Consider the following 57,671-nt stretch of genomic DNA (forward strand, 5'->3'; position numbering starts at 1 on the left):
GATTTTCATTTGAAACCGGATTTTCATTGGCTTCAACCTTATAAAGCGGAAAACTTTCGCAGATTTCCTTCATTTTTTCAACATACTGCCAGATGGCATTTTCTTCCTCCGGAAAAAATTTTGTCAATTGTTTCACGAAATTTTCGGTGCCTTGCGCATAAGGATATTCGTTTTCATCGTCGTCAAAAGTCACAAAATCGTATCCGTCAGGGTTCATTCGCTGTAATTTCAGCTTGTCTGCAATGCCGAGGTAATGAAAATATTTGTGAAGATTTTGTCCGGGCAAAAGTCCGCCGATGTAATGAACGCCCGTATCAAAAATGACTTTGTCGCGCGAAAACGTCTGAAGATTTCCGCCAAACTGCTGGTTTTTTTCCAACACCAAGACTTTTTTGCCTTCACGCGCCAAAATATTGGCACAGACAAGTCCGCCCAAGCCGCTCCCAATGATGATGATGTCAAATTCTTCCTGCATTTTTGTTTTTCAAAACCCTCAGATTATTTTCTTCAAAATAAATTTCCCAATCTTCTAAATTAACCAAATTTTCAAACCGAACTTTCTCCTTTTCATTTTGAAGAATTAGAAAATCACTCACCGAAAACACATCCGGATATTCCTTGTGAAACCGAACCGGAAACCGATTGACCGTAAAAGTATTTTGTGCAATCTGAACTTTCTCTGCATCCTCGTCCCAAGCATCCACCGAACGAAACGCCGAGTCATATACCAATAAAAAATCCAACACGCCATATCCGCAACCCAAATGCAGAACTCGCGCTCTTTCTGGCAAAACCGAAAGAAGTTTATGGTATAGTTTTTTATTCGTTTCAAAATCGTTTTTAAATTCTTTCTGAATGTATTTGGGTTTGTATATGTAATTGAAATTTAATTTGTTACGAAAATAATTCTCATCTTCATCTTTTCGTTTTAATTCGATGAATTTTTCCTTGAAATAGCGACTGATTTTTCTAGTCCTTTCGGAATAATTCTTTCCCCAACTTTCATCATCGTGGCGGATCGCCGGAAGAAATTCCAAAGTCAGTTTTCCCGACTTGAGTAAATTGTCGTTTTTCGGCAAGCGATCGGCATTTCCACGGATCAAAACCGGCTGAATGTCCAGTTTTAATTTCTCCGAAAGATAAAAAGCACCCTTGTGAAAACGCTGAATGGCAGAAGTCATCGAACGGGTTCCTTCCGGAAAAATGATGATGGAATAACCTTGTCTGATTTTTTCTTCCAATTCTTGGGTTTCTTCTTCCAAATTTTCAGAAGCCGAATAAAACCCAGCCATTTGAATGGCTTTCCCGAAAAATTTCGATTGTAAAATCCGGTTGTTGACCATAAAAATCAGTCGTTTGTGGAGCATTCCCATCGTTGGAGTATCGAGTTGCGAAGTATGATTGGCAATAATGATTTTGGGCGAACTCAAATCCAGATTTTCCTTTCCGATTTTTTTCACCGGAATGAACGGTGTTCCATACATCAAAATTCGAAAATATTTCTGCATCACGGTATGAAATACACCGAATTTTTTCTTCGTTGGAATGATGGGTAAGAAGACTTGCGCTAATAAATTCAGAACAAATCCGACCACAAAAAAATACCCAAAGGTGAAAAACGTATAAATCACATTCAGAAAGGTTCTTGGCGTATTGCCCTTTTCCTGCGGTTTCTGAATGAAAAACCGGAAAAGCCAAGGTTGAACCGTAAAAGACATCAGAACGACGACGCTCAGCCCGATAATCGGTATCCAGGAAATCGAATAAATCGCGGGATGTTTGGCAAAAACCAAAACACCGAAACAAAGAATAGTCGCCAGTGCCGACATAATAATTCCCGAACGGAAAGCTGGCATTTCATCGGTTCCGTAGGTATATTTTTCAATTAATCCGCGGGTGATGAAAATCGAATAATCCACGCCCAGACCAAAAATTAAAGTCGTAATAATGATATTGAAAGCATTGAAATTCAGTCCGAAAAGTCCCATCATCCCGAGTGTTACCAGCCAACCGGCAAAAATCGGAATATTGGTGATGAGCGTGAGTTCCATCGAACGGAAAAACAAAAACAAAATCACAAAAATGACAATCGAGGAAATGAAAAATAATTTGTCGAAATCCGCTTCCAGATTGGAAAGAAATGTTTCGGATAAATTTTTCCGGTCGATGACCAATGTGTTTTCGTCCGCCGAAAATTTCCCGATGATTTTTTCAGTCGCCTCATTTTCCGTTTTCAATGAAGAGGTAATCGTCACCAAATCACCGTCTTTTTTGATGAATTCATTCAGAAATAAATCATTCAACAATTCATTTTCAGCAAGATTTTCGGTGGAATATTCTTCATCCAATCGCATAAAAAACGGTGCGAATGTATTTTCTTTAAATCCGTATTTTTTCCCTTCGGAAATCAATTGATTTTTTAGGTTTTCCTTTTTCTCCTCGCTCCAAAATTGGTTCCAGCGATCCATTTTTTTCTCTTGTTCATTCGCTGAAGGCAAAATTCCTCCAATGGACGAAAAAGAAAGAATTTCATTCTGATTTTCGGCCGATAAAAGTTTCTGATAAAGTTTAGAATTGGCCGCTAAAGCTTCTTCCAAATCATTTCCATAAGAAGCAATATAAATGGATTTTGAGGTATAATCATTGAGTTTATCCAATTCATTTTCAGCTTTTTGCAAATGATTTGGCATATAATTCAATTTGTTCAGATCGTTTTCAAATCCAACATTTTGATAAGTGAAAAGACTCAGAATGACGAGAGCAACCGAGAAAATCAGCAAATATTTATTTCGACTAAAATCATAAGTGGCGATTTTGTCAATCAGTGTATTTTGTTTGATTTCGAGTGATTTATCGGGCGAATAAACCTGCGGAATGAAAAGCAGCGCAAAAACCGCCGCGCCCAAAACGCTACAAGCCGCAAACACACCCAAATCCTTCAAAACATCGGATTTCAAAAACAAAAGCACCAGAAAATCTGCACCCGTGAAAATCGCACAAATCAACAAAGGTTTGACGGTACTTCGGAATAATTTCCGGACGTCGCCCGTACTGCGGTAATGACTCAAAATATGAAGCGAATAATCCAGCGTCAGACCCAATAAAACCGAACCAATTCCAATGGAAATCGCCGAAATACTTCCTTTGAGAAAATACAAAACGCTCATTCCGAGCAAACTTCCAAAAAGCGCCGGAACGATGATAATCAGTGGAATATGAGGTTTTCGGTAAAAATAAATGAAGAGCAGAAAAAGCAAAACGAGGGAAATGCTCAACGTCAGAATGATGTCGTTTTTGATGCGCTTGGCATTGGCAACCGAAACCGGCGTCGCACCGAAATATTCGGCACTGACTTTCTCATTTTTGAATTGGGAATTCAGATTTTCAAGGCTTCGGTCGAGGTCCTCAATCAGTTTTGTGTTTTGCGAAGTTTCATTGGCAGCGGCTTTTGGCGTAATCAGCACAAAAAGATTTTTTCCGTTTTGATGCATCAGATAGCCGTTTTCCACCGTGAAACCGTCGCCGGACTGTAATCGCTGGAATTTTTTAAGCGCCATGAAATCCATGCCGAAAGGATCGGAACGAATCATTTGTGTGGTAACAAATCCCGATGGCGAAACGATCGAGGAATAAGCATCATCTACTTTTGACGAAACATTTTTAGGAGCTAACAAAGAGTCTAACTGCGCATAATCCGAATCATCGAGATAGAGTGGAAGATGTGCCGAAACGAAATCGAGCAATTCCATCATTTTTTCATCTTCAAATCGGGATTGAAGATTTCCTATTAATTGATTTTTAGAAAGTTGAATTTCTAAACTATCGGCATAAGCTTGTAGGAAAGCCGAATTATTTTCCTTTTCGGAAGAAATATTGAGAATGATTTTATCGGCGAAATTGACGTTTTTTAAAACCTGACTGATGGTTTCGGAGTCGTCGGAAGAAGGAATTAATTTGGAAATATCTTCTTCGAAACTTATTCGCGAAGCCCAATATCCCATCAAAACCAACAGAAAAAACACCACCGAGAAAAACAGGGCTTTTCTGTTTTTGAGGTAATTATAAGCCGATATAAATAAATTGACCAAAGTTTCCTTATCCGTTTAATCAACAAAGATATAAATTTGAACGTAGCCCCAAAGCGGTCTGATTTAATCAAAATCAATGAATCAAATATTTTGAATACTCCTATATTTGCCACAAAATTTTGGGGATTTTGAATCAATTCCTACGAATAAAAACTCGCAAAAAATGCTAAAATTTTCTCTTTTGGGCTTTGGTCACATTGGCAAAGTTCATAAACAAGCGATTGAAGAAACAGAAGGAGTTGAACTCGTTTCCATTATTGATATCAATTATGAAGACCAAGAGTCCGCCATTCCGATTTATAAAACACTGGAAAACTTTTTGGAAGAAGACCAGGAAACCGATTTGGTCATCATTGCAACGCCGAACGGACTTCATCGTTACCACGCCATTCGTTGTCTGAAAGCGGGAAAACACGTTCTCATCGAAAAACCGATTGCGCTTAATTCAAAAGACGCAAAAGAAATTCTGGAAGTAGCCGAAAAAACCGGAAAGCGCGTTTTTTCATCGATGCAGTTAAGGTTTTCACCACCAGTGAGTTATGTGAAAACACTTTTGGAAAACAATTCCTTGGGCGAAATTTATATGGTCAATATCAATTGTTATTGGAACCGCAACCGGAATTATTATCAGACCCGCGAATGGCACGGAACCAACGAAATGGACGGTGGGGTTCTCTTCACGCAATTCTCTCATTTCATTGATATTATGAATTTTTGGTTCGATGAAACCCATTGTACGCATTCCCAATTTTACAATTTCAATCACCGAGGAATTACAGAATTTGCCGATAGCGGAAAACTTGATTTCAGGGCCGACGGAGCGGTGGGGAATATGATTTTTACGACTTCGACTTTCGAGAAAAATTACAAAAGCGGAATTGTCATCATTGCTGAGAAAGGCACCATCGAAATCGGTGACCAATATTTGAATGAATTGAAATACAGCAATTTAAAAAATGTAGTTTGCCCTCAAAATATGTCCACCGAAGTCAAAAATTTTCATCCGATAGCCATTGCTGAAATCCGTGATGCATTGTCGGAAAATCGCAATTCTGCTTTGGATGGAACGCACGCCATTCGTTTGGTGGAATTCATCGAACAGGCGTATAATCTTTCTAATCAGTAGTTTTTGGGCGCCTTATCGGGCTGGCGGCACTCGCTTTTTTCTAGCCTTCGCGAAACTCAGGCTACAAAAAGAGCTCAAACAAACTGCCTTCATCCCGGGCGCGAGAAGTATTAAGATTTAAGTATCAAGTATCAAGACTTTTGACTATTACGTATTGTAAAGTCCCATAACCAATTAAAATGCTTCAAAAAAAACCTGCCAACTTGAATTGACAGGTTTTTGAAATATTATTTATCGGAAACTTAAGCAAAAGCTTGTTCCAGATCTTCGAGCAAATCATCAATGTCTTCAATTCCCACGCTCAATCGTACCAAATCCTCCGTAATTCCGATTTCCGCACGTTTTTCAGCCGGAATGGAAGCATGTGTCATCGTGGTTGGATGATTGGCAAGCGACTCTACACCACCGAGGCTTTCGGCCAGCGTAAAGACTTTCAGCTTTTTGAAGAAAGCATCAGCATCATTTCTTTCGCCCGATTTGAAATTAAAAGAAACCATTCCGCCAAAATCTCTCATTTGTTTTTTGGCCACTTCGTGGTTCGGATGATCCTCAAGTCCCGGATAAAAAACCTTTCCGACTTTTGGATGTTTGGATAAAAATTCGGCAACTTTTCTTCCGTTTTCACAATGTCTTTGCATACGCACGTGCAAAGTTTTAATGCCACGTAAAACTAGATAGGAATCTTGCGGACCCAAAATTCCTCCGCCTGCAAATAATTGAAAATGAACTTTTTCGGCTAATTCTTCATCTTTTACAACCAAAGCCCCTGCCACCACGTCAGAGTGACCGCCGAGGTATTTCGTTGCGGAATGCATCACGATATCGGCACCCAAATCCAAAGGATTTTGCAAATAAGGCGAAGCAAACGTATTGTCCACTGCCACCAAAATGTCTTTTCCTTTGGCCAAATCGGCAACAGCCTGAATATCCACGACTTTCATCAGCGGATTGGTCGGAGTTTCGATCCAGATTAATTTGGTTTTAGAAGTGATTTTTTCCGCCACATTTTGCGGATTTGTCATATCGACAAATTGAAAATTCAGTCCGTAGCGTGCGTAAATTCGGGTAAACATCCGATAAGAACCACCGTACAAATCATCCATCGCAATGATTTCATCACCCGGATTTAAAAGCTTCATCACGCTGTCGGTCGCTGCCAGACCGGAACCGAAAGCAAATCCGTGAGTACCGTTTTCGATGCTTGCCAAAGCATTTTCAAGCGCCGTACGGGTCGGGTTTGCACCGCGCGAATATTCGTAACCCTGATGAACACCCGGACTGCTTTGCGCATAGGTCGAAGTCTGATAAATCGGGGTCATTACCGCTCCGGTTGAAGGATCGTGCTGTTGATTGCCGTGTATGGTTTTTGTATTGAATTTCATATTATGCATTTTTCTTCTGCAAACATACAAGATTTTTATATTTTTGACCCCTGATTGGCTATGTGGAACCGTATTAACTTATTGATTTTCCCGCTGTTTTTATCTTTCTGTTTTGCGCAGGAAAATGAAGCCCAATATACTGTGGACGTGAATTATTATTATGGAAGCATCCTGCCGCACAGCGAAAAAATCCGACATCTGATTACCGAGCATCCCGAAGGGATTTTCATTTCCGGGAACCGAAAAACCTTTGGCGATGAAGAATGGGAATCCCGGTTTAATTATCCGGATTACGGACTTACTTTCCATTATCAGAACAATAAAAACGAAGTTCTGGGGGATATGTACGGGCTTTTTGCGCATTATAATTTTTATTTCCTGAAGCGGAATTTACAGCTGCGAATAGGGCAGGGGATTGCTTACAATACAAATCCTTATGACAAAGAAGAAAATTACCGGAATTCGGCTTATGGCTCGCATTTTATGCCGGCGAGTTTTTTTATGGCCAATTTTCAGAAAGAAAATATCTGGGAAGGATTTGGAATTCGTACAGGATTGTTTCTGATTCATCATTCCAACGGAACGATTAAAACGCCGAATACAAGTGCCAATACAGTCGGAGCGAACATCGGAATTCATTATACATTTGACCATAAAAACGAAAGAACTTATCATCAGCGAACCGATCGGGATTCAACCTTTACCGAACCGATTCGTTACAATCTGGCATTTAGAACCGGCGTTCACGAAAGCCACATCATCGGGAGCGGACAATATCCGTTCTATGTGATTTCGGCTTATGCCGACAAAAGAATATCGCGTTCGAGTGCTTTTCAAGTGGGATTTGATGTGTTTTTATCGATGATGATGAAAAATGAAATCGAAATGATGGCGGTTTCTTTTCCCGAAAAAGGAATCGATGCCGACACGGATTATAAACGACTGGGATTGTTTGTGGGATATGAATTATTTTTAAATCGATTATCCTTCGAAGCTCAATTGGGCGCTTATGTTTACGACGATTACAAATCGCATACGGCACTTTACCAGCATTTAGGATTGAAATATTATTTTTATAAGAATTTCTTTGTGGGAACGGGTTTGAAGACGCATTTCTCCAAAGCCGAAGCAATGGATTTCTCGGTAGGTGTGAGGCTTTAGTCAATTTGAGAATTTGAAAATGAGTTAATTTGAAAATTAAATTTTATTTATATCTGATTTTTTCAATTCTGATTTCGGGTTGTAATTCAGAAGACGGATCGGATTGTTTCAAGGCCGAAGGCGAATTGGAAACCCGCGAAATTCCGGTGGGAGAATTTTCCAAAATCAATATTTCAACCGGGATTGAATTAATGGTGAAAGAGTCGGAAGAACAATTGGTAAGGGTAACGATGGGCAAAAATTTAATCAATGATATCCAATTCGAAGTGATTGATGGCGAATTGAAAATAACCAACGAAAATGGTTGCGAAATGCTGCGAAATTACCATTCGGCTAAGGTTTTTGTGTCCACTCCGGTTTTGGAAAAGATTTATTCGAGTTCACAATATTCCATCCAATCCGATGGGATTTTGACTTTTCCTGAGCTGACTTTGGAGTCAGGAATCATTGAAGATACACCGGCAAGCGTTTTTGAAATGCAGATTGAGAATGAAATTTTAAAAGTAAACGACAATATTTCTTCGGTTTTCAAAATTTCGGGTCACAGCGAAAAGTTGGAAATCAACTTCTGGGGTTCCAACGGGCGGTTTGAGGGCGAAAATTTCCTTGTGGACGATGTCTATGTGAACCATCGAAGTACGAACGATATCATCACTTATCCGATCCATTCGGTGAAAGGAATGATCAGAAGTACGGGCAATCTGGTTTTGAAAAATCTACCGCCGATTGTGGATGTGGAGCAGATTTACACCGGACATATTATTTATCCTTAATTCATTTCAAATGGAACCGATTCTGAATGTTCCTGGAATGAGTGAATTTCAACTTAATGAAACGACGAAACTCGGACTAATGCCGAATTTGGGTATTCAAAAAATTTTACATGACAAAGTTCCTAATCCTGCTTCGGGAAATGGAATTCCGCGATGTGAACTTTATCTTTTTGTCGAAAATCTGGAAGAAGCTTTTGAAAACGCAATGAATTGCGGTGCGAAATTAATCAGCCCGATGGAAGAAAGAAGCTGGGGCGATCGGGTTTGTTATTTTGCCGATTTGGACGGACATATCATTGCATTTGCAAAATCCTTAAATTCGTGAAATGAAAAAGATTTATTATTTGCAGACTTGCGATACCTGCAAAAGAATTATGAAGGAAATGGATTTTTCAGGATTTGAAAAGCAAAACATCAAGGCCGAAGCCATCACTGCTGAACAACTGGATGAAATGAAGGAATTGGCCGGCAGTTATGAAGCGCTTTTTTCCCGAAAAGCAAGAAAATACAAAGAGCTGGGATTGAAAAATCAAACTTTGACCGAAAAGGATTATCGGGAATATATTCTGAACGATTATACCTTTTTGAAACGCCCTGTGGTAATCGACCAAAATGAAATATTCATCGGTAACGAAAAGAAAAATTTAGAGCGTTTAGCGTTACATTTGAATAATTAAAAAAAGAAAAGAGAACAAAGAGAATAGAAAATAGATTCTCTAAGTGAATAAAATCAAATTTGGAAAAAATGAACAAAGTTTTAATAGTATCGGTTTCACTTCTGGGCGTGATGGCCTTTTCACAAACCAAACAACTGACCATGCAGGAAGCCGTTTTGGGCATTCGTGCGGAAAGCAAAACCTATCAGTGGCTACCGGATTCGGATAAATTTTATGAAAAAGTCAAAACATCCTATGGAAATGCGTTGCTGGCTTATGATGCGGCAACGATGAAAACCGATACACTTTTGCGTTCCACCGATTTTGCGGCCGGAAACAACGTTCCTCATTTGGTTTGGGTAAATTCGGAAAAAGCTTATTATCAGGACAATAAAGAGCTCTTCTGGTTCAGTCCAAAAGATAAAAAGTCGGTCAAATGGTTGAGGCTTCCCGAAAATCCGGAAGCGATCGAACACGACCCAAAGTCCGGACAATTGGCTTATGTAGTGGATAATAATTTGTATTTAATTGATTCTAAAGGGAAAACAAAACAACTTACCACCGACGGCAAATATGGAATTCTAAATGGGAAAGCCGTTCACCGAGAGGAATTCGGAATTTACAAGGGAATTTTCTTTTCGCCAAAAGGAAGTCTCATTGCTTTTTATCGGATGGACGAAACCATGGTCGAGGATTACCCGGTGGTGGACTGGTCAACAACGCCGGCGGTGAACAAAAACATTAAATATCCCTTTGCCGGAAGGACTTCACACGAAGTAACTCTGGGTGTTTATAATCCGAAAACCGATAAAACCATTTTCTTGGAAACCGGAAATCCGCAAAATCAATATTTGACTTCTGTAACTTGGAATCCCGATGAGAAATCGATTTATGTGGGAATTCTGAACCGGGATCAAAATCATTTGAAATTGAACCAATACGATGCCCAGAGCGGAAAGTTCATCAAAACTTTATTCGAAGAAAAACACGATAAATATGTGGAGCCCCAAAACGAATTGTATTTCCTTCCCAACGGAAAAGAATTTGTTTGGTGGAGTCAGCGCGACGGATTTATGCATTTGTATCGTTACGATTTAAACGGAAAATTAATCAATCAGATCACCAAAGGAAATTGGTTGGTCAACGAAATTCTGGGTGAGAAGAAAGGCAAAAAGCAACTTTTGATTACCTCGACCAAAGACGGTGCGATGGAAAAGCATTTGTATTTGGTGAATTGGGAAAACGGTAAAATGGAAAGAATTGACAGCGATCCGGGTTATCATTTTTTCACGCCGAATTCAGCCGGAACTTATGTTTTGGACAATTGGTCAAACGAAACGACGCCTCGCAAAATCGATGTTTTATCGACCGATAAAAAAACGAAAAAGAACCTTTTCACAGCTGCAAATCCTTTGGCTGAATACCAGATGCCAAAAGTTGAAAATGTAACGCTCAAAGCTGATGATGGAACGGATTTGTACGGAAAATTGATTTATCCGACTGATTTTGCCGCTTCCAAAAAATATCCGGTGATTGTGTATTTGTACAACGGACCACATGCGCAGATGAACCTCAATCGTTTTCCGGCGAGCGGAAACCTCTGGTACGATTATATGGCGCAGAACGGCTATGTGGTTTGGGTGATGGACGGTCGCGGTAGTTCCAATCGAGGATTGGAATTTGAGCAGGCGATTTTCCGGAATTTAGGCGAAGTAGAAATGGCCGATCAGATGAAAGGCGTGGAATTCCTGAAATCAAAATCCTTTGTAGATGGCGAGCGAATGGGTATTCACGGTTGGAGTTACGGCGGGTTTATGACGACTTCCTTTATGCTTCGTCAGCCCGATGTGTTCAAAGCAGGCGTTGCCGGCGGACCGGTTCTGGACTGGAGTATGTATGAAGTGATGTATGGCGAACGCTATATGGATACGCCCGAAACCAATCCCGAAGGCTATGCCAATAGTTTGCTGATGGATAAAACCCAAAATCTGAAAGGAAAACTCTTGTTGATTCACGGAACGGATGATCCTGTGGTGGTTTGGCAACATTCGGTTAATTTCTTGCGAAATGCGGTTTCCAACGGCGTTCAGGTGGATTATTTTGTGTATCCGGGTTATGAGCACAATGTGCGCGGAAAAGACCGTGTGCACCTGATGCAGAAAATTACCGATTATTTTGATTTGTGGTTGAAGGAGTAAGAGGTTTTTGGGATATTCCACGATTCCACATAGGTTTTTCGAAGCGTTTTCGGTTAATTGAATGACGGATTTGGAGTTTGCAAAAGAGCGGGATTCACAGCACAAAGTTAAATATAGATATATTTTTCAGTCTTAATAACTCCACATTTAAAATATAAATCTTCTTTTAAATCACCTAAAAGAGCTTGGATTTTGTTTGTGTTTTCTGAAAAAGAGAGTTCTGCAACGTGTCCACCGTGGTAGAACAGCTACTGATATTTATGTATAGCTAGTATTATTCACCTAATCTGTTTTCAATGTCCATTTGCTGATGTAAAATTCTGATGATTTCTAATACGTTTTCTTTTAAGTTTATGCGGTAAAATATAAAATGTGATTTTACTTTTGAGCGATAATAACCCTCCCTAATATGACTATAATCTTTGCCTGAATTTGGATTTTGAGTTAAATATTCGATTTCCTCAAAGATTAGGTTGAAATATCTATCAGCTTGTTCTTTTGACCAAGTCTCAAAAGTGTAAAGCCAAATATTTTCAAGATCAATCTCTGCTTCCTTACTGATTTTAAAATTCATTATTCAGAAGCATATTTTTGGTGAAAGGTTTCCAGAAGTTTTTCTCTATTAAAGTTTTTCACAAAACCAGATTTTTCGCCTTTTTTGAGTTCCTTAATAAGTTCTGATTTTTTTGTTTCTTCGTGTTCAAACATTCTTAGAGCAGCTCGCACGACTTCACTTGCAGAAGAAAATTTTCCAGAACTAACTTGTTCGCTTATAAACTTATCAAAATAATCACCGAGCAATATGGAAGTGTTTTTTGCCATAATTTCAATCTTTCATTCAAAAATACCAAAACTTGGTATTTTATTCAATACGTAAGATGTTAAATTTTCAGTGAGAGTCTGGTAATTGGTTACTACATAACTCCTAATCATAAAATATTATCCAACAAAAAACCTCTGCCAATCGACAGAGGTTTTTTGTAAGAAATTAAATTTTTTATTTATTTGAAATCGGCATCTGAAACGCCTTCATTGAATTTGATGTCTTTCACTTTGAAAACCATATCTACTCCAACGTTCATGGTGAATTCAGAGGGATATTTAATTCCGTCATAATCTTTGTATTCGCCATAAGTTACGGTTTGAACCATTTTCTGTCCCTGTGCTTCCAGTTCGGATGAAGTTCCCAGAATCAGACCCGAATTGACATCGTAGAAAGTCTTTTTCTTTCCGTCAACAATGACATAAGCCTCTTTTCCGTTAAAGGTTTCAATCCCTGCTAGGGCCACGCCCGGTTTTTCTGCCAGAACCAATTCCGGAAAAGGAAGTGCGTCATATTTGTAAGCCTCGATTTCTTCTGCATCCATTTCTTTTCGCTGTCCTTGTTGCACATGGAATCCGGTTTTTCCGTCATAAACGGTTTTGGAAAGTTCCATACCCATTCCGCTGACAAGGTTCATCGCCTTACCGTCACTCGTATTGATGGCTTTCATGTTCAGTTTCATACCCTGAACTTCTGCTTCATAATTAGCGAGAAGCGTTTTTACAGATTTCACTTTTTCACCACCTATAGCCGCAATGTATTGATCCATAACAGATTTCACGGTAACGCTTGCGTCTACTTGTTTCTGTTGTGGCTTTTCAGTTGCATTTCCAAATCGGTCAAAATAATTGATTGTGTAGGGTAATTTTTCCAATGCAGGCAAAACATCTGCCGCTCTACCCACAACCAAAATTCTTGCATTTCCGTGTGAAAAGTATTTCTGAGCCGCTTTCTGAACATCTTCAGGCGTAACAGCATTGATGCTTTGGATGTAATTCTGATAGAAATTTGAAGGAAGTCCTTGTGTTTGGGTCAACAAAGCTTGTCGGGCAATTACTTCCGGTTTTTCGGCATCCATCACAAAATTCCCGATGAAAGTAGCTTTCACGGTTGAAAGTGTCTCAGGCGTTACCTTTTCGGTTCTGATTCGGTTCAATTCTTTCATCGCTTCCACCACGGCGCTATCGGTCACTTCGTTACGAACTTGTGAACCTGCTTTGAATTTCCCGACATATTTATTTCCGCGGATGCTGGAACGGGCACCATAAGTCCATCCGTTTGCTTCGCGAAGGTTCATGTTCAGGTAACTGTTAAAATCGCCACCATAAATCTGATTGGCAATCAAAGCTGCGAAATAATCTTTGTCGGTCATTTTCAGATTAACTGAACTCAGAATGGCAATTTCTGACTGAACGGCATTGGGCATGTCCACGAAATTGATTTCGGTTTTGGCCACGTTTGTCGGATTCGGATAATCAGAAGCCGGAATATTTCCTTTTTTCCAATTTTTAAAGTTCTTGTTAACCAATTTTTTCACATCCTTGAACTTCACATCGCCCATCACGATCAAATAAGCATTATTGGGCGCGAAATAAGTTTGGTAATGATTTTTCACATCATTCAAAGTCAAATTTTTCAATTTTTCTTCTGTCGTGAATTCTCCTGCCGGATGATTCGCTCCGAAAACCAAAACATTTTCTACGCGGGCAGCGTTTGAAGCCACACTTTTTTCTTCAGATTTTAGTCCGTCGATATACCGGGCAACTTCTGTATCAAAATCGTCTTGCGTAAATTTAGGGTCGATTGCACCTTGCGCCATCAATTCCATAACTCTTGGAAAATAACGCGAAAGCGTGTTGGCACTTGCGCCAGATCCATGGAAATTGATTCTTGCCCCCATGAAGTCGATTTCTTCCTGGAAAGCGTCTTTTGAAATCTTGCTGGTTCCGTTACCAATCAAAGCACCGGTCAAATCGTCGATTCCTTTTTTGTCACCTTCCACAAAAGGCGAATTGTCTATGCTCAGCGTCATGGTTACACGCGGAAGTTTGTGGTTTTCCACCACCATTACCTTCAGTCCGTTTTTTAACTCAAATGTTTGGGGAGTTCCCAAATTTACTTTTGGTGCCGGACCCGGTTTGGGTTGCGATCTGTCCACTTGCGCTTGCGCTCCGACTGTTAACAACGCCATAACGAATATATATACTAATTTTCTCATTTTTTTAATTCTTGATTTAGCCGATTATTTTTTCTCCGGACCGTATTCCAATACCAGTCTTTGGTTGTCATTCAAATACTTTTTCGCCACATCTCTGATTTCTTCTCTTGTGATGGAACGATACAAATCCAGTTCGTTGTTGATGAGGTTTACATCTTTGTAGAGCAGATAATAAGTCGCCAAACTGTGGGCAACGCCTTCCACATTTGAATTGGCATTCACAAACTGGTTTTCAAATTTGTTCAACAACATTTCGTATTCTCTTTCAGAAATCAGCTCGTTTTGTAATTTTTTAATTTCTGACGAAAAAGCAGCAGACAAATCGGTAAGTGGTGTTTCACCAACCGGAAGTGCATAAATGAAATAAGTTCCGTAGTCTTCTTGACTGAAGTTAAACGCACCGATATCCAATGCTTTCTTTTCCGTATCGACTAATTTTTTGTACAATCTTGAACTCTTACCGTCGCTCAAAAGCGTAGAAATCATATCCAAAACTCTTGCTTCACGCGATTTCATAGAAGGCGTTCTATAAGCCGTAATCATCATCGGAAGCTGAACGTTGGGGTCTTCCCAAGTGGCTTTAATTTCCTGCGTAATCGGCGCTTCTTCGTACTGACCTTTTACCGGCGCAGCTTGTTTTGGAATCGAACCGAAATAATCTGCAATCCATTTTTTTGCCTGGTCTTTTTGGAAGTCACCTGCCACAACCAAAACGGCGTTGGTGGTTACATAAAATTTCTTGAAAAATGCCTGAAATTCGTCCAAAGTGGCAGCGTCCAAGTGTTCCATTTCACCGATGGTTGTCCAACGATAAGGATGGTTTTTGAACATGTGCATTTTTACCGCTTTCAACAGATTTCCATAAGGCTGATTGTCTACACGAAGTCTTTTTTCTTCTTTAACGACTTCATTTTGCGTATCCACACCAATTTGATTGATGACAGGATGCATCAGACGTTCCGACTCCATCCACAATCCAAGCTGAAGGTTGTTGGAAGGAAAAACTTCGTAATAATAAGTTCTGTCATCGCTGGTGTTGGCGTTATTTTTTCCGCCGTTGGACGAAACGATTTTGAACCATTCACCTCTTTCGATGTTTTCGGTTCCTTCAAATAACAGGTGTTCAAAAAAGTGCGCAAACCCTGTTCTGTCGGGCTGTTCGTCTTTTGCTCCCACATGGTACATCACCGATGTTACCACAACCGGAGCCGAATGATCCTGATGCAAAATGACATGAAGACCATTTGGCAGATCATATTCTTCAAATTCGATTTCCTGAGCCATAGAAGTAGTTCCTAATATACCCAAAAATGCGAACGCAAGTCCAAATTTTTTCATAGAAAATTTAATTTTTGTTTATTGGTTGAACAATTTATTAATTTGTTACGATTTTAGGGGGAGAAATTCGCTAAAACTGATATTTCTTATATTTTCAAAATTACTTAAACCTACCAAATCAGTTGCGCTTCCAAACTGAATTTTCCACCCCAGGCGTCTCCCTGCATCTGACTTTCTGAAACGATTACGGTCTGCATTCCTTTTTCCACAACCGGAAATTCCAGCTCACGACCGAATGGACCGTCTGAATTTCCTTTTGAATCTATGATCTGAGAAATTCTGAGATTGGCCAAACTGTCCTGAGTGCTGAGTTTCAGCCAGATTTTATTGGCCGTATCGGAATTAAGCAAAAAGACCATTTTCTGTCGGGGCAGTTTTGCCGTGTCGATTTTTGCTTTTCCATAAATGAATTTGACCAAGATTGTATCGGTGGTTTCGGTAAATTCAAGATTTGTTTTTTTAGCAGTCGCCGAGTCTGTTTCAGGTTTTGCGGCAACTTCAACTTTTTCGGAGTTAAGGCTGTCTCTTTCTTTTTTGAGATTTTCTGCATAGGCAGCTTTGTCAAATTCCACAGGTTGGGCAATCGGAGTTTTGGAATCCGATTTACACGAAAAAACAAAAAAAACACTCATTAACATACAAAAGGCAAAACGCATACCCGAAAACTTTCTGTAAATTTACAAGGAATCTCTTAATACGCTAAGAAATGTTGAATTACGAAGTAAAAGGTTATGGAAATCCGGTTGTGTTGCTGCACGGATATCTGGAAAATAGGAAGATGTGGAAATACATGATGGATGAACTATCTGCTTCGCATAAAATAATTCTTCTCGATCTTCCGGGACATGGTGAATCACCGAACTTTGATGAGGAGCATACAATGGAACAAATGGCAAGAGAAGTAAAAGAAACGCTGAACTTGCTGGGTGTTTCTACGGCAGTTTTTGTGGGACACTCGATGGGCGGATATGTTACTTTAGCTTACACCGAATTATTTCCTGATGCGATAAGTGGTTTTATTCTGATGAATTCCACGACTTTTCCCGATTCACCTGATAAAAAGGAACAACGTCTCAAAGCCGTTGAAACGGCTGAAAAAAATCTGGATACACTCATCAAAATGAGCATTCCATCACTTTTTGCCGAAAAGAATTTAGAAAAATTAAAACCTGAAATTGAATTGGCCAAAACGCTTGCCCGCGAAACTTCTCTTCAGGGCGTTACCGCGGCCCTCAAAGGAATGAGGCTGCGTATAGACCGGAGTTTTTTACTGGAAGAATTCACGGGAAAAATTGGAATTATTATAGGAAAGTACGACAAAGCCGTAAATCCTGATGATTTGAAGAAAATTATTCCGAATAAAGAAAATATTTCCATTCTGGAGCTTGAAACCGGTCACATGGCCCATTTAGAAGCGCCTCAGGAAACCCTGAATTTCATCAGAAATTTCCTCGGTTAAAATTTTATTTCTTTTCCTTATTGTTGCGGTCTTCAATTCTTTTTTTCCGGTCAGCTTCCGGAAGTTTTGATTCGAGATTGTCGCGTACATCGATTAGAATTTCATTGTAAAGTTCGGGGTGGAGGTAGTAATAACGGTAACTTTCCTGAAAATCGGTTGAATTGGTTTGGTGATTATAAAGAATCTGAGCATCAATTTTTGCGAATCCCAATCCATCCTGATTGATTTCTGACAAGTAAGAAGCCTGCTGATGCAGGTATATATCGGTAAGAATACTCACCATTTTTTCTTGTTCAATAAGATTTTCGGGCTTCTCTACAATACTCGTGCAAGCGAATAAAAAAGTCAGTATAAATCCAAAAAACCCATGTTTTTTCATAACTTACCAAATATACTTCGAATTCTCAACATTAAAATTCCGAAAACCGCTTCTCCCAAAATATTGGGGCTGATTTTTGATTCGCCGGCTATTCGGTTGACAAAGATGATGGATACCTCGCGCAAATTGAATTTTTTACGCCAGGCTTTGTATTTCATCTCAATCTGAAAACCGTAGCCTTTGAATTTAATCTGATTCAAATCCAGCGTTTCCAACACAATTCTTTTATATCCGACAAACCCAGCGGTTGCATCATGGACCGGAATTCCTGTAATGAACCGGGCATATTTCGAAGCGATAAAAGATAATAAAACCCTGCTCATGGGCCAGTTGACGACATTTACGCCATGGGAATATCGCGAGCCGATTGATACGTCGGCATCTTGTTTCAGTGCTTCCAGCAGCCTTGGCAAATCCTGGGGATTGTGTGAGAGGTCTGCATCCATTTCAAAAATGTACTGGTAATCTCTCGCCAGAGCCCATTTGAAGCCATGTGTATAAGCTTTCCCTAATCCGTCTTTTTCCTTTCTTACTTCCAGAAAAAGTCGTGGAAATTCATTTTGAAGTTGCCGGACAATTCCTGCTGTCCCGTCGGGAGAACTGTCGTCGACGACCAAAACATCAAATTCCACGTCAAGGGAAAACACGCGGCGCAAAACAGCGTCCATGTTTTCTTTTTCGTTATAGGTAGGAATGATGACAAGATTTTCCGACATAGATTCGAAATATGGCGCTAATATAATTCATATCTACGGACTGCTTTTGTATTTTTGCAAAGTTTATGAAAAGCATGTTGTCCGTTTTTTTTCTGGAACGTCCGGTTGAAGATCTCGATTGGGTGATTTATATTTTGTTGTTGACCATGACGATTATCGTAGTCGGTAGAATTTTATTTTCAAATAACTATGAGTCGCTTCGGAATATGGAAAATTTTCAGGAAGTCAATGATAATCAAGCACTTTTTGGTGTGATTTTCCAATTTTGTTTTGCGGTTTTGGCCGGTGCCATCATGATGGGGTATCTGGTGTCTGATTATGATTATATTTTTTATACCCCTGTTTTAAAGACGCTCGCCATTGCTGTATTGATTTTGGTATTTTATGGTGCGAGATCTGTTTTGGGAACCGTGGCTGCTTATGCATTTGGTATTAGCCACGACCGTAATTTTAACTTGAAAACCCTGAATTTTTTTCGTGCTTATTCTGTATTTGTGCTTTGGGGAGCGGTTTTGCTTTTTTATTTTACGGAAGTTCACAAACCATTAATACTGGGTGTGTTAGTCGCTGTACTTGTTATGATCAGAGTGCTAACCTATCGTTACATATTTAAAAATCAGCCCGAGAAACAAAGTAAAATTTGGTATTATAATATTTTGTATCTTTGCGCACTGGAAATATTGCCCCTTTTGGTCTTGTTCAAGTTTCTAAATATGTGGTAATTAAAACATGCAAATGAAAGTAAGATCTATCCTCGTTTCTCAACCTCAACCGACTACTGAATCCTCTCCTTATTTTGATTTAAGCAAGCGGAATAAAGTCAAAATAGATTTTCGCTCGTTTATCCAAGTTGAGGGAGTAGATGCTCGTGATGTAAGACAACAAAAAATTGATTTTTCAAAATATACTGCGGTTATTTTCACCAGCCGTAATGTGATTGACCATTATTTCAGGTTGGCAGAAGAGATGCGTTTTCAAGTTCCTGATGACATGAAATATTTTTGTCAGTCAGAAGCTATTGCTTTTTATTTGCAGAAATACATTGTTTATAGAAAAAGAAAAACCTATATAGGAGAGAAGGAAATAGAGGATTTGGCACCTTTCTTCAAAAAGCACAAAGACGAAAAATTCCTTTTACCATCTTCAGACGTTTTGAAACCGGATGTTCCTAAATTTTTGGACGAAATGGGTCTAAATTGGGAGAGAGGCATACTTTGTCGTACGGTTTCCAGCGACTTATCCGATTTGGGAGATGTGAAGTATGATATATTGGTTTTCTTTACCCCATCAGGAATTAAATCATTATTTGAAAATTTTCCGGGATTTGTTCAAGATCAAACCCGAATTGCCGTTTTCGGGAAAACCACGGTTCAAGCAGCCAAAGAAATGGGCCTGCGTATCGATATAGAGGTTCCTACACCCGAAACTCCATCCATGACCATGGCTTTGGAAAAGTACATGAAAGCGGTCAATAAGAAATAAAAGTATTAAATTAGGGGATTAATTACCATTTGGAAATGAAAAACCAATGGGTGATAAAGCCCGCCCCTAGCCCGGAAATAGTCCGACTTTTGATGGAGGAGGTAAAGCTCCCGCTTCCTCTTGCCATTATTTTGGCGCAAAGAGGTATAGATTCTTTTGAATCTGCACGGATTTTTTTTCGCCCTGAACTTTCTCATCTTCATGATCCATATCAAATTAAGGATATGGACAGGGCAGTGGACAGGGTCCTGCAAGCGGTTGAAAATCAAGAAAATATATTGGTATATGGTGATTATGATGTGGATGGAACCACCGCAGTTGCGCTGATGTATGGATTTCTCAAATCTTTTTATCCAAATGTTTCCTATTATATTCCTGACCGATATTCAGAAGGATATGGTATTTCCTTTCAGGGAATTGATTTTGCCGAAGACAATGGCTTTTCGCTCATCATTGCGCTGGATTGCGGTATAAAGGCCGTGGATAAAATTGAATATGCCAATGAAAAAAACATCGATTTTATCATTTGTGACCATCATTTACCCGGAGAAAAATTACCGGATGCTGTTGCAGTTCTGGATCCTAAACGTAACGACTGTAAGTATCCATTTAAAGAATTAAGCGGCTGTGGCGTCGGTTTTAAATTAATGCAGGCTTTGACAGAAAAACTTGAACACGACAATACCAATCTTGAAAAATACCTGGATTTATTAGTTGTCAGCATTGCTGCAGATATTGTTCCTATCATCGGAGAAAACAGGACGATGGCTTATTACGGAATGAAAAAAATCCAGGAATCACCGCGCCCCGGATTGAGGAGTTTGCTGGGAGAGAAGCATAAAGAAAAGCTTAATATTTCGAATATTGTATTTTCAATTGCTCCCAAAATCAATGCTACAGGACGACTGAAACACGCCTCTCAATCTGTAGAACTATTGATCGCAGAAGATGATGTGAAAATTTCTGACTTTGCTCTGGAAATCAATAATTTAAATGACGAAAGAAAAGAAACAGATAGTCAGGTGACTAGCGAAGCCATTGAAATGATTCACCGAAATGGAGAAGAAAATCGCTATACCACTGTTGTTTACGACCCGAATTGGCACAAGGGCGTCTTGGGAATTGTTGCATCTCGATTGATTGAAACTTTTTATCGGCCAACGCTTGTGCTCACTCAAGGAAACGATGGCGAAATTACTGGATCTGCCCGTTCTGTAAAGGATTTTGACATATATGAAGTTATCGATAGTTGTTCCGATTTGTTGACCAAATATGGCGGACATCGCTTTGCGGCCGGACTGACCATGCCGATTGAAAACTTCGAAACTTTCAAAGAGAGATTTGAAAACTTAGTCAAAGAGAAAATCCGCCCGATTCAGCGAAAACCTTCACTTGAAATCGATACGGAAATTAAATTCGCTCATATCACTCCCTTTTTCTTAAAAGTTTTAAATCAAATGGAACCTTTCGGACCGGAAAATATGACGCCTTTGTTTTTGACAAAAAATCTCATCGGCGGAGACATCAAAGAAATGGGTAAAAACGGAGAACACCTTCGCCTGACACTTGTCGATGGGAACATTCAGATGCAAGCCGTTGCTTTTAATATGGGCGAATTTTCAAAAGATTTTCAATACAGAAGATTTGATGTGGTATATTCGATTGAGGAAAACCATTGGAAAGGAAATTCCTATTTGCAACTGAATATACGAGATGTGAGGTTCAGGGATTAAAGGTCTGCTGCGCAATCAACAGGAGGAACAATTCTGGTTTCATGCGAAATTACCATTGAATCGATCTTATAATCATCCTTCGCAGAAATTATGATGTATTGTTTTGAAGTTGAAAAATTCCATAAATAACTTGACAATTCGTCTGATAAACAATCCCTTTTAGGGAACGAAAAAACCACTTGAAGGGAATCATTATAGGCATTCACAAAATTCATAGTGTTATTTTCGTAAATATTAAGTTTTCTTAATTTTTCTAAAGTTTTCCCATCTATTTCATTTTTTATATCCAAAATATCCGACCCACGAGTTAAAATTGTATGATTTAAAGCTAGAGAACTGTAATCAACTTCTGCCTTTGAAAAGTAAATGTTTCTGAAATCGTTTCTTTGGTCAGAAATCACAACTTTTTTAGTGGAACAACTTTCTATTAAGATGATTGATATAATAAATGCAATTCGATAAGTCATAACTTATTTTCAAATATTAAAACCCTCCACCACCAAAACCATTTCGCCTTTGAGGTTTCTTTCTTCCGAAATTTTATGCAATTCTTCCAGCGTTCCGCGAAGTGTTTCTTCAAACTTTTTGGTGATTTCCCTTGACAAACTTGCTTTTCTTTCTGCACCAAAAAATTCTGCCAAATCCTTTAAAGTTCGAGTAATTTTATGTGGAGATTCATAAAAAATCAAGGTTCTTTTTTCTTCTTTTAATTCGTTGAGTTTGGTTTGGCGGCCTTTTTTTACCGGGAGAAATCCGACAAAAACAAATTCATTTGAAATCAAACCCGAAACCGTCAAAGCCGGAACGAAAGCTGTTGCGCCGGGAAGCGCCATCACTTCAATTTCGTTTTCCACACAGGCTTTTGCCAATAAATAACCAGGATCGGAAATGCCGGGTGAACCGGCATCGGTAATCAGCGAAAAAGTTTTTCCTTCTTGTAGCTGCCGGATAATTTCTTCTGTCACTTTGTGTTCGTTGTGCGCATGATAGCTGCGCATGGGTGTGGAAATTTCGTAATGTTTCAATAAGATTCCGCTGTTCCGGGTGTCTTCCGCCAAAATCAAATCCGATTCCTTCAAGGTTTCAATCGCCCGAAAGGTCATATCCTTCAAATTTCCAATAGGTGTGGGTACCAAAAATAGTTTTCCTGCCATTGAGCGAATTTAGGGATTTTCAGTTAGCCAAATATTTTGTAGGTAAGAATTACATTTGAACTTAGTAATATTTAAATTATAATTATTTCTACCTTAGAACTTTAATTTCAACACATGAAACAATTTTATCTCGGAATTCTGTTTTCCTTTTTCGCTTTCGGCACTCAAATATCGGCACAGGAAATTCTTCCCAAAGGACTAACGCCACAAGAGCAAAGTCTGATTTCAAGTTATCAGTTTAGCGGAACAAATCTTACGCCACCTCCTTCTCAGCCTGTCCGGACTGCAGCACAATGGGAAGAAGTAGAATATCTTGTATTGGGCTGGTCGTCCGGATATCAGGATATTCAAAGACAAATCGTTGCAGCGGCGGTTGACGAATGCAAAGTGCTGATTGCCACTACAAATCAGGTAGCAGTGGAAAATTATTTAAGTTCAAATGGAATTGATCTGACCAATGTGGAATTTATAAACGCGCCAAAGAACAGTATCTGGATACGCGATTATGCCGGAAATACGGTTTATACCAATGATGTGGGCGAACTTGCTTTGGTAGATTGGATTTACAACCGTCCGCGACCTTTGGATAATGTAATTCCAACTTATCATGCGGATTATTTGGATATTCCACTTTATGTGACCGATACTGCTCCGGCCGATTTGGTCAATACAGGCGGTAATTTCATGTCGGACGGAATGGGAAATGCTTTTGCTTCAAAACTGATTCTGACGGAAAATCAGGCAGGAAATCCTTATGGCGTAAGTGCTAAAACCGAAGCACAGATAGATCAGATTATGCAGGATTATATGGGAATTCAGTCGTATCGGAAAATGGAAGTGCTGCCTTATGACGGAATTCATCACATTGATATGCACATGAAATTATTGGACGAAGAAACAATTCTGGTAAGCGAATATCCCGATGGCGTGGCAGACGGGCCTCAGATCATAGAAAACATCAATTATATCACCAGTACTTTTCAAACGCCATTTGGGAATGATTATGAAATCAAATGGATTCCGGCTCCGCCCAGTACATCGGGTCAGTATCCGCACAATGGCGGTGCTTATCGAACTTATACCAATGCGCTAATCGTCAATAAAACAATACTTGTACCTACTTATCGTCCCGAAGTGGATGGCGAGGCTTTGCAAATTTGGCAGGAAGCCATGCCCGGATACCGAATTGTGGGAATTGACGTGGACAATCCTTCGGAGCCTTTGATTAACGGTGGTGGTGCGATTCACTGCATTACGCATACGATTGGCGTGACCGATCCGCTTTGGATTTTGCATGAAAAATTGAGAAATGTTTCCACGACTACCGGAATTCCGGTGGAAGCGCAAATCAAACATATTTCGGGAGTAGCGCAGGCCAAAGTTTTCTGGAGACAATCTGACGAAACAACCTTTCAGGAAGTTTCCATGACGAATGTTTCGGAGGATAATTGGTTGGCTGAACTGACGGTTCCGGCTGATTCGGAAGAAATTGATTATTACATCTGGGCAGAAGCGAATTCCGGAAAATCCATTGCACGTCCCATGCCTGCACCCGAAGGTTTCTGGACTTTCAATGTATTACAAATGTCCACTGACGAATGGGCAACACACAGCATCAGAGGGCCTTATCCAAATCCTGCAAAAGACAAAGTATATTTTGATTTGAATGATATTTCAGGGAAATTAAACCTGAGAATTCATTCGGTTTTGGGTGAGAAATTATTTGAAAATCAACTGGAAAATCCGGATGGAAAAATTACATTGGACTTAAATCCTTCCTGGAAAGGCGTTTATCTGGTTAGTTTTGAAGGGGCATTTGGGAAAATAACGAGGAAACTGGTGGTGAAGTAGGTTTATTCTTGTAAAACATGAAATACTTATTATTAATTCTTTTCTGTTTTTCTTTTTCAATAGCATTTTCTCAGATTATTGAAGACTTAAAAACTAATAAACAAACTGCTCAATTTTTATCAAAATATATTGATAAAAAATATACATTCAAATATGTTTTCAATAAGGAGAAAGAGGTCGACAATGAAGATTTTAATGAATATGTGAAAAAAAATGATTTAGACAATAATGGATTTATTGATCTTGTTGTTGATGGTTATTCCTCTTTAATTTTAGTATTGAATAATGGAAATAATAATTTTAAAGAATTGAAATTAAACAAAATTCTGCAATATGATTTTGAACCCATATTAGACAAAATTTATAAATACCAAGATGATGTTGTATTAGTTGTGAAATCGGAAGACTATTTAAATGATACATTTAAACTTGATAGCTTGACTTTTAAATATGGACAACTTGTTTCGTATAAAAGGAATAAGCCAAAGAATTTAAATCAAATAAATCAAATTAAATTTTCAACGAATGGTTGTTTTGGAAATTGTCCAATATTTGAAATTACTATAAAATCCGATTATTCATTTGAGTATATTGGTATTAAATATACCCAAGTTAAAGGAAAGAAAATAGGAAAAATAAGTTCAACTTATTACAATGAATTGGTTGGTCTATTATATTATTCAGATATAATGAATTTAAAAGATTTCTATTCTGTGAATTGGACTGACGACCAAACAGGAACATTAGCTATTCAATTTGAAAATGAAGAAATTAAACAAATTTCAGATTATGGACTAAGAGGAAATATTGACTTAAAAGCAATTTACAATAAACTGAATGATATATTAAATCACATTCAATAAAAACTTATTTAACCTTCACCGACAATTCCAACATCTTATTAATTGATTTCAAGGCTTTTACCCTTAATTCCTCTTCGATATGGATTTCAGGTAATTCATATTTCATACAGAGATACAACTTCTCCATCGTGTTTCTTTTCATGTAAAAACATTCGCTGCAATTACAAGATTCATCCTGTGTCAATGCCGGAATCAGTTTTTTATGGGGTGCTAATTTCCGCATTTCGTGGATGATTCCTTCTTCCGTAGCTATGATGAATTCCTGTGATTCATCGTTTTGAACATAATCCAATAATCTCGAAGTTGAACCGATAAAATCTGCAACTTGCAAAACCGGTTCTTCTGATTCGGGATGGGCAATCAGTTTGGCATTTGGATTTTCTGCCATTTGCTGTGCAATTCTTTCCAAGGAAAAAGCTTCGTGCACCATACAGGCACCGTCCCAGAGAATCATTTTTCTTCCCGTAACCTGGTTCAGATATCGGCCTAAATTTTTATCGGGTGCAAAGATGATTTTCTGTTCAGGAGGCAAAGAATTGATGATGGTTTCCGCATTGGAAGAAGTCACAATGATGTCGCTTTCAGCCTTCACACCTGCATCACAATTGATATAACTTACCACGATGGATCCGGGATGTTGCTCACGCAAAGCACGTAAACCTTCGCCTGTACAAGAGTCGGCAAGCGAGCAACCCGCTAGCATATCGGGCAGAACCACTTTTTTGGTCGGATTCAGAATTTTGGCTGCTTCCGCCATGAAGTGAACGCCACAGAAAACAATCATATCGGCATCCGTATCGGCAGCAGCACGCGCCAATTGTAAACTATCGCCCAAAAAATCCGCAATGTCCTGAATGTCGCCGGTTTGATAATAATGCGCCAGAATGATGGCATTTTTCTCTTTGCGCATTTTATTGATCTCAGCTACCAAGTCAATTCCAGCTGGGATTTCCATGTTGAGGTAACCTTTGATAGGTAATGTTTGTGTTGCTTGTTCGATTGTTTGCATTTTTAATATAGTCAGTTTAGTTATAAAAATTGGGCAATCTCATTGTGATTGTTTGTGATATAAGTAATTAAGAATTCATTGTTTTGGTTCTCAAAAAAAAACATACCATGTTGTGTTATGATTTGCTTTATAAAATATATATTTTGAACCAAAATTTCTTAATGCAAAAGGAGTAAAGCGATACGGAAAAGTAGAAATATGTTTTTCAACAAAGTCAATTAAGCCGTCTTTGTACTTTATTGCATCTTCAAGAAAGCCAAAATATTCTTTTATATACAAATCAAAAACCAAATTATTAATGAAGGTTTCGACTTCTGGTTTGTAATATATTATTGTTTTTTCCAATCTAAACTTTCAAGAAACTCTGTTGTACGTTTTTTTAATTCTACTCCAGAGATTGCATTTTGAATTTCTTGATCAAATTCGATGGGCGTTTCTTCGCTGAACCTTTCCAATTGATCCAATATTTCTTCATCTTTTATGGAGTCAATCCAATGGATGATTTTTTTCTTCTTGGTTAATAAATCCATAATTTTATATTTACTCTAATCAAAGTTAAGGATTTTGATTGACTTAAAAGATCCCCAATTTCTTTTTAAGATCCTTGCTCAACGCATCTTTATGAACCCAAAACGCGATGGATTTCATCCGCATAAAAGCAGCCGACATATAAACATCTCCGCCATTTGCAAGTTCGCTTCCCCAGGAGTTTTTCACATCGTAATACTGATTTCCGAGCTGATCTTTCAGCATTCCGGTTATGTGCATCAGATGATCATCAACCGTTGTGAAATTTTCAAAATTCTTTTGTCTCTCTTCAGGCGTCGCCCATTTTTCGGGCAAGATAGATTTGAAATAATCTTCTTTTTTTCCTTCCGATGGCAAAATCGCCATTCCCTGTTTGGCACTGAAAGTTGATTCGCTCACATCTGAACTGAACGATAGCGTGAATCCCTTTGTCAATGCATCATTCATCAACTGCATATATTCGTCCAAAGGCAAATTATAAAAAGATCCGTTTGAAAAATTATCGGGAATACTCAAAACGAAACTTTTGTAATAAGGAACATTTGTAAAAGATGAAATCGCTACATAATCATCAGGATTGATTTTCAGGTAATTGGCAAATTCTATTGGGGTGAATTGTTTTCCTTCAAATTGAAAAGTTTTGGGTTCTTTACCCATGTATTCTTCCAAAATTCCATCAAATTCTGCCTGCCAGTTATCGTTTAAATAGGCTTTTTTATGTTTGACTAAATTTTCCACAAAACCGGTTAGCTTTGCCACCATTACCGAGTGGTCATGTTTTTCCGCATCGTCCACGATTCCGGTATAAAATTCATGCGGAACAATTCCGTCGGTTCTGACAGCATTGAGTACATCGTGTCCCAATCCGCCTTCACTGAACTGGGCTTTTCCCTGGCGGTAAACGTAATTATAAGCCTTGGCCGGATACGTGTTTTTGACAATGTACATTTCGGACAAATCCACGTGTTTTCCGGTAATTCTTTTCACTTCAGATTCCAAAAAGGAAACTGTCGAAAAACTCCAACAAGTACCTGTTTGGCCTTGACTTAGGACTTCAGTATGATCATTGTTTACGATATGGGTAAACTGGTATTCTCCGATTTTCTGTCCGAATGAAAGTACGGAGCCCAGAAAAACAGACATTATTAAAAATTTCTTCATCGATTAAATGTGTTTGTGAATAAGTATAACGAAAGTCATGAGTGATTTCGGATGGTAAACTTACGAAATCTTTTAACTTTGCTCAAACCTTTTAGAAATGCAGCAACGCGAAGATTTTTTACTCAAAGCTTACGAATTAGGAATCATTAAATTTGGGAATTTCACCCTGAAAAGCGGGATAGAATCGCCTTTTTATGTGGATTTACGTCCGCTTTCATCCAGTCCTCAATTGTTAAAAACTCTGTCCAACAACCTCTTGGAATTAGTCGAGAATTCTCCTTTTGAACTAATCTGTGGGGTTCCTTATGCCGCATTGCCGATGGGAACGACCATGAGCTTGGCAAGTGGAATTCCGCTTATCATCAAACGGAAAGAAAACAAAGGTTATGGAACCAAACGAATGGTAGAAGGTGTTTACCATGACGGACAAAACTGTTTGTTGGTAGAAGACGTGATCACAAGCGGACAAAGTCTTTTGGAGACCATCGACGAAATCGAGCGCGAAGGTCTGAAAGTAACTGATATCGTTGTCGTTCTCGACCGTGAACAAGGCGGAATTCAGAAATTGAAAGCCAAAGGTTATACGGTTCATACGCTTTTTACGATTAACGAAGCCATCGATATTTTGCATCGTTACCATCGTTTGGACGATGCCGATTTGGCAAGAATTAAAAACTTTCTGAACAATCCGCCTGCACCACCTGAAATCAAAAGAGTTCCACTCGAACAAAAAAACATCAACCATCCGGTGGGGAAAAGACTGATTGAAATTGCCTTGAAGAAAAAATCCAATCTGATTGCATCTGCCGATGTGATTAGTTCAGCCGAATTGATTCGTCTGGCAGAAGAAGTGGGCGACTATATCGTGGCATTGAAACTTCATACCGATATCATCAAGGATTTCAGTTTTGATTTGATTGATAAACTGAAACAAATCGCAAGGGAAAAGGAATTTTTATTGTTCGAAGACCGGAAATTTGCCGACATCGGAAATACGCAGGAATTGCAGTTCAAAGAAGGAATTTACAAAATCGGAAGTTGGGCCGATATGATAACTTCGCATGTGATTGCAGGTGAGGAAAGCCTGAAAGTATTTGAAAATCTGGGCGTTGTGGCCATTGTGGAAATGTCGTCCAAAGGCACGCTGACCGATGATTATTACATTACCAAAGCGCTCAACGTAGCCGAAAATGCTCCGAATGTAATGGGCGCAGTGGCACAAAGAAAGATTTCGGATGATTTATTGCTTTTCACGCCGGGCGTAAACATCAGTTCGTCGGCCGATGGAAAAGGGCAACAGTACAATACGCCGGAAAGGGTTTGTAAAAATTATCACACCGATTTTATGATTGTGGGTCGTGGAATTTATCAGTCCGCCAATGCCGCCGAATCAGCAAAAGAATACCAAACCAAAGGCTGGCAGGCCTATCTGGAAAGTTTGAATTAAATTTAACAATAAACGTATCGATCCTGTCGGGCTTTTCAAAGCCTGACAGGATTTTTATTTATAATTTAGCGAAATGGAGCGAATCATCTTGGGGATTGACCCCGGAACAACGGTAATGGGTTTTGGATTGATCAAAGTCGAAAAGAAAAAAATGCAGTTTCTTTTGCTGGACGAACTTTTGCTCCACAAATATGACTCACACGAATTAAAACTCAAGAAAATCTTTGAGAAAACACTTTCGATTATCGATACGTATCATCCGGACGAACTGGCCATTGAAGCGCCTTTTTTCGGGAAAAATGTGCAGTCCATGCTCAAACTGGGTCGGGCGCAAGGTGTTGCCATGGCCGCCGGACTTTATCGGGAAGTACCGATAACGGAATATTCTCCAAAAAAAATAAAACAATCCATCACCGGAAACGGAAATGCTTCCAAAGAACAAGTGGCGGGAATGTTGCAGAATCTTTTAGGACTAAAAGAATTACCCAAACGACTCGACTCCACCGACGGACTTGCCGCGGCGGTTTGTCATTTTTTCAACAGCGGAAATGAAGTTCAGACCAAATCCTTTAGCGGTTGGGACGCATTTCTCAAAGCCAATCCGGGACGGAAAGTTTAATCCGATTTATTTTCACTTTTCTTTTCCTTGGAATTATTGGTCATTTTATCACCCTGCCTGATTTGTTCTTCCCTTTTTCGACTGTCGAGGTTGTCTTTATTTTCGGGGCGTTTCAGAATTCTTTTTTCTCGTTGTGTGGGCGCATTTTGATTTTGTCTTTCCGGTTTCATAACAATTGATTTTAAATTAAACCTAATTCCTAAGGCACTAAATTGATACCAAAGGATTGTTTTTTATGTTAAATCAGAATTTTTTGGTTTTATTTTAACAGATTGATTTTGAAATGATTATCTGAATTTAAATTTAGCTCTACAATAAAATTCCGAGAGATTTTTCAAAATTTTGTATGTTTACGCCAAACGAAATTATAATGAAGAAAACCCTTTTGTTTTTAGCTTTTCAATTGTTCTTTCTGACGGCATTTGGACAAAATCTGGAGTATTGGCAACAAAGAGCCGATTATGAAATGGAGATTGATGTGGATGACTCAAAATTTCAGTACGATGGGAAAATGAAATTGACGTATGCCAATCATTCGCCCGACGAATTGAAGAAAGTTTATTTTCATTTGTATTACAATGCCTTTCAACCGGGAAGCGCCATGGATCATCGTTTGCGAAACATCAAAGATCCTGATTCCCGAATGGTCCTTAAAGATGAAAGCGGTAAAATTCAAAGCCGTATTGAAATTTTATCAGAAGAAAACATCGGATTTCAGAAAATTAATTCCATCAAACAAAACGGAAAAAGCCTGAATTATAATATCAGCGGAACGATCATGGAAGTAAGTCTGGCCGAAGGATTGAAACCCGGACAAAAGGCGGTTTTTGAGTTGGACTGGAAAGCACAAGTGCCGGAAATCATTCGCCGCGGCGGTAAAAACACTAAAGAAGGCGTGGATTTTTCTATGACGCAATGGTACCCCAAAATGGCACATTACGACCGATTTGGTTGGCATTTGGATGAATACATCGGAAGAGAATTTGTAGCGCCCTTTGGGAATTTCGATGTGAAAATTAATATTCAGAAAGATTATATCATCGGGGCTTCAGGGAAACTTCAAAATCCGAACGAAGTGAAAGGATATGTTGCGGGCGCAAAGGTGAAAGCAACCAAAGGAAAGGCTACCTGGCATTTCATTGCGGAAAATATTCATGATTTTGCTTGGGCGGCCGATAAAGAATTTGTGGTGAACAAACAGCGAATTGCAAATGGACCTGAAGTTTATTTCGTACGAAAGAATGATGAGTCCATTGCGGAGAATTGGAAAAATGCAGAAATCCCGACTTTGAAATTCATTGAATACATGAGCAAACATTTTGGAAAATATCCGTGGAGCACTTATACGATTGTTCAAGGTGGTGACGGCGGAATGGAATACGGTACGGTTACACTGATTACCGGAAAAAGAAGTTTTGAAAGTTTAGTCGGAGTGATTTACCACGAAATAGCGCATTCTTGGTTCCAACATATGTTTGCGATTAATGAAACTGTGGACGAATGGATGGATGAAGGTTTTACTTCTTATGCGGAAAACTTGGCATATTTGGAGATTTTCAACAAGAAAAGAGAGCCTAATCCCAATATGGCAGCTTATGAGTCTTATTTCAATCTCGCCAAATCGGGCGTGGAAGAACCGATGAGTTTGCTGGCGGATTATTACGATTACAATTATGCTTATGGCGTTCAGGCCTACAACAAAGGACAGGTTTATGTCATTCAATTGGGCTACATCATCGGGGAAGAAAACCTGAAAAAAACCTTTTTGAAATTTTATGAAGACTGGAAATTTAAACATCCGACTCCACAAGATTTCAGAAGAACGGCTGAAAAGGTTTCGGGCTTGAATTTGAAATGGTATGAAAACCTTTTTGTGAATACGACACGAGTGATTGATTATTCGGTTCAGGGCGTTGTTGATAATGAAATTCAGTTGAAAAATCTGAGTAATTTCCCAATGCCGATTGATCTTTTGGTGGAATATGCCGATGGATCCAAAGAATTATTTTACATCCCAAATCTGGAGCTGAGAGGAGAGAAGCCTGCCGAAGATTTTGAGTGGTATAATGATGCGAAACGAACCATTTTGGAGCCTTGGAAATGGTCGGCACCGGATTATTCGGTAAAAGTTACCAAAGAAGTTAAAAAAGTAATCATCGATCCGACTTTGCGTCTGGCTGACATTGATTATTCCAATAATATTTACAACAAATAAATGCTTTTAGCAGTCAACATCGGGAATTCCAACACACGTTTTGGGGTTTTCAAATCGGAAGAAGAAATCATTTCCTGGACGATCAACACCAAACCTTATCGGACGGAAGACGAGTGCTATGCGAAATTCAAAGGAATGTACGGTCCGTTTGGATTCAGCAAGGAAGACATCACGCAGATTGTGGTAGGTTCGGTGGTTCCGCCGATGACCCATTCGGTGGTGAATTCCCTCAAAAGAATTCACAGCATTGAACCCAAAGTAGTGGATCGGAATACGCCCTCGGGTGTAAAACACAAATCCAAACAAATGGGGACCGATCTTTATGCCAATGCGGTGGCGGCGCATGAATTGTATCCGGGAAAGAAAATCGTGATTGATTTCGGTACGGCGTTGACGTTTACGGGGATTGATGAAAATGGCCAAACATTGGGTGTAGTCATTGCGCCGGGTATTAAAACCGCTTTGAAGTCTTTGATTGATGAAACCGCACAATTGCCAGAAATTGAATTGAAAGCACCGGAAAAAGTCTTGGGCTTTGACACGGAAAGCTGTATGCAGAGTGGAATGGTGTATGGATTTACGAGTTTTGTGGAAGGAATGATTGACCGAATTAACCGGGAAGTAAACGATCAATGTTTCGTGGTGGCTACAGGCGGAATGAGCGCTGTCTATGCCCCGCTGACCGATAAAATCGACCAACAGGATGTATTGCACACTTTAAAAGGACTTGGATTTCTGGCGAAAGAAAAAAAACCGACTGAGTAGAAACTGCAGCCGGTCATTTACAAATTCAAATTTAAATTAGAGTTTCTCAAAAGTAAGCAGATCAATACTGCCATCTCCACCACTCACATGTCTGAGTTCGATTTTTGAAGGATTTTTGGCAATAATATTCCAGTCTTCGGAGATTTCCTCAAAAGGTCCGTCTTCGTCCGGAAATTGAATGTTTAATTTATTATTGCTGTCGTCACCGCCATTGTTCCAATTTCCCGTTTTGGTGGTAGAACCATTGGTTGCGACTACTACGCCGTCTGTTCCGAAATCAAAAGAATATCCGTTAAAATGGGAAGTCTGATTGGAATTGTCTTCCTGAAAAAGTGTCACTTTCCAGTTTCCGTTCACCACAACTTCTGTCGTTCCGTTTCCGTTGTCATCATCGTCATGATGGCTGTCGTCATCATCACTACCGAAGCAAGAGCTCACTGAAAAGCTCAAAATTAAGCTCATCAGTAAAATTGAAAATGTTTTCATCTGTGATTGATTTCTTATATAACGGAAAAATTATATACCTTATTTTTGTATAAAATAAAAACTATGAAAAAAATTTTAACTTTTACAATTCTAACTGCCTTTTTGGCAATGGGTTGTGAGTCCAAAAAAGAAGAAGCCGTTGTGGAGCAACCCATAGAACTGATTGATGAGCATAATGCCCGAAATTCGTTGGATTATTTAGGAACTTACAAGGGTACGCTTCCTTGTGCGGATTGTGAAGGGATTGAAACTGAAATTGTTTTGAACGAGGATGAAACCTATGAAATCAAAACAAAATATTTAGGAAAGGATAGTCAGGTTTTTTCGGACTTAGGAAGTTATACCTGGAAAGAGGATGGAAATACTTTGGAATTTGAAAATACTGATTCAGAAATCACTTATTATTTCGTTTCGGAGAATCGACTCATTGCATTGGATCAAGAAGGAAACCGAATTACAGGTGATTTAGCTCAGTTTTATGAATTAAATAAACAGTGATAAATTAGTTTGGCACAGAGTTTGTAATTATACAAATCGGAATTTAGTAAAATAAATTGTCCTCATGTGTTAATTAAGGTAAAAGGCCCGTCCCTCAAACGGGCTTTTTTCTTTGTATAAACTTTGAAAATCCAATCGGATTTTAATTTTTAAGAATTGGCCATGAATTCCTCTGCTTTTTCCACCATATTTTTTGATCCGCAAAAGAAAGGAACGCGTTGATGAAGTTCAGTCGGCTGAATGTCCATCACCCTGTTAAATCCGTCAGAGGCTTTCCCACCTGCCTGTTCTGCCAGAAACGCCATTGGATTGCATTCATAAAGCAGACGAAGCTTCCCATTCGGGCTTTTGGTTCCGGATGGATAAATATAAATCCCTCCTTTGATTAAATTCCGGTGGAAATCCGCACAAAGTGAACCGATGTATCTTGAAGTATAAGGTCTGTCTTCTTCCACTTTCTGACAATATTTAATGTATTCTTTTACGCCTTGCGGAAACATGGCATAATTTCCTTCATTGACGCTGTAAATCTTTCCGTCTTTGGGAATTCTCATTTGAGGATGCGAAAGATAAAAAGTTCCGATGGAAGGGTTAAGCGTAAAGCCATTCACTCCATTTCCGGTGGTATAAATCAACATTGTCGAGCTCCCATACACCACATATCCGGCAGCTACTTGTTTGTTTCCGGGCTGAAGGAAATCTTCAAGCTGAACAGGTGTTCCCTCGGGAGTTACCCTTCTGTAAATCGAAAAGATAGTTCCAACTGAAACGTTTACATCAATATTGGAAGAGCCGTCGAGTGGATCGATCAGCACCACGTATTTACTTTTTTCAGAATTCTGATTGTTTTCGATTCGGATGAAATCATCATTTTCTTCTGAAGCGATACCGCACACAACTTCTCTCTGAGAAAGGGTTTTGATAAAGGCATCATTAGCAAAAACGTCTAGCTTTTGCTGTTCTTCGCCCTGAACATTTTCAGTTCCGAATTTTCCAAGAATGTCGACCAATCCAGCCTGATTTACTTTATGGTTTACGATTTTGGTTGCCAGTTTGATGGAACTCAGCAGTCGGGTTAATTCTCCCGATGAATATTGGAAATCTTTCTGGTTTTCAATGATAAACTCGCCTAAAGTCTGGCCTGCTTCTAAATTCATGCTTAAATGATTTTTTGGGTTTTACAAATATACATCAATAGATGGATTATCTTTGTTTATTAAATTTTCAGCCAATGAAAAGATTTTTATTTCTGCTGATTTCTATTGCTGGTTATGGTTTAAACGCACAAGACTATAAACCCATGCTGGAATCTGTCAACGAATGGCACCTGACCAACTGTTACGGCGGTTGTATGACTGATGTTTATTATACCGACGGCGATACTATTTTCAACAACCAACCCCATAAAATTCTGGAAGGATATCATTACATTTCAAGAAGTTTTCTGCTTAGAGAAGAAGTGGAGCAAAAAAAGGTTTTTCTTACAAAGTTTGACGAATTCAACCATGTTGATGAATATTTACTTTACGACTTTTCGGTAAGTGTTGGGGACACAATTCAAATGTTTAATCCTATCACGCCTTTTCCTGCAGATGCCGGTTTCTTTAAACTGGATTCCATCCGAAGTATCAATTTGGTAAACGATATTCCGCACAGGCATTTTTATTTTACCCCAACCCAATCCAATGAAATTACAGATTATAATGTAGTCTGGATAGAAGGCGTAGGTTCGCTTTCCATGATTACGGCGCCGGGTGGAAAGGCCGATATCAATGGTGCGGGAAAACTCAGTTGTCTCTTTAAAAACAACGATTTGGTTTATGAAAATTTGGATTCCATATCAGGCTGTCAGTCAGTTATGAAAATCAAAGAAACAGACAGATTTAACAAAAAACCTGAATTATTTTTCAAACGAAAAACGAAATCCTATCAACTAAAAGGTGCTGAAAACATCAAGTTAATTCAATTTTACGACTTGAACGGAAAACTCATTCAGCAACAAAAAGTCGATACGCCACAAACAGAACTTAGATTAAACAAAATTTTAGGCCCGACCGGAATATATATCCTTCGGGTAATTTTAAGAGACGAAAAGGTTTATACGTACAAATTACAGCAATGGTAGTTTCTTGAAAGTCTTCATTGCTATATATTTGCATACAATTAGAGAAATTTAATGAAAGTATTCAAATTCGGGGGGGCATCGGTCAAAGATGCAGAAAGCGTGCGAAACATCGCATCGGTATTAAAGTCAGCAGGTTACAACGGAACCTTTATGGTAGTTTCAGCCATGGGCAAAACCACTAATGCACTTGAAGAAGTAGTCAAACTTTATTTTGAAAAGGCTGATTTTACCAAAAAGATCGAGAAAATCCGGCAAATGCATTTGGAAATTGCCGATGAATTATTCACCGATTCCGCTTCACTCAAATCCGAAATCCATCAGTTTTTTGAAGATTTATGTGGGTTTTTACGAAGAAATAAATCACCGAATTATGATTTTGTGTACGATCAAGTAGTTTGTTGTGGCGAATTGATTTCGACTAAAATCGTCAGCAGTTTTTTGAATTCAGTCGGAATTGAAAATACCTGGCTGGATGTGCGCGATTTCATCAAAACCGATGAAACTTATCGGGAAGGAAATCTAAACTGGGAGGAAACTGAAAAGAATTTCAGTTCATTGGACAATTCCAAATTCTATGTTACCCAAGGGTTTCTGGGTTCCGACCCGAATTATTTCACCACGACTTTGGGTCGTGAAGGTTCGGATTATTCGGCGGCGATTATTGCTTATTGCATGAATGCCGAAAGCATGACGATTTGGAAAGACGTTCCGGGTGTGCTGAATGCCGATCCGCGCTATTTTGAGGATGCACAATTGCTGAATAAAATTTCCTACGAAGAGGCCATCGAACTGGCGTATTATGGCGCTTCGGTGATTCACCCGAAAACCATGCGACCGCTTCGACAAAAAGGAATTCCTTTTTATGTAAAATCATTCATCGACCCGAAGGGTTCAGGAACAGAAATACAGAATAAACTTACGTTGGAGCCTTTCGTGCCTTGTTATATTGTCAAAAAGAACCAAAATCTCCTGCGGCTGACCACTTCTGATTTTTCATTTATTACAGAAGAAAAAATCAGCCGGATTTTCAATTTACTTCATGATTTGAAGATTAAAGTCAATATGATGCAGAATTCGGCCATCAGTTTATCGCTTTGCCTGGAAGATAAATTCAATCAGATGGAGGTGCTAATGGATAAGCTAAAATCTGAATATCAGATGGAATTGGAAAAAGAAGTATCTTTATACACCCTTAGACACTTTGACGAGAAGTCTTCCTATTCGTTTTACAAAGGAACGGAGTTGCTGCGTCAAATCATTAAAAATACTTTGCAAATAATTGTGAAAGAAGAATGAGTTTAATCAGCACCAAAGATATTTATCAGGCTTCCGGACTTAAAAAGTTTTGGCCGGTCGGATACCCGATTTCCTGGTTGTTTAAAAACATCAGCGGGATCAATAAATTAAACGATTTGTACAAAAACGGTTTGGGAAAGGATTCTGCCGACTTCCTTCAATATCTTTTGGACGACCTGGAGGTGAAATATGAACTTCATGATGTGGATTTGGATAGAATCCCCAAAGAAGGTCCGTTTATTGTTGTTTCTAATCATCCGCTTGGTGGTTTGGACGGAATTCTGATGATGCACATCATCGGGAAAATCCGTCCGGATTTTAAAGTGATGGGCAATTTTTTATTGCACCGCATCAAGCCGCTCGAGCCCATGGTCATCGCCGTCAATCCTTTTGAGACCCGAAAAGAAGTTTACAACAGCAGTTCGGGAATGCGTGAGGCGATTCGTCATCTACGCGATGGAGGTTGTCTTGGGATTTTTCCAGCAGGGGAAGTTTCTACTAAAGACGAAGAGGGAAATGTGGCGGACAGAGAATGGCAGGAATCAGCCATTAAACTGATTAAAAAAATGAATGTTCCGGTGATTCCGATGTACTTCCGTGCGAGAAACAGTCCGCTTTTTTATCGGATGGCTGCACTGAGTCCGAATTTACAAACGGCGATGCTTCCCTCGGAAATGGTTCGTCCGCGAGTAAAACCGATACAAATCCGAATTGGGAAACCCATTTTGTCTAAACAGCAATTAGAATTTGAAGAGGTGAAAGCTTTTTCGGAATTCCTTCGAAAAAAAACTTATGCACTTTCCACTTATTATACCCAAAAAAGATCGCTTCTCATCGAAACTTTGAAAATCCCGACTACGATTGCGATCAATGCAAGAAGCAAGAAGCCCAAACCGATTGTGGAAGAGACTTCTGCGGATTTGATCAATGCCGAAATTGAAGTATTGAAAAAGACCGAAGATGCTTTGCTTTTTAAAAACAATAATTACGAATGTTATTTCAGCAAAGCCCATGAAATCCCAAATGTTTTACGGGAAATCGGGCGATTGCGTGAAATTACCTTCCGGGAAATCGGTGAGGGAACCAATCAAGAAATTGATTTGGATCGCTATGATGTCCATTATCACCATTTGTTTTTATGGGACAATGAGGCCCATAAAATCGTGGGGGCTTATCGAATGGCGTTGGGGAAAGAGGTTTATGAGCAGTTTGGGGTGGATGGATTTTATTTGAACGAATTATTTCACATCGAACCGGAATTGCATCCGTTTTTCAAGAAATGCATCGAAATGGGGCGTGCCTTTGTGGTGCCGGCTTATCAGCAAAAGCCGATGCCGCTTTTCTTGTTGTGGAGAGGAATTGTCCATGTTACACTACGAAATCCGGAAGAAAAATATATCATAGGAAGTGTTTCCATTTCCAATCAATTCTCCGATTTTTCGAAATCTCTGATGATTGAATTTATGAAATCGCATTATTACGACCCTTATGTGGCACAATATGTTCGTCCGAAAAAGGAATTCAAAGTGAAACTCAAAGACGAAGACAAAGAATTTTTCTTTGATGAAGCCGAAGCCGATTTGAATAAGTTTGACAAACTGATTGATGAAATCGAGCCAAATGTTTTACGTCTTCCGGTTTTGATTAAAAAATACATCAAGCAAAATGCAAAACTGATTGGATTCAATGTCGATCCGAAGTTCAATGATGCTATTGACGGACTGATGTACATTCGCATTTCAGACCTACCCGAAAGCACCGTAAAACCGGTGATGGAAGAATTTCAAGCTGAACTGAACCGGAAATTGAACGGTGGAGGTACCGATCTTGACCGTTAAATTCAAATAAATTTCTTAACCACATAATTTTTAGTTTGAATCCAAATTTAGAGATCACAAAAAGTCTTAATTCTTAATACTTTGTACTTAATACTTTTATAAACACAGCTTTTGGACTTTTTTTTGCAGCGTTTGGTAAAAATCAAATTTATGAAACGTACAGCAACAGCCGTTTGGAGCGGCACAATCAAAGAAGGCAGCGGTCATTTAACTACAGACAGCACAGTTTTAAGCCAAACGCCTTATTCTTTTCACAGTCGTTTTGAAGACGGAGCCGGAACCAATCCCGAAGAACTTTTAGCTGCGGCACACGCCGGATGTTTTACCATGAAACTCATCGCCAATTTATCGGAAGCCGGCTATACGCCCGACGAAATCATGACCGATTGTCATATTTCCATGTCCAACGGCAGAATGTCAAAATCGGAATTGGAAGTGAAAGCCCGGGTGCCGGGAATTCCCGAACATGAATTTCATCAATTGGCGCAGGATGCCGAGAAAAATTGTCCTGTCAGTAAGGCATTTTCCTTTGAAATCACGATGACGGCGCAGTTGTATTGATTTTAAGTAAGTTTATTGGAAATCATTAAGAGTCTTAAATCAACTTGTTGAACTTAATAAATTCAAATTGATGTTTTGAGTGAATCTTAATGGTTATGATTATGTTGTAATAAATCATCTAAAATCCCAAAAACTTTTTCTTTTTTGGGCGGGAATCATCGTCATAGAATTCCAGCATCCAGACCACGGCGCATCCGGCCAGATACGCCCAAATATCGTTGAGGTCAAAGGTGGTGCCCAAAAGAGTAGAGAAAAACTTATTGTCCTGTAAATTCAGTTTTTCCACAAGTTGGAAAGCTTGTGATATTTCGACGAGCAATGCAAATATCCCGACGCCGATGATGGTTTTCTTTTTATTAATTTTAAAAAATGCCTGAATGAAACAATAAATCAAAATCACCACCAGCACATCGCCAATGGCGCCGCGAATCGTAGGGTTTTGCACAAACAAAGCAATCAGGATTTCTACGATGAGTAATCCCAAGAAGTACAGAAAATATTTTTTATCGAAACGGAATTTCATTTCCCTAAATTAAAAAAATCCTCTCACATAAGTGCAAGAGGATTTCAAAGAGTACAAATTATAAGTTCAAGTCCGCAAATGCGGCGTTCGATAATGTTATTCTTTAATTGGCTGTTATGGAATAGGTCATATTGTCAAGATCCATAACTACGTCATAATTTCCGTCGGCAGGTATTGCGATATTGGTACCTCCATTGTCAAGGGTTCCGTCCGCACCATCATCTCCATAATTCAATCCCCAATCATTGTCAGCACGGAATTTAATTTCTCCGGCAACAAGGGAAACATTATTGATGTACCAAACGCCTCCGGTCGTATATTCAGATGTGTAATCTATGTTCAATTGAACATCGGGTCCGTCCCATCCGTTGGGAGTTGCATCCCCAACCAATCCCCAGATATTTGCGATGGGTTCGATTTCGTAAGTCATTTCATTCACGTTCACGGTAACGACATATTTACCTGCAGTTACAGGAATATTTGCACCTCCGGCTTCCAATGTTCCATCTGCACCGTCATCGCCCCAATTTACGCCCCAGTCGTTGTTTAATCTGAATTTCATTTCACCGTCTGTGAATTGAACCACTGCACGGAACTTGTCAGAAGTTGGATCGTAAATCAAAGGAACATCCGGTCCGTCCCATCCGTTTGGAGCAGCATCACCTACTATTCCAATGGAAAAGGCTTCAATTACATACGTCATATTGTTGAAATCGATTGTGACTTTGTATTTTCCTTCTGTAACCACAATATTGTCGCCACTAGCTACTAAATTTCCTCCTGAGCCACCGTAGTTGTTGTCCCATTCGTTGTTTTCACGGAATTTAATTTCTCCATCAATCAAATTGGCATAAGCCACAAATACATTTTCAGTTCCGGTTTGCCAAAAAGGAATATCCGGCCCGTCCCATCCATTTGGTGTAGCGGAACCGACGATTCCCCAATCTGTCGATAGGTCAAGAACATCTGTATAAGGTGTAACTGTCAATGTAATAGGTGCCGAAATCATATCATGGGAATCGGTATTTCCGATTCTAGCTATTACACGGATATCAATGGTGCCCTGTGTTTCAGGCAGAATTCCCATATTGATTGCTCTTGAATTCAACTGCGCAACAGTCATTGAAAATGAAGTGTCCATCGAGTTTTGCAATGTAGCCGGTGCGGCGAAATCCGTTCCGCCCAATGCAGCTTGTAAAATGTAAGTTACTGGCGTATTCACGTTTAGATTGACTTCGTTCCAGGAGAATGAAGCCGCTTCCATATCGGAATTTTCACTTAGTAAAACCAGATTTGTATCACCTGCAACCGTAAGCGTCGGTGCTTGTTCGGTTCCGTCAAGCATTGTATAATCATCGTCTGTACAGGAAGAAATCGTTCCTGCAATGAAGATCAAGCTTAGTATGTATTTAAAAATTTTCATTGTTCTGAATATTAGAATTAATAACCCGGATTTTGAGTTAAATTAGGATTGGCAGCCAAATCTGAAACAGGGATTGGATATAAGTCATATTTTGGATCGGTAGCAGTTCCTTCCGGAGACTGACCTTTCCAAGGCCAAACATAGCTTCCGCCGGTGAATTGACCGAAACGAATCAGGTCGGTTCTTCGGGTAGCTTCCCAATAAAGTTCTCTTCCTCTTTCATCTAGAATGAACTGGTCGTTGATTTGTCCGGCGGTAACGTTTGGTGCATTGGCACGCTGACGCAATAAATTGACATAAGTTGCATCGGCTCCTCCGGATTTCATTTTGGCTTCGGTCCACATCAAGTACACATCACCCAATCGGAACAAAGGAAAGTCCACGCTTACCTGGCTTGCATCGTTGGATCCGGTGGTTCCCGGTGTTCCGTCAGCATTCAGGTTTTTGAATTTGAAAACACCGTATCCATTTTTGTAAACGGTCACATCGGTCATTTCCAAAGTTTGTCCTTCTGTGAAGAAAGTTCCGTTTCCGCTGCCGTAAGCTTTACCGCGTGTATCAGTTACAGTTTCAAGGTTTCCGTCCGGTGCAAATAAATGAACCAGATTTTTTGTGGTACGAGTTCCGCCCCATCCACCTCCGGGAACACCCAGTTCAGAAGGGCTTGCATCTCCACCGATGGAAGCGTTGATAATGAAAGTCATTCCTCCAAAAGTCTGCATATAAGAAGCATCGTAAGGAATGGCAAAAATGATTTCGTTGGCTGCATCACCGATGTGGTTATCGGCACGGAAAAGATTTTCATAATTGGAAGCCAAAGCATATCCGGCGTTCATAATTTTCTCACAATAGGTAATGGTTTCATTGTATTTGGCTTGTCCTGTATAAACTTCTGCATTCAAATACATTTTGGCCAATAATGCCCAAGCTGCGGCGCGGTCTGCACGTCCGTAGTCGTTTTCTTTAGGTGCCACCATTTCATTTTCGATGGCCAATAGTTCAGATTCGATATAATTAAACAATTCTGCACTTGAATATTGCGGTGGGAAATAACCTCCTACCGGATCGTTTTCGGTTTTAAACGGAACACTTCCAAACAAATCCAAAGCGTGGTAATAACCCAAAGCTCTCAACCATCTAGCTTCTAATCGATATTGACGAACGACTGCTTTTTCAGCATCGGTCAATCCTGCAGCATCCAAACGGTCGTCGCTGGAGTCTCTCAGAAACTGATTGGCCAATTCCACTTCGTAAAGGAAACGGCTGTATCCGGCATTGATAAATTCACTGTTACTGGACCAATTCTGAAAGTTAAAGGTCTGCAAAGTACCGTCGTTCCAAGCGATTTTGGTTTCGTCGGTAGGTAATTGTTGCAATTGCCAATAAGCTCGTAAGTATTGGCCGAAACCTTCGTCGATACCTCCGATGTCACCTTGTCCCGCTGGACCTTGTTGACCTGAAAGCGCCAAACCTGCATACACTTTTGCTATACCAGAAGTATAGTCGGCTAAACTCTGGTAAGCATTTCCGCCGATGATTTCATCGGGGTCTTCCACATCCACGTCCAGGTCGTCAAGACAGGAATAGTTGAAAAGCATTCCGGACATTAAGAATAATAATATGATTTTAATATTTTTCATTTCAAATTGATTTAGCGATTAAAAGTTCACATTTACACCAAACGTATAAATTCTTGGACGCGGATAGATATTATTGTCAAGTCCGCTTCCGATTTCAGGATCCAATCCTTCATAATCCGTAATGGTAAATACGTTCTGAACTGTTCCGTAGAAACGCATATTTGTTTTTCCAAATACTTGTCGGAAGGTATAACCCAATGTCATATAATCCATTTTCAGGAAAGATGCATTCTGAATGTAGTAATCTGAGAAGTATTCGTTGTTTTCAAATCCTGAATTCAAAGCATCGGACTGAATGTTTACCAAATACCCATTGGTTCCTCTGATGGCTGCATAAGTACCGGCGTCAGACGCGATGTTATTGTACAAATAGTTTCCAAGATTTGCACGCATCGAGAACCCGAAATCCCAGTTTTTATAGTTCAGATTTGAACTAAATCCAAGGTACCAGTCCGGACGTCCTGAATGGAAAGGTCGCAAATCCAAATCGTTGATGATTCCGTCACCGTTTTGATCCACATAAGCTCCTTGGATCGGGTTTCCATTTGCATCGTAAACTTGTTCGTACACATAGAACGAATAAGCTGGAACCCCTACCATGTTTACAAGTAGCTGATTTCCTACTCCTCCTGAAATCGCATCTCCGGCCAAATAGAACTCACGCTCACCAGCGCCAGAAATTTTTGTAATTTCATTTTCGTTGTAAGTAGCATTTGCGTTTACCGTCCAAGTCAGATCTGTGGTTTTGATGATGTCACCCCCAACATTGATTTCAACTCCTCTGTTTTGCATAGTGCCGATGTTGGTTGTAATCAAATTATTAAGGTTTGGAAGCGGTGCTGCAATGGTCTGCAACATATCTTCTGTTTCTTTGTGGTAAAATTCAACTGATCCCCAAAGTCGATTGTTGAAGAATCCAAAATCCAACCCGAGGTTCCAAGTTGTCTGTTCTTCCCATTTCAACAAGGGGTCGTAAATATTCGGACGTAAAGTTGGAATGAAACTTCCGCCAATTGGATAGTATCCGTATTGATTCGTCGAAGACAAATAAATCGGTAAATAAGGATAAGGACTTCCTCCTAAATTTTCTTGTCCGGTTATACCCCAACCCAAACGTAGTTTCATATTGGAAACGGTTTGGGAATCCTTTAAGAAATTTTCTTCTGCAATATTCCAAGCCAAAGCAACTGACGGGAACCATCCCCAACGTGTGTCTGGAGAAAAACGAGAAGATCCGTCTCTTCTCACCGTTGCAGTCAATAAATATTTATCGTTAAATGTATAGTTTAACCTTCCAAAGAATCCAATCAAAACACGAGTGTTGATGTCTTGGTACAATCCGATGGTATCGGATTTAATGAAGTTCTGGTTGATTTCATAATTATCATAATCAAAACTTTGGTATGAATAACCTGCCGTTACATCTACTTTACTTCTGATGGAAGCAATGTCTTTGTTATAGTTCAAATAGAAGTCAAACAATTGGTTTCTTCTAATTTGCTTGTATTGACGACTAAATCCTCCTTCTTCTGGATTATTTACGTCATAATTCATTCTTGCGAAAGTTGGAACCGTTTCCGAACCTTTTCCTTCCGCATAATCATAACCTAAATTCAATACCGCTTTCAAATCTTCAAATCCGTGAATTTTATAGTCAAATTTGATGTTTCCAACGCTTCGGTTTACATAGGAATGATTGTCTTTTAACATTAACAATGCCAATGGATTTCTTGTAGCATTTGGATTGGGATCGCCTTGATTGTTCAGCCATTCCCAATACCCGCCAAAGTCGTCATTTCCTGAATAAATCGGTTGCGTAGGATCCATACGAATGGCAGCTCCAATGGCGCCACCGTCCGCAAATTGATTTTCTTCGTAAGAACCTCTGGCGTTGATGTCAATGGACAAATGATCGTCCAGCAAACTCGGAGTCAAACTTACCGAAGCGGTGGTTCTTTCGAAATTACTTGTTTTCAAAATTCCGTCTTGGTTGGTATAACCCAATGAAACTCGGAACGGTAAAGAATTACCAATCATTCCATTGATACCAATATTACTATCATAACCCAAAGCTTTTTTGAAAATCTGATCTTGCCAGTTAGTATTAGCATCTCCCATCATTGCTGCAACATCTGGATTGGCGCGCTCAGTCATCACCTGGCGGAATTGATCGGCTGATAAAACATCCACTTGATTGATTCGGTCCGAAAGTGAAACCGAGCTATTGAAACTAATTCCAAGTGATCTTCCTTTTTTTCCTTTTTTAGTTGTGATGATAATTACACCATTGGAAGCACGAGCACCGTAAATAGCCGTAGCCGAAGCATCTTTCAAAACACTAATGGACTCAATGTCACTTGGGTTGATGTAATTCAAGGGGTTGGAAGTTCCTGCAACGGATGCACCGTTATCCATAGGAATCCCATCCACTACAAAAAGGGGATCACTAACCGCATTTAAGGAAGAACCGCCCCGAATTCGGATCAAAGAACCCGTTCCAGGTTGTCCACCACCAGTGGTAATTTGCAATCCCGATACTTTTCCGGTTAGTAATTGTTCAGGTGCTGTATTAAGTCCATCGTTGAAATCCTTTTCAGTAACGGCAACCACAGAACCCGTAGCGTCTTTATGAGTGGTTGTACCATATCCAATTACCACAACTTCATTTAACTGAAATGAAGAAGATGCGCCCATGGTTACATTCACTGCAGACTGATTGTTATAAGTGATGCGCATGTCATTGAAGTTATCAAGAGCAAACACAAGTACATCACCTTCACTTGCTTGAATGCTGTAATTTCCATCCAGATCGGTGAAAGTTTCTTCAAGCGTATTTTGGTTTGTTACCGTCACATCGGGCAGTGAAAACCCGGTGCCGTCCTCTGTAACTACACCCGTTACCGTTGTTTGTGCAGCTACCCAAATCGGGATGACCAATAAACAAACAACATAAATTTTGTTCAATAATTTCATCTGTCTAATTTTTTGTTTCTAATTTTCAAGATGAAATCGCCATTAATAATTAAAGAATCAGTAAATTATCAGGGCGCATTTCATACCTCAGATATTAATTAATTTTTGAAAAAATGTTATATTTTTACTTCTCGTGTTAAAATTATGTAAATAGAACAGAAGTAAGCTCAACACAAAAACTGCGAAAACGTTTTCGTGTTGATAAGTTTTCCTAATTTAGAGCGAATTAAGTCTAATTCAGTCAAAAATTCAGATTTGAAGAAAAATGTAACACTTAAGCAAATTGCAAAAGAACTTGAAGTTTCTGTTTCAACAGTTTCCAAAGCACTTCGGGATAATGAAGAAATCGGACTTGAAACCCGTCAGAAAATTCAGGCTTTTGCCAAACTATACAATTATAAACCCAACAGCATTGCTTTAAATCTCCGCAATAAATCCACAAAATCCATCGCCATCATTATTCCGCAGATAGTCAATCACTTCTTTACCAAAGTAATTCAGGGAATTGAGGAAGAGGCAAATCGACGGAATTACAATGTCATCATCGCCGTTTCAAATGATTCTTTTGACAAAGAAGTTCTGAATATGGAAACTTTGGTCAACGGCAGCATCGACGGATTTATACTTTCTGTAGCAAAAGAAACGATGAAAAAAGCGGATTATCACCACTTTTACGAAACCATTTCACAAGGAGTTCCGGTTGTGATGTTCGATCGTGAAGTTTCGGAAGTGAATTGTGACAAAGTAATCATAGACGATGTAGAAGGAGCCAAAAAAGCTACTGAAAAACTCATTAAAACAGGTTCCAAGAAAATTGTTTTCATTTCCACCGAAGATTTCGTTTCCGTGGGAAAACTTCGCCTGAAAGGTTATATAGAAGCCTTGAAAGAGAACAACTTGCCTTTAGATGAATCTTTGATTATCAAGGTGCAAGACGAACTGGATTCCGATGAAATCGAAGATTTCATTTTCCAAGAATTAGAAAAACTTATTCAAAACCAACCCGATGTCGATGCACTTATTGGCGTAAACGAATTTTACACCATCACCGCCGCGAATTTCTTCAAGAAAAAATCCATTCAAATTCCCGATCAAATTTCGATTATTGCCTTTTCAGATGGCGATTTGCCAAAATATTCTTATCCAAGTCTTACGGCAGTGAGCCAGCACGGGCGACAGATGGGAGAAGCTTCAGCCAAACTCCTGATCGATAAATTAGAAGGAATCACATCCGAAGAAAATTACCAAACTTTGGTCATTGAAACCGAAATAATTGAACGCAATTCTACAAAGTAAAAAGAAAAGTTAAAAAATTGCACGAAATGATTCAGATTCAAATATTCATTTATATTTGTCAAATCGAAACTTATATTTTTACTTCTCACCCGTATAAGTTTTGATAAGCTTTGCGCTTATCGTATTGTTAAACAGTAAATTACGATAATGGAAAAGCGTAGGTTGGGATTTTGGGAAATCTGGAATTTGAGTTTTGGATTTCTGGGAATCCAAATGGGTTTTGCCCTCCAAAATGCAAACGCAAGCCGAATTTTACAGATTTTTGGTGCCGATGTCCACAGTTTATCCTGGTTTTGGATCATTCCTCCTTTGATGGGTTTGATTGTTCAACCGATTGTGGGGCATTACAGCGACCGAACATGGACGAGGTTCGGACGGAGGAAACCTTATTTTTTAGTAGGTGCTCTTTTGGCAGCGGTAGGTTTGATTATGATGCCTCAAGCTGGAGTTTTCACTTCACTTCTTCCCGCTTTGTGGATTGGAGCAGGCTTCCTGATGATTATGGACGCTTCCTTTAATATTGCAATGGAACCTTTCCGTGCTTTGGTTGCCGATCTTTTACCATCTGATCAGCGAACGCTTGGCTACAGTGTACAAACGGTTTTGATTGGAATTGGAGCGGTCATCGGATCTTGGCTTCCTTATGCTTTGAGCAATTGGTTTGGAGTTTCGAGTGAAGCTCTTCCGGGCGAAGTTCCCTTGCATTTGATTTTCTCATTTATCATCGGAGCAGCCTTTTTGGTCGGAGCGGTTATGGTCACGATTCTCACCACGAAAGAGTACACAAACGAAGAATTACTATCTTTTGAATTACCCGAAAATCGGGTAGTCGAAGAAGAGAAAGCTCGAATTTGGGACATCTTTACGGATTTTGCCAAAATGCCCAAAACCATGCGGCAACTTGCATGGGTTCAGTTTTTTTCCTGGTTTGGATTGTTTGGGATGTGGGTTTTTACCACACCTGCGATTGCCCATCATATTTATGGGCTTCCGCTTTCTGATACGAGCAGTGCGACTTATCAGAAAGCCGGTGACTGGGTAGGAATTATCTTTGGGGTTTACAACGGAGTGTCGGCAATCATTGCCTTTTTTCTTCCGTTCATTGCTAAAAAAATCGGACGTAAAACCACGCATGCAATCGCTTTGGTCATTGGAGGACTTGGATTGATTTCTATTTATTTTGTTTCATCGCCCAATATGTTGATTGTCTCGATGATTGCGGTGGGAGTTGCCTGGGCGAGTATCCTAGCGATGCCTTATGCGATTTTGGCAGGATCTATTCCCGCACGAAAAATGGGTGTTTACATGGGGATTTTCAACTTTTTCATCGTCCTTCCACAGATTATCAACGCCCTCATTGGTGGTCCGATTGTGAAATATCTCTATGGTGGAAATCCAATTTTCGCTTTGGTTACCAGCGGTGTAGCCTTCCTTGTGGCAGCTGTTTGTGTGTTGAAAGTTTATGATGTGGATGATAAAACAGAATTGGCAAATGCGAAAAATTAGAACTTACATATTTGACCTAGACGGAGTGATTGTCGATACGGCGAAATACCATTATTTGGCATGGAAAAATTCAGCAAATCAATTGGGAATTGAATTTACGAAAGAAAGCAATGAGCTTTTAAAAGGTGTCAGCCGGATTCGTTCCTTAGAAATCATTCTAGAATTGGGAAATAAAAAGATATCCGATGCGGAATTTGATCGAATTCTGAATGAGAAAAACAAGAATTACCTGAGTTACATTGAGAAAATGGACGCTTCAGAAATTCTTCCCGGTGTTTTGGATGCTTTGAAATGGATCAAAGAAAACGATGGAAAAATCGCTTTGGGTTCGGCCAGTAAAAATGCCAAACCGATTTTGGAGAAAGTTGGATTGATGGAATATTTCGATGCGATTGTCGATGGAAATGATGTTTCCAAAGCCAAGCCCGATCCCGAAGTTTTTCTTTTGGGTGCGGAACAGACGCATTCGAAACCGGAAGAATGCGTGGTTTTTGAAGATGCGATAGCGGGAATTCAGGCTGCGAATAATGCCGGGATGCTGAGCATCGGGATCGGAGAAAAGGAAGTCTTGAAGGAAGCCGATTATGTTTTCCAAAACTTTACAGAAATCGAAATTGAATTTTTTGAAAAATTAGAAAATAATTGAAGCTTAAAGACCTCCAAGGTTTTCAAAACCTTGGAGGTCTGATTAAAATTAAATAACGAAAAAGTACAATTTTACATTATACATAATACTTTTTACATCAGAAAAAATGAATCAAAATTATATCATACCAAACGAATGGTCGATCATCGAAGATGGATTTGAAAAGGAACGCGTGATCTCGTCTGAAAGTCTTTTCAGCATTGGGAACGGAGCCATGGGGCAACGTGCCAATTTTGAAGAAACTTATTCGGGCAAAACCTTTCCCGGCAGTTACATCGCCGGCGTTTATTATCCCGACAAAACCAAAGTCGGCTGGTGGAAAAATGGTTATCCTGAATATTTCGCTAAAGTATTAAACGCGCCGAATTGGATCGGGATCGATGTGGAAATCAACGGTGAGAATTTAGATTTAAATAAAATCGAAGTAAGGAATTTCCGTCGCGAACTCAATATGAAAGAAGGTTGGCTGAGTCGTTCGTTTGAAGCAAAGCTTGCTAATGGAACTCAAATTGAAGTTCGTATAAAACGATTTCTTTCATTGGATTTGGACGAATTGGGTGCGATTCATTATGAAATTCGTCCCTTAAATAAATCAGCCAAAATCAGTTTCAATCCTTATGTGGATTCCGGCGTGAAAAACCAAGATGCGAACTGGGAAGAAATTTTCTGGGAAGCTTTGGATTCCGGACAGGAAACCGATTTTGGTTTTGTTCAGGCGAGAACCTTTAAAACAGGGTTCAATGTGGTTACCTATATGAAAAACTCGGTTTTTCTGGACGGTAAATTGCAGGAAGTTTTACCGAAGTTGGAGGAAGAAAGCAGTACAAAAATCAAATTGAATTATACTTTAAATGCTTCTGAAAACCAATGGGTTTCGATGGTGAAATTCGGCGGATATACCGTATCGACCAATCATCCCGAAGAAGAATTGATTTCGGCTGCAAAAAATCTCGTTTCCCAAGCGACTGAAAAGGGATTTGAAAAATTATTGGAAGAACAAAAAAGGGCTTGGGCGAAAATCTGGGAAATGGCCGACATCACGATTGAAGGAGATGTGAAGGCACAACAAGGAATTCGTTTCAATATTTTCCAATTGAACCAAACTTATTTGGGCAAAGATGCCCGATTGAACATCGGTCCGAAAGGGTTTACGGGAGAGAAATACGGCGGCTCAACTTATTGGGACACCGAAGCTTATTGCTTGCCTTTTTATATGTCCACCAAAAACCAGAAAGTGGCGAGAAATCTTTTGGCGTATCGATACAATCATTTAGAAAAAGCGATTGAAAATGCTGAAAAATTAGGTTTTAAAAATGGTGCAGCGCTTTATCCGATGGTGACGATGAACGGTGAAGAATGCCATAACGAATGGGAAATTACCTTTGAAGAAATCCACCGAAACGGAGCGATTGCCTTTGCGATTTTCAATTATGTGCGTTATACCGGCGATTTCAGTTATGTGCCGGAAAAAGGTTTGGAAGTTTTGATTGGAATTGCACGGTTTTGGCACCAAAGAGTCAATTGGTCGGAAGCCAAAGGAAAATACGTAATGCTGGGTGTGACGGGACCGAACGAATATGAAAACAACATCAATAATAATTTCTATACCAATTACATAGCGAAATGGTGCATCGAATTTACAATTGAAAATATCGATAAAATCGAAAAAGAATTCCATTCGGATTATGTAAGAATTCTGAACAAACTTCGTTTGTCGAAAGCGGAGATTTCGGAATGGAAAAAGGTAGCCGAAAATATGTATTTTCCTTATTCGGAAGAACATAAGGTTTATTTGCAACAAGACGGATTTTTGGACAAAGATTTGACGCCGGTTTCGGAATTGGATAAATCCCAGCGGCCATTAAATCAGAAATGGTCCTGGGATCGGATTTTGCGTTCGCCATACATCAAACAGGCCGATACGCTTCAGACGTTTTATTTTTTCGAAGATCATTTCACGACCGAAGAATTGGAAAAACATTTTGATTTTTATGAGCCACTGACGGTTCATGAATCATCGCTTTCGCCTTGTGTTCACAGTATTCAGGCAGCGAAATTAGGTCGAATGGAACAAGCCTATGAATTTTATCTTCGAACTTCCCGACTGGATTTGGATGATTACAACAAAGAGGTGGAGGAAGGTCTGCACATCACTTCGATGGCCGGAACTTGGATGAGTATTGTGGAAGGATTTGGTGGAATGCGTGTCAAAAATGACCAATTGCATTTCAATCCACAGATTCCGGAGCAATGGAAATCTTATTCGTTCAAAATCATTTTCCGTAATAAAATATTGACAATCCATGTTTCACATGAAGGAAATTCTTTTTCGGTCGATGGCGAAGAAGAACTTGAAATTTTGGTAAATGGAAATCCGGTGAAAGTAGAACCGGGAAATTTGGTAAAAGTTTAGAATTAAATAAAGTCCAATTCAAGCCCTGTTAGGGTTTGAAACCCTAATAGGGATCACAATTAAAATCATAAAAATGAATAAATTAAATCTCATTCTTTGTTTCATTTTGACTGTCGGCATCGTCCGTGCGCAGGAATTAAAATCTCCGAACGGGAATTTCACGATGGAATTTTCTCTGACGGTTGATGGAAAACCGACGTATCAGTTGAGTTACGAAGGAAAAGAAATTGTCAAAAAAAGTACACTTGGATTTGATTTCAAATCGAATTTAAAAGAAATGGAATTCGAAGCCCAGAAAGAAGTTGAAAAAGAAAAAGCCATGAAAATGGCCAATTTCAAATCGGGATTTGAAGTGGTGGATGTGAAACATTCGAGTTTCGATGAAACTTGGACGCCGGTTTGGGGCGAAGTCTCTCAAATCCGAAACCATTACAACGAAATGGCGGTCCAATTGAACCAGAAAAACACGGACCGACAGATGCTCATTCGTTTCCGATTGTTTGACGATGGTTTGGGTTTCCGATATGAATTTCCCGAACAGAAAAACCTGACGTATTTCGTCATCAAAGAAGAAAGAACCCAGTTTGCGTTGACAGGCGATCACACAACTTGGTGGATTGCAGGCGATTATGACACACAGGAATACGATTATACCGAGTCCAAACTTTCGGAAATTCCTGAATTGTATTTCAGTTCGATGCAAAGCAATGCCTCCCAAACGCCGATGCCTGTGCCGGGCGTTCAGACGGCTTTGATGATGAAATCCAAAGAGGGAATTTACATCAATCTGCACGAAGCGGCTTTGATTGATTTTCCGGCGATGAGTTTGGCTCTGGATGCGAAAAATTATGTTTTAGAATCTCATTTGACACCCGATGCTTTGGGTGACAAAGGTTATGTGCAAGCGCCTTTCAATACACCTTGGAGAACGATTATTGCGAGCAATGATGCACGGGATATTCTTTCTTCCAAAATGACTTATAATTTAAATGAACCTTCAAAAATCGAAGATACTTCTTGGATCAAACCCGTGAAATACGTAGGTGTTTGGTGGGAAATGATTACCGGAAAAAGTTCTTGGGCTTATACCGATGATTTTCCTTCTATTCAATTGGGCATCACGGATTATTCGAAAGCCAAACCCAACGGAAAACATGGCGCGAACAATGAACACGTAAAAGATTATATCGACTTTGCAGCCAAGCATGGATTTGATGCGGTTTTGGTGGAAGGTTGGAACCAAGGCTGGGAAGATTGGTTTGGAAATCACAAAGATTATGTATTTGATTTCCTGACGCCTTATCCGGATTTTGATGTGAAAATGTTGAATGAATATGCCCATTCGAAAGGTGTAAGACTGATGATGCACCACGAGACTTCGAGTTCGATTCGGAATTATGAACGCCACATGGACAAGGCTTATCAGTTCATGGTGGATCACGGATACAATGCTGTGAAAAGCGGCTATGTGGGGAATATTGTTCCGCGTGGGGATCACCATTACAGCCAAAATATTGTCAATCATTATCAGTATGCGATTGAAAAAGCGGCCGAATATAAAATCATGGTGAATGCCCACGAAGCGGTTCGTCCGACGGGCGTGGCGCGAACTTGGCCGAATTTAATTGGAAATGAGTCTGCAAGAGGAACGGAATTTCAAGCGTTTGGGGGTTCCAAACCTAATCATACAACGATTTTGCCTTTTACAAGATTGATTGGCGGACCGATGGATTATACGCCCGGAATTTTTGAAATGCATATTGAAAAAGTCAATCCTGACAATCATTCCCACGGGAATTTCACGATTGCCAATCAGTTGGGATTGTATTTGACGATGTACAGTCCGCTTCAGATGGCCGCAGATTTGATTGAAAATTACGAACGTTTTCCCGATGCTTTTCAGTTTATAAAGGATGTTCCGGTGGATTGGCAGGACAGTAAATATTTGGAAGCCGAACCGGGAAAATATGTAACGGTAGCGAGAAAAGATAAAAATTCGGAGAATTGGTACATTGGGAATTCCAATGGACTGGAAAAACGTTCGACTAAAATCAAACTGGATTTCTTGGACAAAGGAAAAAAATACGAAGCAATAATTTATCAGGACGCAAAAGATGCGCATTATAAAACCAATCCGCAGGCTTATGTGATTTCGAAAAAGAAGGTGACCAATAAATCCGAATTGGAATTATTTTCGGCGCCGGGTGGTGGTTTTGCGGTGAGTATCGTAGAAATTAAATAATTAAAATCTGCGTTTATCTGCGACATCTGCGGGAAATTTTCAGCCCGCTGATTACACAGATTTTCGCTGATTATTTTAATAAAAAATAAACAATGAAAAAATTACAAATCTTAATTTTACTATTAATTTTCAACTTTTCTTACGCCCAAGTCGATAAAATCGAACCGGAATTTTGGTGGAGCGGCATGAAAAACACCGAACTTCAATTATTGGTTTACGGAAAAAACATTTCGGATTTGGTTCCTGAATTTTCCTCAAATATTCCCATCAAGGAAGTTAAAAAAGTGGAAAATCCGAATTATTTATTCGTAACGATTGACACCAAAAGCGTTCCGCCGGGCAAGGTTCAGTTGAACTTTAAAAAAGGAAAGAAAATCGTTCAGAAATTTGATTATGAATTCAAGCAAAGAAATCCGAATTCCGCTCAGCGAAAGGGATTTGACAGTTCCGATGTTTTTTATTTGATTATGCCGGATCGTTTTGCCAATGGAAATCCGAACAATGATAATACGCCCGATACTGCTGAAAAAGCCGATCGTTCCAATCCCAACGGAAGACATGGCGGCGATATTGAAGGAATTATTCAGAATTTGGATTATCTGAACGATTTGGGAATTACTACGATTTGGACGACACCGATGCTGGAGGACAATGAACCTGTTTTTTCCTATCATGGTTATGCCCAAAGTGATTATTATAAAATCGATCCGCGTTTCGGAACCAATGAAGATTACAAACGATTGGCAGACGAAATGCATAAACGCGACATGAAATTGGTGATGGATTATGTGACCAATCATTGGGGTTCCAAACATTGGATCATTCAGGATTTACCGACCCGCGATTGGATCCACATTTGGGATACGGAAGAAGCCCGTCAGCAAAACGGATTTCAGCGAAGCAATTATCGGATGACTACGCAGTTTGATGTGAATGCTTCTCAAACCGATGCCGAAGGCTGCATGGACGGCTGGTTTGATACAACGATGCCCGATATGAACCAGAAAAATCCTTTGGTTTTGAATTATATGGTGCAGAATGCGATTTGGTGGATTGAATACGCCGGATTGGACGGATTAAGAGTGGATACCTATTCTTATAACGACAAAGAGGGAATTGCCGAATGGACCCAACGCGTGATGGATGAATATCCGAATTTCAACATCGTAGGCGAAGTCTGGATGCACGATCAGGCGCAAATGGCTTATTGGCAAAAGGACAGTAAGATTGCAGCGATTCAGAATTATAATTCCCATTTGCCATCGGTAATGGATTTCACTTTGCACGATGCCATCGGTATGGTTTTTCACGAAAAAGAACAAAGCTGGGACAGTGGAATGATCCGTGTGTATGAGAATTTCACGAATGATTTTCTGTATCCGGACATCAATAATCTGATGGTTTTTATGGAAAATCACGACACCAATCGTTTCAATCAGATTTATGATAAATTGGAAGATTATAAATTGGGATTGAGTTTGATTTTGACCGTTCGTGGGATTCCGCAATTGTATTACGGTTCTGAAATCGGGATGAAAGGTGAAAAGAGCAAGGGCGATGGCGACATTCGACGTGATTTTCCGGGTGGATGGAAGTCAGATGCTCAAAATGCTTTTACCGAAACCGGAAGGACCGCTGAGCAGAAAGAATATTTTGATTTCACAAAGAAACTATTGAACTGGCGCAAAGGAAATTCGGCTATTCACCATGGAAAAACCTTGCATTTTGTGCCACAGGACAATGTTTATGTGTATTTTCGGTACGATGAAAATTCGGGAGAAACCGTGATGGTGGTTTTGAATAATTCAGAAAAAGATCAAAGTTTGGAAATGAAACGTTTCAAAGAAGGAATTAAGAATTTTAAGAAAGGAAAAGATATCATTTCTGATAAGGAAATTGATTTGAATAATAGATTAGAAATCAAAGCAAAGGCTTCAATGATTTTGGAGTTGAAATAAAAATCAGCGTTTATCTGCGGGAAAATTATCTGCCCGCAGATTGCGCAGATTTTCGCAGAAGTATCAGGAGTAAAAAATAAAAAAAATGAAATTAAATAAAAAATTAATCATAGTAAGTCTGAGTTTATTCTTATTTGCGGTGGCTTGTAAACAAGAAAAAACCATAGAAGTGGATCAATTGGCGATGAAGGAATATTCGCCCGAAGAAATGGAAAACGCGGTCATTTACGAAGCGAACATCCGTCAATATTCGCCCGAAGGAACTTTCAACGCTTTTACCCAAGACATTCCTGAGTTGAAAAAACTAGGTGTAAAAGTGCTTTGGGTGATGCCGGTTCAGCCGATTTCGATGGCCAAACGAAAAGCGACCGGCGATCAATCCATTGAAGATATTAGTGATCCGGAAGAGCGTAAAAAATATTTGGGAAGTTATTATGCGATTTCCGATTATACAGCGGTTCACGAGGGCTATGGAAGTCTTGAAGATTTCAAAAAACTGGTCGATACGGCACATGAAAACGGGATCTATGTGATTTTGGATTGGGTGGCCAATCATACCGGATGGGATCATAAATGGATTGAGGAGCGTCCTGAATTTTACCATAAAAATGCAGCGGGAGAAATTACCGATCCGCTCAATCCTGAAACCGGCGAAACCTGGGGTTGGACAGATGTTGCGCATTTGAATTATGAATCCGAAGGATTGTTTGAAGCAATGGCAAATGAAATGATTTATTGGGTAAAAGAAACCCATATCGACGGATTTCGTTGCGATGTGGCGGACAATGTGAAACTGGAATTCTGGGAATACGTGTATCCGAAATTGAACGAAATAAAACCGGTGTTTATGTTGATGGAGTCCAATAAACCAGAATTGCTGAAAAGCGTTTTTGATATGGGTTATAATTGGCCGGTGCATCATTTGATGAATGAAATTGCACAGGGAAAAAAGAATGTTTCGGATTTTGATCAATTGATGAAAGAGCAGGATTCAATTTATCAGAAAAAAGACATCATGATGAATTTTACTTCCAATCACGATGAGAATTCCTGGAACGGTACTGAATACGAACGATTGGGGGATGGGGTAGAAGCCTTTGCTG

51 protein-coding genes (2 of these 51 only partly in view) are annotated in these 57,671 nt (G+C 39.4%); 28 read left to right on the plus strand and 23 right to left on the minus strand.

The genetic code is table 11. From position 1 onward, the window contains the following. Positions 1-475, minus strand: the beginning of a protein-coding gene (locus tag WBF63_RS08200; RefSeq protein ID WP_424369224.1) for a phytoene desaturase family protein. Its footprint begins 1,061 nt before the window's first position; only the first 475 of its 1,536 coding nucleotides appear in the window; it begins with the start codon at positions 473-475; its stop codon lies off the left edge, out of view. Continuing rightward, a complete protein-coding gene (locus WBF63_RS08205; protein ID WP_424369225.1) occupies positions 459-4,088 on the minus strand; it encodes a 1-acyl-sn-glycerol-3-phosphate acyltransferase in 3,630 nt (1,209 codons plus the stop codon). Before WBF63_RS08205 ends, WBF63_RS08200 begins: the two co-directional genes overlap by 17 nt. 163 nt (positions 4,089-4,251) lie before the next feature. Between WBF63_RS08205 and WBF63_RS08210 the strand changes: the two genes are divergently transcribed. Next, on the plus strand, positions 4,252-5,214 hold the full coding sequence (locus WBF63_RS08210; protein ID WP_424369226.1) for a Gfo/Idh/MocA family protein: 963 nt from the start codon (positions 4,252-4,254) through the stop codon (positions 5,212-5,214). 242 nt (positions 5,215-5,456) lie between these two features. Here the strand turns inward: WBF63_RS08210 and WBF63_RS08215 are convergent, their stop codons facing one another. Further along, a complete protein-coding gene (locus WBF63_RS08215) occupies positions 5,457-6,605 on the minus strand; it encodes a cystathionine gamma-synthase (protein ID WP_424369227.1) in 1,149 nt (382 codons plus the stop codon). Positions 6,606-6,656: 51 nt separating this feature from the next. Between WBF63_RS08215 and WBF63_RS08220 the strand changes: the two genes are divergently transcribed. The 5 genes from WBF63_RS08220 to WBF63_RS08240 all read left to right on the plus strand — a co-directional run bounded on the left by WBF63_RS08220 (position 6,657) and on the right by WBF63_RS08240 (position 11,384). After that, the gene (locus tag WBF63_RS08220; protein WP_424369228.1) at positions 6,657-7,757 is read left to right on the plus strand and encodes an acyloxyacyl hydrolase; all 1,101 of its coding nucleotides are present in this window, start codon (positions 6,657-6,659) and stop codon (positions 7,755-7,757) included. Positions 7,758-7,786: 29 nt separating this feature from the next. Beyond that, a complete protein-coding gene (locus WBF63_RS08225; RefSeq protein ID WP_424369229.1) occupies positions 7,787-8,530 on the plus strand; it encodes a GIN domain-containing protein in 744 nt (247 codons plus the stop codon). A 10-nt stretch (positions 8,531-8,540) separates the two neighbouring features. After that, positions 8,541-8,855: a VOC family protein gene (locus WBF63_RS08230; protein WP_424369230.1), complete on the plus strand. Its 315-nt coding sequence runs from the start codon at positions 8,541-8,543 to the stop codon at positions 8,853-8,855. A gap of 1 nt (position 8,856) precedes the next feature. After that, positions 8,857-9,207: an arsenate reductase family protein gene (locus WBF63_RS08235; protein ID WP_424369231.1), complete on the plus strand. Its 351-nt coding sequence runs from the start codon at positions 8,857-8,859 to the stop codon at positions 9,205-9,207. Positions 9,208-9,275: 68 nt separating this feature from the next. Next, positions 9,276-11,384, plus strand: a complete 2,109-nt coding sequence (locus tag WBF63_RS08240; protein ID WP_424369232.1) for a DPP IV N-terminal domain-containing protein — start codon at positions 9,276-9,278, stop codon at positions 11,382-11,384. Positions 11,385-11,658: 274 nt separating this feature from the next. Here the strand turns inward: WBF63_RS08240 and WBF63_RS08245 are convergent, their stop codons facing one another. From WBF63_RS08245 to WBF63_RS08265, 5 genes are all read right to left on the minus strand, one after another. After that, positions 11,659-11,958: a type II toxin-antitoxin system RelE/ParE family toxin gene (locus WBF63_RS08245; RefSeq protein WP_424369233.1), complete on the minus strand. Its 300-nt coding sequence runs from the start codon at positions 11,956-11,958 to the stop codon at positions 11,659-11,661. Next, positions 11,958-12,206 carry a type II toxin-antitoxin system ParD family antitoxin gene (locus tag WBF63_RS08250; RefSeq protein WP_424369234.1) on the minus strand — a complete coding sequence of 83 codons (249 nt, stop codon included), beginning with the start codon at positions 12,204-12,206 and terminating at the stop codon, positions 11,958-11,960. Before WBF63_RS08250 ends, WBF63_RS08245 begins: the two co-directional genes overlap by 1 nt. Positions 12,207-12,385: 179 nt before the next feature. Beyond that, positions 12,386-14,425: an insulinase family protein gene (locus tag WBF63_RS08255; protein ID WP_424369235.1), complete on the minus strand. Its 2,040-nt coding sequence runs from the start codon at positions 14,423-14,425 to the stop codon at positions 12,386-12,388. Positions 14,426-14,449: 24 nt separating this feature from the next. Beyond that, on the minus strand, positions 14,450-15,763 hold the full coding sequence (locus WBF63_RS08260; RefSeq protein WP_424369236.1) for a M16 family metallopeptidase: 1,314 nt from the start codon (positions 15,761-15,763) through the stop codon (positions 14,450-14,452). Positions 15,764-15,873: 110 nt separating this feature from the next. Continuing rightward, entirely contained in the window at positions 15,874-16,419 is a 546-nt protein-coding gene (locus WBF63_RS08265; protein WP_424369237.1) for a hypothetical protein, read from the minus strand. A gap of 50 nt (positions 16,420-16,469) precedes the next feature. Between WBF63_RS08265 and WBF63_RS08270 the strand changes: the two genes are divergently transcribed. Continuing rightward, positions 16,470-17,222, plus strand: coding sequence for an alpha/beta fold hydrolase (locus tag WBF63_RS08270; RefSeq protein WP_424369238.1), 753 nt, complete (start codon positions 16,470-16,472; stop codon positions 17,220-17,222). A gap of 4 nt (positions 17,223-17,226) precedes the next feature. On the opposite strand, the gene WBF63_RS08275 is transcribed toward WBF63_RS08270, so the two are convergent. Continuing rightward, the gene (locus tag WBF63_RS08275; RefSeq protein WP_424369239.1) at positions 17,227-17,601 is read right to left on the minus strand and encodes a DUF4296 domain-containing protein; all 375 of its coding nucleotides are present in this window, start codon (positions 17,599-17,601) and stop codon (positions 17,227-17,229) included. After that, positions 17,598-18,317, minus strand: coding sequence for a polyprenol monophosphomannose synthase (locus tag WBF63_RS08280; RefSeq protein ID WP_424369240.1), 720 nt, complete (start codon positions 18,315-18,317; stop codon positions 17,598-17,600). Before WBF63_RS08280 ends, WBF63_RS08275 begins: the two co-directional genes overlap by 4 nt. Before the next feature lie 74 nt (positions 18,318-18,391). Here WBF63_RS08280 and WBF63_RS08285 point away from each other — a divergent pair, with 74 nt between their 5' ends. The 3 genes from WBF63_RS08285 to recJ are packed head-to-tail and all read left to right on the plus strand — an operon-like array spanning position 18,392 to position 21,532. Further along, entirely contained in the window at positions 18,392-19,039 is a 648-nt protein-coding gene (locus WBF63_RS08285) for a DUF4271 domain-containing protein (RefSeq protein WP_424369241.1), read from the plus strand. A gap of 13 nt (positions 19,040-19,052) precedes the next feature. Beyond that, positions 19,053-19,799 carry a uroporphyrinogen-III synthase gene (locus tag WBF63_RS08290; RefSeq protein WP_424369242.1) on the plus strand — a complete coding sequence of 249 codons (747 nt, stop codon included), beginning with the start codon at positions 19,053-19,055 and terminating at the stop codon, positions 19,797-19,799. 35 nt (positions 19,800-19,834) lie between these two features. Beyond that, positions 19,835-21,532 (plus strand): single-stranded-DNA-specific exonuclease RecJ, encoded by a 1,698-nt coding sequence (gene recJ / locus WBF63_RS08295; protein WP_424369243.1) that lies wholly within the window; start codon positions 19,835-19,837, stop codon positions 21,530-21,532. Here the strand turns inward: recJ and WBF63_RS08300 are convergent. Both WBF63_RS08300 and rsmI read right to left on the minus strand, forming a co-directional pair. Then, a complete protein-coding gene (locus tag WBF63_RS08300; protein WP_424369244.1) occupies positions 21,529-21,999 on the minus strand; it encodes a hypothetical protein in 471 nt (156 codons plus the stop codon). The genes recJ and WBF63_RS08300 overlap by 4 nt on opposite strands. A gap of 9 nt (positions 22,000-22,008) precedes the next feature. After that, entirely contained in the window at positions 22,009-22,686 is a 678-nt protein-coding gene (gene rsmI / locus WBF63_RS08305) for a 16S rRNA (cytidine(1402)-2'-O)-methyltransferase (protein ID WP_424369245.1), read from the minus strand. 114 nt (positions 22,687-22,800) lie between these two features. On the opposite strand from rsmI, the gene WBF63_RS08310 reads away from it, so the two are divergent. Both WBF63_RS08310 and WBF63_RS08315 read left to right on the plus strand, forming a co-directional pair. Then, complete coding sequence (locus WBF63_RS08310; RefSeq protein WP_424369246.1) at positions 22,801-24,537, plus strand: agmatine deiminase family protein; 1,737 nt, start codon at positions 22,801-22,803, stop codon at positions 24,535-24,537. A 17-nt stretch (positions 24,538-24,554) separates the two neighbouring features. Continuing rightward, a complete protein-coding gene (locus WBF63_RS08315; RefSeq protein ID WP_424369247.1) occupies positions 24,555-25,400 on the plus strand; it encodes a DUF6438 domain-containing protein in 846 nt (281 codons plus the stop codon). A 4-nt stretch (positions 25,401-25,404) separates the two neighbouring features. Here WBF63_RS08315 and nadA read toward each other — a convergent pair whose 3' ends face one another. From nadA to WBF63_RS08335, 4 genes are all read right to left on the minus strand, one after another. Further along, entirely contained in the window at positions 25,405-26,409 is a 1,005-nt protein-coding gene (nadA, locus tag WBF63_RS08320; RefSeq protein ID WP_424369248.1) for a quinolinate synthase NadA, read from the minus strand. A 90-nt stretch (positions 26,410-26,499) separates the two neighbouring features. After that, complete coding sequence (locus WBF63_RS08325; protein WP_424369249.1) at positions 26,500-26,754, minus strand: hypothetical protein; 255 nt, start codon at positions 26,752-26,754, stop codon at positions 26,500-26,502. After that, positions 26,739-26,939, minus strand: a complete 201-nt coding sequence (locus WBF63_RS08330; protein WP_424369250.1) for a hypothetical protein — start codon at positions 26,937-26,939, stop codon at positions 26,739-26,741. The genes WBF63_RS08325 and WBF63_RS08330 overlap by 16 nt, the downstream gene beginning before the upstream one ends. 43 nt (positions 26,940-26,982) lie before the next feature. Beyond that, positions 26,983-28,080 carry a C1 family peptidase gene (locus WBF63_RS08335; RefSeq protein ID WP_424369251.1) on the minus strand — a complete coding sequence of 366 codons (1,098 nt, stop codon included), beginning with the start codon at positions 28,078-28,080 and terminating at the stop codon, positions 26,983-26,985. 115 nt (positions 28,081-28,195) lie between these two features. On the opposite strand from WBF63_RS08335, the gene pyrF reads away from it, so the two are divergent. Both pyrF and ruvC read left to right on the plus strand, forming a co-directional pair. Then, a complete protein-coding gene (gene pyrF, locus WBF63_RS08340) occupies positions 28,196-29,545 on the plus strand; it encodes an orotidine-5'-phosphate decarboxylase (RefSeq protein ID WP_424369252.1) in 1,350 nt (449 codons plus the stop codon). A 73-nt stretch (positions 29,546-29,618) separates the two neighbouring features. Beyond that, positions 29,619-30,164 (plus strand): crossover junction endodeoxyribonuclease RuvC, encoded by a 546-nt coding sequence (gene ruvC / locus WBF63_RS08345; RefSeq protein WP_424369253.1) that lies wholly within the window; start codon positions 29,619-29,621, stop codon positions 30,162-30,164. Here the strand turns inward: ruvC and WBF63_RS08350 are convergent. Beyond that, on the minus strand, positions 30,161-30,334 hold the full coding sequence (locus WBF63_RS08350) for a hypothetical protein (RefSeq protein ID WP_424369254.1): 174 nt from the start codon (positions 30,332-30,334) through the stop codon (positions 30,161-30,163). The two genes, ruvC and WBF63_RS08350, sit on opposite strands and share 4 nt — an antisense overlap. A gap of 200 nt (positions 30,335-30,534) precedes the next feature. Here WBF63_RS08350 and WBF63_RS08355 point away from each other — a divergent pair, with 200 nt between their 5' ends. After that, positions 30,535-32,379 carry a M1 family metallopeptidase gene (locus tag WBF63_RS08355; RefSeq protein WP_424369255.1) on the plus strand — a complete coding sequence of 615 codons (1,845 nt, stop codon included), beginning with the start codon at positions 30,535-30,537 and terminating at the stop codon, positions 32,377-32,379. Then, complete coding sequence (locus WBF63_RS08360) at positions 32,380-33,144, plus strand: type III pantothenate kinase (RefSeq protein WP_424369256.1); 765 nt, start codon at positions 32,380-32,382, stop codon at positions 33,142-33,144. It abuts the gene before it with no gap. A 36-nt stretch (positions 33,145-33,180) separates the two neighbouring features. On the opposite strand, the gene WBF63_RS08365 is transcribed toward WBF63_RS08360, so the two are convergent. Continuing rightward, the gene (locus WBF63_RS08365) at positions 33,181-33,630 is read right to left on the minus strand and encodes a hypothetical protein (RefSeq protein WP_424369257.1); all 450 of its coding nucleotides are present in this window, start codon (positions 33,628-33,630) and stop codon (positions 33,181-33,183) included. 63 nt (positions 33,631-33,693) lie between these two features. Between WBF63_RS08365 and WBF63_RS08370 the strand changes: the two genes are divergently transcribed. Further along, positions 33,694-34,128, plus strand: coding sequence for a copper resistance protein NlpE (locus tag WBF63_RS08370; RefSeq protein ID WP_424369258.1), 435 nt, complete (start codon positions 33,694-33,696; stop codon positions 34,126-34,128). Positions 34,129-34,277: 149 nt separating this feature from the next. On the opposite strand, the gene fbp is transcribed toward WBF63_RS08370, so the two are convergent. After that, positions 34,278-35,285 (minus strand): class 1 fructose-bisphosphatase, encoded by a 1,008-nt coding sequence (gene fbp, locus WBF63_RS08375; protein WP_424369259.1) that lies wholly within the window; start codon positions 35,283-35,285, stop codon positions 34,278-34,280. A 74-nt stretch (positions 35,286-35,359) separates the two neighbouring features. Here fbp and WBF63_RS08380 point away from each other — a divergent pair, with 74 nt between their 5' ends. From WBF63_RS08380 to WBF63_RS08395, 4 genes are all read left to right on the plus strand, one after another. Then, on the plus strand, positions 35,360-36,253 hold the full coding sequence (locus WBF63_RS08380; RefSeq protein WP_424369260.1) for a T9SS type A sorting domain-containing protein: 894 nt from the start codon (positions 35,360-35,362) through the stop codon (positions 36,251-36,253). 51 nt (positions 36,254-36,304) lie between these two features. Beyond that, positions 36,305-37,549: an aspartate kinase gene (locus WBF63_RS08385; protein ID WP_424369261.1), complete on the plus strand. Its 1,245-nt coding sequence runs from the start codon at positions 36,305-36,307 to the stop codon at positions 37,547-37,549. Beyond that, complete coding sequence (locus tag WBF63_RS08390) at positions 37,546-39,387, plus strand: lysophospholipid acyltransferase family protein (protein WP_424369262.1); 1,842 nt, start codon at positions 37,546-37,548, stop codon at positions 39,385-39,387. The genes WBF63_RS08385 and WBF63_RS08390 overlap by 4 nt, the downstream gene beginning before the upstream one ends. Before the next feature lie 150 nt (positions 39,388-39,537). Then, positions 39,538-39,948, plus strand: a complete 411-nt coding sequence (locus WBF63_RS08395; protein ID WP_424369263.1) for an OsmC family protein — start codon at positions 39,538-39,540, stop codon at positions 39,946-39,948. A gap of 118 nt (positions 39,949-40,066) precedes the next feature. Here WBF63_RS08395 and WBF63_RS08400 read toward each other — a convergent pair whose 3' ends face one another. The 4 genes from WBF63_RS08400 to WBF63_RS08415 all read right to left on the minus strand — a co-directional run bounded on the left by WBF63_RS08400 (position 40,067) and on the right by WBF63_RS08415 (position 46,507). Then, positions 40,067-40,471: a DUF2809 domain-containing protein gene (locus tag WBF63_RS08400; protein WP_424369264.1), complete on the minus strand. Its 405-nt coding sequence runs from the start codon at positions 40,469-40,471 to the stop codon at positions 40,067-40,069. A gap of 103 nt (positions 40,472-40,574) precedes the next feature. Next, on the minus strand, positions 40,575-41,894 hold the full coding sequence (locus WBF63_RS08405; RefSeq protein WP_424369265.1) for a SusE domain-containing protein: 1,320 nt from the start codon (positions 41,892-41,894) through the stop codon (positions 40,575-40,577). Between the two features lie 17 nt (positions 41,895-41,911). Then, a complete protein-coding gene (locus tag WBF63_RS08410; RefSeq protein ID WP_424369266.1) occupies positions 41,912-43,534 on the minus strand; it encodes a RagB/SusD family nutrient uptake outer membrane protein in 1,623 nt (540 codons plus the stop codon). Between the two features lie 18 nt (positions 43,535-43,552). Continuing rightward, on the minus strand, positions 43,553-46,507 hold the full coding sequence (locus WBF63_RS08415) for a SusC/RagA family TonB-linked outer membrane protein (RefSeq protein ID WP_424369267.1): 2,955 nt from the start codon (positions 46,505-46,507) through the stop codon (positions 43,553-43,555). Positions 46,508-46,762: 255 nt separating this feature from the next. Between WBF63_RS08415 and WBF63_RS08420 the strand changes: the two genes are divergently transcribed. The 7 genes from WBF63_RS08420 to WBF63_RS08450 all read left to right on the plus strand — a co-directional run. After that, on the plus strand, positions 46,763-47,803 hold the full coding sequence (locus WBF63_RS08420) for a LacI family DNA-binding transcriptional regulator (protein WP_424369268.1): 1,041 nt from the start codon (positions 46,763-46,765) through the stop codon (positions 47,801-47,803). A 147-nt stretch (positions 47,804-47,950) separates the two neighbouring features. Further along, on the plus strand, positions 47,951-49,309 hold the full coding sequence (locus WBF63_RS08425) for an MFS transporter (protein ID WP_424369269.1): 1,359 nt from the start codon (positions 47,951-47,953) through the stop codon (positions 49,307-49,309). After that, complete coding sequence (gene pgmB, locus WBF63_RS08430) at positions 49,296-49,955, plus strand: beta-phosphoglucomutase (RefSeq protein WP_424369270.1); 660 nt, start codon at positions 49,296-49,298, stop codon at positions 49,953-49,955. Before WBF63_RS08425 ends, pgmB begins: the two co-directional genes overlap by 14 nt. Positions 49,956-50,061: 106 nt before the next feature. Next, on the plus strand, positions 50,062-52,368 hold the full coding sequence (locus WBF63_RS08435) for a glycoside hydrolase family 65 protein (RefSeq protein WP_424369271.1): 2,307 nt from the start codon (positions 50,062-50,064) through the stop codon (positions 52,366-52,368). Between the two features lie 73 nt (positions 52,369-52,441). Next, positions 52,442-54,610, plus strand: coding sequence for a glycoside hydrolase family 97 protein (locus WBF63_RS08440; protein ID WP_424369272.1), 2,169 nt, complete (start codon positions 52,442-52,444; stop codon positions 54,608-54,610). Between the two features lie 92 nt (positions 54,611-54,702). Further along, a complete protein-coding gene (locus WBF63_RS08445; RefSeq protein ID WP_424369273.1) occupies positions 54,703-56,568 on the plus strand; it encodes a glycoside hydrolase family 13 protein in 1,866 nt (621 codons plus the stop codon). Positions 56,569-56,653: 85 nt separating this feature from the next. Next, positions 56,654-57,671, plus strand: partial view of an alpha-amylase family glycosyl hydrolase gene (locus WBF63_RS08450; RefSeq protein WP_424369274.1) — the 5' portion only. It continues 416 nt past the right edge of the window; only the first 1,018 of its 1,434 coding nucleotides appear in the window; it begins with the start codon at positions 56,654-56,656; the stop codon falls past the right edge of the window.

This window comes from Moheibacter sp., from assembly GCF_049672845.1.
Classification (GTDB): domain Bacteria; phylum Bacteroidota; class Bacteroidia; order Flavobacteriales; family Weeksellaceae; genus Moheibacter.

Bases quoted from the DNA above. Each gene is read 5' to 3' on its own strand.
- WBF63_RS08210 (WP_424369226.1), top strand. From the start codon at position 4,252: ATGCTAAAATTTTCTCTTTTGGGCTTTGGTCACATTGGCAAAGTTCAT.
- WBF63_RS08215 (WP_424369227.1), bottom strand. From the start codon at position 6,605: ATGCATAATATGAAATTCAATACAAAAACCATACACGGCAATCAACAG.
- WBF63_RS08220 (WP_424369228.1), top strand. From the start codon at position 6,657: ATGTGGAACCGTATTAACTTATTGATTTTCCCGCTGTTTTTATCTTTC.
- WBF63_RS08230 (WP_424369230.1), top strand. From the start codon at position 8,541: ATGGAACCGATTCTGAATGTTCCTGGAATGAGTGAATTTCAACTTAAT.
- WBF63_RS08235 (WP_424369231.1), top strand. From the start codon at position 8,857: ATGAAAAAGATTTATTATTTGCAGACTTGCGATACCTGCAAAAGAATT.
- WBF63_RS08240 (WP_424369232.1), top strand. From the start codon at position 9,276: ATGAACAAAGTTTTAATAGTATCGGTTTCACTTCTGGGCGTGATGGCC.
- WBF63_RS08245 (WP_424369233.1), bottom strand. From the start codon at position 11,958: ATGAATTTTAAAATCAGTAAGGAAGCAGAGATTGATCTTGAAAATATT.
- WBF63_RS08250 (WP_424369234.1), bottom strand. From the start codon at position 12,206: ATGGCAAAAAACACTTCCATATTGCTCGGTGATTATTTTGATAAGTTT.
- WBF63_RS08255 (WP_424369235.1), bottom strand. From the start codon at position 14,425: ATGAGAAAATTAGTATATATATTCGTTATGGCGTTGTTAACAGTCGGA.
- WBF63_RS08260 (WP_424369236.1), bottom strand. From the start codon at position 15,763: ATGAAAAAATTTGGACTTGCGTTCGCATTTTTGGGTATATTAGGAACT.
- WBF63_RS08265 (WP_424369237.1), bottom strand. From the start codon at position 16,419: ATGCGTTTTGCCTTTTGTATGTTAATGAGTGTTTTTTTTGTTTTTTCG.
- WBF63_RS08270 (WP_424369238.1), top strand. From the start codon at position 16,470: ATGTTGAATTACGAAGTAAAAGGTTATGGAAATCCGGTTGTGTTGCTG.
- WBF63_RS08275 (WP_424369239.1), bottom strand. From the start codon at position 17,601: ATGAAAAAACATGGGTTTTTTGGATTTATACTGACTTTTTTATTCGCT.
- WBF63_RS08280 (WP_424369240.1), bottom strand. From the start codon at position 18,317: ATGTCGGAAAATCTTGTCATCATTCCTACCTATAACGAAAAAGAAAAC.
- WBF63_RS08285 (WP_424369241.1), top strand. From the start codon at position 18,392: ATGTTGTCCGTTTTTTTTCTGGAACGTCCGGTTGAAGATCTCGATTGG.
- WBF63_RS08290 (WP_424369242.1), top strand. From the start codon at position 19,053: ATGAAAGTAAGATCTATCCTCGTTTCTCAACCTCAACCGACTACTGAA.
- recJ (WP_424369243.1), top strand. From the start codon at position 19,835: ATGAAAAACCAATGGGTGATAAAGCCCGCCCCTAGCCCGGAAATAGTC.
- WBF63_RS08300 (WP_424369244.1), bottom strand. From the start codon at position 21,999: ATGACTTATCGAATTGCATTTATTATATCAATCATCTTAATAGAAAGT.
- rsmI (WP_424369245.1), bottom strand. From the start codon at position 22,686: ATGGCAGGAAAACTATTTTTGGTACCCACACCTATTGGAAATTTGAAG.
- WBF63_RS08310 (WP_424369246.1), top strand. From the start codon at position 22,801: ATGAAACAATTTTATCTCGGAATTCTGTTTTCCTTTTTCGCTTTCGGC.
- WBF63_RS08315 (WP_424369247.1), top strand. From the start codon at position 24,555: ATGAAATACTTATTATTAATTCTTTTCTGTTTTTCTTTTTCAATAGCA.
- nadA (WP_424369248.1), bottom strand. From the start codon at position 26,409: ATGCAAACAATCGAACAAGCAACACAAACATTACCTATCAAAGGTTAC.
- WBF63_RS08330 (WP_424369250.1), bottom strand. From the start codon at position 26,939: ATGGATTTATTAACCAAGAAGAAAAAAATCATCCATTGGATTGACTCC.
- WBF63_RS08335 (WP_424369251.1), bottom strand. From the start codon at position 28,080: ATGTCTGTTTTTCTGGGCTCCGTACTTTCATTCGGACAGAAAATCGGA.
- pyrF (WP_424369252.1), top strand. From the start codon at position 28,196: ATGCAGCAACGCGAAGATTTTTTACTCAAAGCTTACGAATTAGGAATC.
- ruvC (WP_424369253.1), top strand. From the start codon at position 29,619: ATGGAGCGAATCATCTTGGGGATTGACCCCGGAACAACGGTAATGGGT.
- WBF63_RS08350 (WP_424369254.1), bottom strand. From the start codon at position 30,334: ATGAAACCGGAAAGACAAAATCAAAATGCGCCCACACAACGAGAAAAA.
- WBF63_RS08355 (WP_424369255.1), top strand. From the start codon at position 30,535: ATGAAGAAAACCCTTTTGTTTTTAGCTTTTCAATTGTTCTTTCTGACG.
- WBF63_RS08360 (WP_424369256.1), top strand. From the start codon at position 32,380: ATGCTTTTAGCAGTCAACATCGGGAATTCCAACACACGTTTTGGGGTT.
- WBF63_RS08365 (WP_424369257.1), bottom strand. From the start codon at position 33,630: ATGAAAACATTTTCAATTTTACTGATGAGCTTAATTTTGAGCTTTTCA.
- WBF63_RS08370 (WP_424369258.1), top strand. From the start codon at position 33,694: ATGAAAAAAATTTTAACTTTTACAATTCTAACTGCCTTTTTGGCAATG.
- fbp (WP_424369259.1), bottom strand. From the start codon at position 35,285: ATGAATTTAGAAGCAGGCCAGACTTTAGGCGAGTTTATCATTGAAAAC.
- WBF63_RS08380 (WP_424369260.1), top strand. From the start codon at position 35,360: ATGAAAAGATTTTTATTTCTGCTGATTTCTATTGCTGGTTATGGTTTA.
- WBF63_RS08385 (WP_424369261.1), top strand. From the start codon at position 36,305: ATGAAAGTATTCAAATTCGGGGGGGCATCGGTCAAAGATGCAGAAAGC.
- WBF63_RS08390 (WP_424369262.1), top strand. From the start codon at position 37,546: ATGAGTTTAATCAGCACCAAAGATATTTATCAGGCTTCCGGACTTAAA.
- WBF63_RS08395 (WP_424369263.1), top strand. From the start codon at position 39,538: ATGAAACGTACAGCAACAGCCGTTTGGAGCGGCACAATCAAAGAAGGC.
- WBF63_RS08400 (WP_424369264.1), bottom strand. From the start codon at position 40,471: ATGAAATTCCGTTTCGATAAAAAATATTTTCTGTACTTCTTGGGATTA.
- WBF63_RS08405 (WP_424369265.1), bottom strand. From the start codon at position 41,894: ATGAAAATTTTTAAATACATACTAAGCTTGATCTTCATTGCAGGAACG.
- WBF63_RS08410 (WP_424369266.1), bottom strand. From the start codon at position 43,534: ATGAAAAATATTAAAATCATATTATTATTCTTAATGTCCGGAATGCTT.
- WBF63_RS08415 (WP_424369267.1), bottom strand. From the start codon at position 46,507: ATGAAATTATTGAACAAAATTTATGTTGTTTGTTTATTGGTCATCCCG.
- WBF63_RS08425 (WP_424369269.1), top strand. From the start codon at position 47,951: ATGGAAAAGCGTAGGTTGGGATTTTGGGAAATCTGGAATTTGAGTTTT.
- pgmB (WP_424369270.1), top strand. From the start codon at position 49,296: ATGCGAAAAATTAGAACTTACATATTTGACCTAGACGGAGTGATTGTC.
- WBF63_RS08435 (WP_424369271.1), top strand. From the start codon at position 50,062: ATGAATCAAAATTATATCATACCAAACGAATGGTCGATCATCGAAGAT.
- WBF63_RS08440 (WP_424369272.1), top strand. From the start codon at position 52,442: ATGAATAAATTAAATCTCATTCTTTGTTTCATTTTGACTGTCGGCATC.
- WBF63_RS08445 (WP_424369273.1), top strand. From the start codon at position 54,703: ATGAAAAAATTACAAATCTTAATTTTACTATTAATTTTCAACTTTTCT.